The sequence below is a fragment of the Vibrio crassostreae genome (assembly GCF_041439375.1).
Taxonomy (GTDB): Bacteria; Pseudomonadota; Gammaproteobacteria; order Enterobacterales; family Vibrionaceae; genus Vibrio; species Vibrio crassostreae_D.
The window spans coordinates 1-57,671 of record NZ_JBGONY010000015.1 but is presented as its reverse complement, the minus strand read 5'-3'; the positions used below and the strand labels follow the sequence as shown (position 1 = coordinate 57,671).

Annotated in this window: 50 protein-coding genes and 2 pseudogenes (1 of these 52 running past the window's edge); 21 read left to right on the top strand and 31 right to left on the bottom strand. The window is 45.8% G+C overall.

Annotated elements, in window-relative coordinates:
• Positions 1-323: the 5' end (the start) of a malate synthase A gene (gene aceB, locus ACED45_RS08885; protein WP_371713803.1), read on the bottom strand. Its footprint begins 1,303 nt before the window's first position; the window shows 323 of its 1,626 coding nt (coding positions 1-323); the start codon lies at positions 321-323; the stop codon falls past the left edge of the window.
• A gap of 313 nt (positions 324-636) precedes the next feature.
• Between aceB and gcl the strand changes: the two genes are divergently transcribed.
• The 6 genes from gcl (at position 637) to ACED45_RS08855 (ending at position 8,274) form a co-directional block, all read left to right on the top strand.
• Entirely contained in the window at positions 637-2,409 is a 1,773-nt protein-coding gene (gene gcl, locus ACED45_RS08880) for a glyoxylate carboligase (protein ID WP_102394007.1), read from the top strand.
• A 116-nt stretch (positions 2,410-2,525) separates the two neighbouring features.
• Positions 2,526-3,302 carry a hydroxypyruvate isomerase gene (gene hyi, locus ACED45_RS08875; protein ID WP_102398175.1) on the top strand — a complete coding sequence of 259 codons (777 nt, stop codon included), beginning with the start codon at positions 2,526-2,528 and terminating at the stop codon, positions 3,300-3,302.
• Positions 3,303-3,339: 37 nt separating this feature from the next.
• Positions 3,340-4,236, top strand: coding sequence for a 2-hydroxy-3-oxopropionate reductase (locus ACED45_RS08870; RefSeq protein ID WP_371713802.1), 897 nt, complete (start codon positions 3,340-3,342; stop codon positions 4,234-4,236).
• Positions 4,237-4,494: 258 nt separating this feature from the next.
• On the top strand, positions 4,495-5,805 hold the full coding sequence (locus ACED45_RS08865; RefSeq protein WP_371713801.1) for a glycerate kinase type-2 family protein: 1,311 nt from the start codon (positions 4,495-4,497) through the stop codon (positions 5,803-5,805).
• A 163-nt stretch (positions 5,806-5,968) separates the two neighbouring features.
• Positions 5,969-6,577 (top strand): TetR/AcrR family transcriptional regulator, encoded by a 609-nt coding sequence (locus ACED45_RS08860; protein WP_371713800.1) that lies wholly within the window; start codon positions 5,969-5,971, stop codon positions 6,575-6,577.
• 260 nt (positions 6,578-6,837) lie between these two features.
• Positions 6,838-8,274 carry an amidohydrolase gene (locus ACED45_RS08855; protein WP_371713799.1) on the top strand — a complete coding sequence of 479 codons (1,437 nt, stop codon included), beginning with the start codon at positions 6,838-6,840 and terminating at the stop codon, positions 8,272-8,274.
• A 92-nt stretch (positions 8,275-8,366) separates the two neighbouring features.
• On the opposite strand, the gene ACED45_RS08850 is transcribed toward ACED45_RS08855, so the two are convergent.
• The 4 genes from ACED45_RS08850 to uraH all read right to left on the bottom strand — a co-directional run bounded on the left by ACED45_RS08850 (position 8,367) and on the right by uraH (position 13,509).
• Entirely contained in the window at positions 8,367-9,728 is a 1,362-nt protein-coding gene (locus ACED45_RS08850) for an 8-oxoguanine deaminase (RefSeq protein ID WP_017061591.1), read from the bottom strand.
• A gap of 161 nt (positions 9,729-9,889) precedes the next feature.
• Positions 9,890-11,341, bottom strand: coding sequence for a nucleobase:cation symporter-2 family protein (locus tag ACED45_RS08845; protein ID WP_371713798.1), 1,452 nt, complete (start codon positions 11,339-11,341; stop codon positions 9,890-9,892).
• Positions 11,342-11,565: 224 nt separating this feature from the next.
• On the bottom strand, positions 11,566-12,909 hold the full coding sequence (locus ACED45_RS08840) for an NCS2 family permease (protein WP_016795479.1): 1,344 nt from the start codon (positions 12,907-12,909) through the stop codon (positions 11,566-11,568).
• Positions 12,910-13,155: 246 nt separating this feature from the next.
• Complete coding sequence (uraH, locus tag ACED45_RS08835) at positions 13,156-13,509, bottom strand: hydroxyisourate hydrolase (protein ID WP_017083063.1); 354 nt, start codon at positions 13,507-13,509, stop codon at positions 13,156-13,158.
• A 411-nt stretch (positions 13,510-13,920) separates the two neighbouring features.
• Between uraH and puuE the strand changes: the two genes are divergently transcribed.
• From puuE to ACED45_RS08795, 8 genes and pseudogenes are all read left to right on the top strand, one after another.
• The gene (gene puuE, locus ACED45_RS08830; protein WP_215920179.1) at positions 13,921-14,859 is read left to right on the top strand and encodes an allantoinase PuuE; all 939 of its coding nucleotides are present in this window, start codon (positions 13,921-13,923) and stop codon (positions 14,857-14,859) included.
• A 21-nt stretch (positions 14,860-14,880) separates the two neighbouring features.
• The gene (gene uraD, locus ACED45_RS08825) at positions 14,881-15,396 is read left to right on the top strand and encodes a 2-oxo-4-hydroxy-4-carboxy-5-ureidoimidazoline decarboxylase (RefSeq protein ID WP_017067791.1); all 516 of its coding nucleotides are present in this window, start codon (positions 14,881-14,883) and stop codon (positions 15,394-15,396) included.
• Between the two features lie 123 nt (positions 15,397-15,519).
• Positions 15,520-16,506, top strand: a complete 987-nt coding sequence (alc, locus tag ACED45_RS08820; protein ID WP_017086623.1) for an allantoicase — start codon at positions 15,520-15,522, stop codon at positions 16,504-16,506.
• 14 nt (positions 16,507-16,520) lie between these two features.
• Complete coding sequence (locus ACED45_RS08815; RefSeq protein ID WP_004732859.1) at positions 16,521-17,081, top strand: ureidoglycolate lyase; 561 nt, start codon at positions 16,521-16,523, stop codon at positions 17,079-17,081.
• Positions 17,082-17,095: 14 nt separating this feature from the next.
• Positions 17,096-18,403, top strand: coding sequence for a urate hydroxylase PuuD (locus tag ACED45_RS08810; protein ID WP_371713797.1), 1,308 nt, complete (start codon positions 17,096-17,098; stop codon positions 18,401-18,403).
• Between the two features lie 318 nt (positions 18,404-18,721).
• The gene (locus ACED45_RS08805; RefSeq protein ID WP_371713796.1) at positions 18,722-21,214 is read left to right on the top strand and encodes a putative bifunctional diguanylate cyclase/phosphodiesterase; all 2,493 of its coding nucleotides are present in this window, start codon (positions 18,722-18,724) and stop codon (positions 21,212-21,214) included.
• Positions 21,215-21,272: 58 nt separating this feature from the next.
• A pseudogene (locus ACED45_RS08800) lies at positions 21,273-21,436 on the top strand (GrpB family protein); the annotation flags it as partial.
• A gap of 328 nt (positions 21,437-21,764) precedes the next feature.
• A complete protein-coding gene (locus tag ACED45_RS08795; protein ID WP_371713795.1) occupies positions 21,765-22,289 on the top strand; it encodes a hypothetical protein in 525 nt (174 codons plus the stop codon).
• On the opposite strand, the gene ACED45_RS08790 is transcribed toward ACED45_RS08795, so the two are convergent.
• From ACED45_RS08790 to ACED45_RS08745, 10 genes are all read right to left on the bottom strand, one after another.
• Positions 22,286-23,167, bottom strand: a complete 882-nt coding sequence (locus tag ACED45_RS08790) for an AEC family transporter (protein ID WP_371713794.1) — start codon at positions 23,165-23,167, stop codon at positions 22,286-22,288. The genes ACED45_RS08795 and ACED45_RS08790 overlap by 4 nt on opposite strands.
• 287 nt (positions 23,168-23,454) lie before the next feature.
• Positions 23,455-24,789 (bottom strand): guanine deaminase, encoded by a 1,335-nt coding sequence (gene guaD / locus ACED45_RS08785; RefSeq protein WP_102433434.1) that lies wholly within the window; start codon positions 24,787-24,789, stop codon positions 23,455-23,457.
• A 59-nt stretch (positions 24,790-24,848) separates the two neighbouring features.
• The gene (gene xdhC, locus ACED45_RS08780) at positions 24,849-25,730 is read right to left on the bottom strand and encodes a xanthine dehydrogenase accessory protein XdhC (RefSeq protein ID WP_239940647.1); all 882 of its coding nucleotides are present in this window, start codon (positions 25,728-25,730) and stop codon (positions 24,849-24,851) included.
• A 47-nt stretch (positions 25,731-25,777) separates the two neighbouring features.
• Entirely contained in the window at positions 25,778-28,168 is a 2,391-nt protein-coding gene (gene xdhB / locus ACED45_RS08775; RefSeq protein ID WP_371713793.1) for a xanthine dehydrogenase molybdopterin binding subunit, read from the bottom strand.
• Complete coding sequence (xdhA, locus tag ACED45_RS08770) at positions 28,161-29,606, bottom strand: xanthine dehydrogenase small subunit (RefSeq protein ID WP_123285338.1); 1,446 nt, start codon at positions 29,604-29,606, stop codon at positions 28,161-28,163. The genes xdhB and xdhA overlap by 8 nt, the downstream gene beginning before the upstream one ends.
• Positions 29,607-30,057: 451 nt before the next feature.
• A complete protein-coding gene (locus ACED45_RS08765) occupies positions 30,058-30,792 on the bottom strand; it encodes a GntR family transcriptional regulator (RefSeq protein WP_371713792.1) in 735 nt (244 codons plus the stop codon).
• 193 nt (positions 30,793-30,985) lie between these two features.
• On the bottom strand, positions 30,986-31,672 hold the full coding sequence (locus ACED45_RS08760; protein ID WP_371713791.1) for a DNA-3-methyladenine glycosylase I: 687 nt from the start codon (positions 31,670-31,672) through the stop codon (positions 30,986-30,988).
• Positions 31,673-31,797: 125 nt separating this feature from the next.
• On the bottom strand, positions 31,798-32,313 hold the full coding sequence (locus ACED45_RS08755; protein ID WP_371713790.1) for a GNAT family N-acetyltransferase: 516 nt from the start codon (positions 32,311-32,313) through the stop codon (positions 31,798-31,800).
• A gap of 40 nt (positions 32,314-32,353) precedes the next feature.
• On the bottom strand, positions 32,354-32,980 hold the full coding sequence (locus ACED45_RS08750) for an HD domain-containing protein (RefSeq protein ID WP_102393980.1): 627 nt from the start codon (positions 32,978-32,980) through the stop codon (positions 32,354-32,356).
• A 196-nt stretch (positions 32,981-33,176) separates the two neighbouring features.
• Positions 33,177-33,836, bottom strand: coding sequence for an HAD family hydrolase (locus ACED45_RS08745; protein ID WP_008221043.1), 660 nt, complete (start codon positions 33,834-33,836; stop codon positions 33,177-33,179).
• A gap of 412 nt (positions 33,837-34,248) precedes the next feature.
• Between ACED45_RS08745 and ACED45_RS08740 the strand changes: the two genes are divergently transcribed.
• Positions 34,249-35,577 carry an anaerobic C4-dicarboxylate transporter gene (locus ACED45_RS08740; RefSeq protein WP_371713789.1) on the top strand — a complete coding sequence of 443 codons (1,329 nt, stop codon included), beginning with the start codon at positions 34,249-34,251 and terminating at the stop codon, positions 35,575-35,577.
• 117 nt (positions 35,578-35,694) lie between these two features.
• On the opposite strand, the gene ACED45_RS08735 is transcribed toward ACED45_RS08740, so the two are convergent.
• The 5 genes from ACED45_RS08735 to ACED45_RS08715 all read right to left on the bottom strand — a co-directional run bounded on the left by ACED45_RS08735 (position 35,695) and on the right by ACED45_RS08715 (position 38,379).
• Positions 35,695-36,018 (bottom strand): DUF4144 domain-containing protein, encoded by a 324-nt coding sequence (locus ACED45_RS08735; protein WP_371713788.1) that lies wholly within the window; start codon positions 36,016-36,018, stop codon positions 35,695-35,697.
• 31 nt (positions 36,019-36,049) lie between these two features.
• Positions 36,050-36,316: a Txe/YoeB family addiction module toxin gene (locus ACED45_RS08730; protein WP_371713787.1), complete on the bottom strand. Its 267-nt coding sequence runs from the start codon at positions 36,314-36,316 to the stop codon at positions 36,050-36,052.
• Positions 36,306-36,563, bottom strand: coding sequence for a type II toxin-antitoxin system Phd/YefM family antitoxin (locus tag ACED45_RS08725; RefSeq protein ID WP_017069755.1), 258 nt, complete (start codon positions 36,561-36,563; stop codon positions 36,306-36,308). Before ACED45_RS08725 ends, ACED45_RS08730 begins: the two co-directional genes overlap by 11 nt.
• Positions 36,564-36,749: 186 nt before the next feature.
• On the bottom strand, positions 36,750-37,541 hold the full coding sequence (locus ACED45_RS08720) for a CLCA_X family protein (protein WP_371713786.1): 792 nt from the start codon (positions 37,539-37,541) through the stop codon (positions 36,750-36,752).
• Between the two features lie 136 nt (positions 37,542-37,677).
• Positions 37,678-38,379, bottom strand: a complete 702-nt coding sequence (locus tag ACED45_RS08715) for a flavin reductase family protein (protein WP_371713785.1) — start codon at positions 38,377-38,379, stop codon at positions 37,678-37,680.
• 235 nt (positions 38,380-38,614) lie between these two features.
• On the opposite strand from ACED45_RS08715, the gene ACED45_RS08710 reads away from it, so the two are divergent.
• Both ACED45_RS08710 and ACED45_RS08705 read left to right on the top strand, forming a co-directional pair.
• A complete protein-coding gene (locus tag ACED45_RS08710) occupies positions 38,615-39,946 on the top strand; it encodes a ferredoxin reductase family protein (RefSeq protein ID WP_371713784.1) in 1,332 nt (443 codons plus the stop codon).
• A gap of 139 nt (positions 39,947-40,085) precedes the next feature.
• A complete protein-coding gene (locus ACED45_RS08705) occupies positions 40,086-40,493 on the top strand; it encodes a hypothetical protein (RefSeq protein WP_061015626.1) in 408 nt (135 codons plus the stop codon).
• A gap of 67 nt (positions 40,494-40,560) precedes the next feature.
• Here the strand turns inward: ACED45_RS08705 and ACED45_RS08700 are convergent, their stop codons facing one another.
• The gene (locus tag ACED45_RS08700; RefSeq protein WP_371713783.1) at positions 40,561-42,030 is read right to left on the bottom strand and encodes an N-acylglucosamine 2-epimerase; all 1,470 of its coding nucleotides are present in this window, start codon (positions 42,028-42,030) and stop codon (positions 40,561-40,563) included.
• Between the two features lie 232 nt (positions 42,031-42,262).
• On the opposite strand from ACED45_RS08700, the gene ACED45_RS08695 reads away from it, so the two are divergent.
• Together ACED45_RS08695 and ACED45_RS08690 are read left to right on the top strand one after the other, a co-directional pair.
• Complete coding sequence (locus ACED45_RS08695; protein ID WP_371713782.1) at positions 42,263-42,811, top strand: DUF2975 domain-containing protein; 549 nt, start codon at positions 42,263-42,265, stop codon at positions 42,809-42,811.
• Between the two features lie 10 nt (positions 42,812-42,821).
• Complete coding sequence (locus tag ACED45_RS08690) at positions 42,822-43,055, top strand: helix-turn-helix domain-containing protein (RefSeq protein WP_116870996.1); 234 nt, start codon at positions 42,822-42,824, stop codon at positions 43,053-43,055.
• Positions 43,056-43,126: 71 nt separating this feature from the next.
• On the opposite strand, the gene ACED45_RS08685 is transcribed toward ACED45_RS08690, so the two are convergent.
• Entirely contained in the window at positions 43,127-43,774 is a 648-nt protein-coding gene (locus tag ACED45_RS08685) for a glutathione S-transferase family protein (RefSeq protein ID WP_371713781.1), read from the bottom strand.
• Positions 43,775-43,872: 98 nt separating this feature from the next.
• Between ACED45_RS08685 and ACED45_RS08680 the strand changes: the two genes are divergently transcribed.
• Positions 43,873-44,724, top strand: a complete 852-nt coding sequence (locus ACED45_RS08680; protein WP_371713780.1) for a LysR family transcriptional regulator — start codon at positions 43,873-43,875, stop codon at positions 44,722-44,724.
• Between the two features lie 103 nt (positions 44,725-44,827).
• Here the strand turns inward: ACED45_RS08680 and ACED45_RS08675 are convergent, their stop codons facing one another.
• From ACED45_RS08675 to ACED45_RS08665, 3 genes are all read right to left on the bottom strand, one after another.
• A complete protein-coding gene (locus ACED45_RS08675; RefSeq protein WP_371713779.1) occupies positions 44,828-46,942 on the bottom strand; it encodes a methyl-accepting chemotaxis protein in 2,115 nt (704 codons plus the stop codon).
• Positions 46,943-47,320: 378 nt separating this feature from the next.
• The gene (locus ACED45_RS08670) at positions 47,321-48,814 is read right to left on the bottom strand and encodes a cryptochrome/deoxyribodipyrimidine photo-lyase family protein (protein WP_371713778.1); all 1,494 of its coding nucleotides are present in this window, start codon (positions 48,812-48,814) and stop codon (positions 47,321-47,323) included.
• A 112-nt stretch (positions 48,815-48,926) separates the two neighbouring features.
• Positions 48,927-50,714 (bottom strand): sigma-54-dependent Fis family transcriptional regulator, encoded by a 1,788-nt coding sequence (locus ACED45_RS08665; protein ID WP_371713777.1) that lies wholly within the window; start codon positions 50,712-50,714, stop codon positions 48,927-48,929.
• 326 nt (positions 50,715-51,040) lie between these two features.
• Here ACED45_RS08665 and exaC point away from each other — a divergent pair, with 326 nt between their 5' ends.
• Positions 51,041-52,561 (top strand): acetaldehyde dehydrogenase ExaC, encoded by a 1,521-nt coding sequence (gene exaC, locus ACED45_RS08660; protein ID WP_371713776.1) that lies wholly within the window; start codon positions 51,041-51,043, stop codon positions 52,559-52,561.
• A 130-nt stretch (positions 52,562-52,691) separates the two neighbouring features.
• On the opposite strand, the gene ACED45_RS08655 is transcribed toward exaC, so the two are convergent.
• The 6 genes and pseudogenes from ACED45_RS08655 to ACED45_RS08630 form a co-directional block, all read right to left on the bottom strand.
• Positions 52,692-53,429 (bottom strand): NUDIX hydrolase, encoded by a 738-nt coding sequence (locus ACED45_RS08655; RefSeq protein WP_371713775.1) that lies wholly within the window; start codon positions 53,427-53,429, stop codon positions 52,692-52,694.
• Between the two features lie 182 nt (positions 53,430-53,611).
• Positions 53,612-54,013, bottom strand: a complete 402-nt coding sequence (locus ACED45_RS08650; protein ID WP_371713774.1) for a hypothetical protein — start codon at positions 54,011-54,013, stop codon at positions 53,612-53,614.
• 145 nt (positions 54,014-54,158) lie between these two features.
• The gene (locus tag ACED45_RS08645; RefSeq protein WP_048658977.1) at positions 54,159-54,491 is read right to left on the bottom strand and encodes a DMT family transporter; all 333 of its coding nucleotides are present in this window, start codon (positions 54,489-54,491) and stop codon (positions 54,159-54,161) included.
• 149 nt (positions 54,492-54,640) lie between these two features.
• Entirely contained in the window at positions 54,641-55,480 is an 840-nt protein-coding gene (gene fghA / locus ACED45_RS08640) for an S-formylglutathione hydrolase (RefSeq protein ID WP_048658978.1), read from the bottom strand.
• Between the two features lie 156 nt (positions 55,481-55,636).
• Complete coding sequence (locus ACED45_RS08635; RefSeq protein WP_057622995.1) at positions 55,637-56,785, bottom strand: S-(hydroxymethyl)glutathione dehydrogenase/class III alcohol dehydrogenase; 1,149 nt, start codon at positions 56,783-56,785, stop codon at positions 55,637-55,639.
• 555 nt (positions 56,786-57,340) lie between these two features.
• A pseudogene (locus tag ACED45_RS08630) lies at positions 57,341-57,671 on the bottom strand (hypothetical protein); the annotation flags it as partial.

The following is a 57,671-nucleotide window of genomic DNA, read 5'->3' as shown; positions in this document are numbered from 1 at the left end:
ACCATCTTTCTCTCGATAGGACCGGTGATCTCTACTCTGCGATCCAGCAATTCTGGCGGCGGCGTTGCCACTTTCCACTCTTTATTCTGGCGAATGGAAATGGTGTCTTTTCTGAAATTGGGTAGCTCTCCCTCGTCATATTGAGCTTGTTTTATGTCGCGGTCACTTAGCAGGGCATGACGGCGATCTCCAAACTTATTGACGAGAGCTTCTAAGAATTTTAATGCATCTTTAGACAAGATCTCTTTGTACTCGGGGTTGTCCATATTCCCGAGTACCTGCATACATTGTACTTCTTCTCTCTCTTTTACGTCATTCATCATTGTTGTCTCCTTTGAACAATACGATGTCACTTTGTATACAAAATGCTATTTTTAAGGATATTTATATTGCATAAATTGTAAACAAGCAAAGGGTATTTAACATTTATTTATCATTTGGTCTTTTTGGAATTTATTTTTACGTAAAGATATTTTATGTAACGTAATGAATTGTAAGCTTTTCAGGGTTGATGCTTACTCAAAATGGCAGTGTGATGTAACAAAATTGTTTCATTTTGGGGTTGATAAATAGCGAGGATGGTTCATAGTACACAAAAGTTAGTTTAATTGTATACAATCTGAACTGGAGGTTCGAATGGCAATTATGAAAGCGATTGAAGCAGCGGTAGAAGTGCTTAAACGTGAAGGAGTAGACATCGCATTTGGTGTTCCCGGCGCAGCAATAAACCCTATGTATGCAGCGATGAAAAAGCTCGGAGGAATCGATCACGTCTTAGCTCGCCACGTAGAGGGTGCATCCCATATGGCTGAAGGGTACACACGTACCAGTCAAGGAAATATAGGTGTGTGTATTGGTACTTCTGGCCCGGCAGGAACGGACATGATCACGGGGCTTTATTCTGCATCAGCTGACTCGATCCCTATCCTATGTATCACTGGTCAGGCTCCGCGTGCTCGCCTTCATAAAGAAGACTTTCAAGCGGTCGATATCGAATCGATTGCCAAACCAGTCACTAAGTGGGCAACCACGGTGCTGGAACCTGCACAAGTGCCACGCGCATTTCAAAAAGCCTTTCATTTAATGCGTTCGGGTCGCCCGGGTCCAATCCTGATTGATCTACCGATTGATGTTCAGTTGGCTGAGATTGAGTTTGATATCGATACCTATGAACCGCTAGAACCTTATAAGCCACAAGCAACCCGCGCGCAGGTTGAGAAAGCATTAACCATGATGGCTCAGTCGGAAAAACCGCTGATTGTATCCGGTGGTGGTGTGATTAACGCTGGCGCATCTGAATTGCTGCAGCAGTTTGCCGAGATCACTGGTGTTCCTGTAATTCCAACCTTAATGGGTTGGGGATCGATCCCGGATGATCATGACTTAATGGCGGGCATGGTAGGGCTACAAACTTCCCACCGTTACGGTAACGAAACCATGCTCAACTCTGACTTTGTGTTTGGTGTGGGTAACCGATGGGCTAACCGTCATACCGGTTCTGTAGATGTTTACACTGAAGGCCGCAAGTTCGTACATGTGGACATTGAACCGACTCAAATCGGCCGCGTGTTCTGCCCGGATTTAGGCATAGTCTCTGATGCGAAAGCTGCGCTAGAGCTAATGGTTGAAGTGGCGCAAGAGTGGCGTGATGCAGGCAAACTGCCGAACCGAAATGCTTGGGCAAGTGAGTGTCAGGAACGCAAGTCGACCATGCTGCGTAAAACCAATTTTGATGAAGCACCAATGAAACCGATGCGTGTTTATGAAGAGATGAACAAGGCATTTGGTCGTGACACTTGTTATGTGAGTACGATTGGTTTGTCGCAAATCGCTGCCGCTCAGTTCCTGCATGTTTATAAGCCGCGTAACTGGATCAACTGTGGTCAAGCTGGCCCGCTAGGTTGGACAACACCAGCCGCATTGGGTGTCCGAGCGGCTGATCCAAATCGCGATATCGTCGCTATCTCTGGTGATTATGATTTCCAATTCATGATCGAAGAACTGGCGGTAGGTGCTCAGTTCAACCTGCCATACATCCATGTACTGGTGAACAACTCTTACCTAGGTTTGATTCGCCAAGCGCAGCGCCAATTTGATATCGATTATTGTGTACAACTGGCGTTTGATAACCAGAACGCACCAGAGCTTGAAGGCTACGGGGTAGACCATGTCGCAGTTGTTGAAGGCCTAGGTTGTAAGGCGATTCGAGTTCGTGAACCAGAGCAAATTGCAGCAGCGTTTGAGCAAGCAAAAGAGCTGATGAACAAGCATAAAGTCCCGGTTGTTGTTGAGCTAATTCTTGAGCGAGTGACCAATATTGCGATGGGCGTAGAGATCAACGCGATCAACGAATTTGAGCCACTTGCCGAAAGCCGCGGTGATGCTCCAACGGCGCTGGCGTACAAGTAATCATTAAGTAATGTGTATCCGTAGAGCTGAGGTTTAGCCCTACGGAAAGCCTCCGATAGAGCGAGGCTTTACTACAAACAACCAGATTTTTACAGATAAAGAATAAGGACAGAGTCATGGCAAAATTTGCAGCAAACTTGTCAATGTTATTCACGGAAGTCGATTTTATGGATCGCTTTGAAGCCGCCGCAGAAGCGGGCTTTCAAGGTGTCGAATACCTTTTCCCTTACGCCTTTGATGCCGATGAGATTAAACAAAAGCTCGACGCTAATAACCTAGAGCAAGTGCTATTTAACCTGCCCGCGGGTGATTGGGATGCTGGCGACCGTGGTATCGCGGTCGACCCAGCACGAGTCGAAGAGTTTCAAGCGGGTGTACCTAAAGCTATCGCTTACGCTAAAGCACTCGGTTGTACTCAAGTGAATTGCTTAGCCGGGATTGTCCCGCAAGGTGTTACTCAACAAGACGCGCAATCAGCGTTTGTGATTAACCTGCATTACGCGGCAAACGCGCTAGCAGCAGAAGGCATTAGCTTAGTGATAGAAGCGATCAATACCCGCGATATTCCGGGCTTCTTCTTGAACACGACTGAGCAAGCCAAAGCGATCATTAAAGAGGTAGGGAGCGATAACCTTTCTATCCAATACGATATTTATCACATGCAAATTATGGAAGGCGATCTTACGCCGACCATGCAACAAAACATTGGCCAAATCGCACACGTGCAACTGGCGGATAATCCAGGCCGACACGAACCGGGTACTGGCGAAATCAATTACCCATTCGTGCTCAATTATCTTGATGAGCTTGGCTATCAAGGCTGGGTTGGCTGCGAATACAAGCCAAAAACAACAACGACAGAAGGCCTTGGTTGGCTGCACCAGTACCGTTAATTGCGTCTGGTAACCCTCAAACGTTAAGGAGAACAACATGTCTAAAATTGCATTTATCGGAACTGGCATCATGGGTAAACCTATGGCGAGTAACCTTCAAAAAGCGGGTCATGAATTGATTCTGTCGGATCACTTTAATGCAGCACCTGCCGATCTTGTGGCAGCGGGCGCAACGGTCTACCACTCACCAGCAGAAGCGGCAGAGGCGGCGGATGTCATTATCCTAATGGTGCCTAATACGCCTCAAGTGGAAGATGTCCTGTTTGGTGAGAACGGTGTCGAGCAAGGCCTAATGGCGAGTGGCGCAGCTGGAAAATTGGTTATCGATATGAGTTCAATCTCGCCAATCGCGACCAAAGCGATTGCCGCACGAATCAACGAAGGTGGCGCGTCATACCTAGATGCTCCGGTATCAGGTGGCGAAGTCGGCGCTATTAATGCAGCGCTGACTATCATGGTTGGTGGTGAGCAAGACGCCTTTGATAAAGCACGTCCGCTATTTGAAACCATGGGTAAAAACATCACGCTGGTGGGTGATAACGGTGCTGGCCAAACGTGTAAGGTTGCCAACCAGATCATCGTTGCTCTGAATATCGAAGCGGTATCCGAAGCCTTAGTTTTTGCTTCGAAAGCCGGTGCAGATCCAGCACGCGTGCGTCAGGCGCTACTAGGCGGCTTTGCTAACTCTAAGATCTTGGAAGTACACGGCGAGCGAATGGTTGAAGGTACCTTTGACCCGGGCTTTAGAATCTCGCTTCACCAGAAAGATCTAAACCTTGCGCTAACGGGCGCACAAGAGCTAGGCGTTGCGCTGCCAAACACAGCTATCGCGCAAGAGCTATTTGGCGAATGTGCTGAAATGGGCGGTGAAGGTTGGGACCACTCTGCGCTGATTCAAGCGATAGAGAAGCGTTCTGATCACTCAATTCGCTAATCCTTAACGAGTAATCCGTCTAAATAATTGGTTTTGTCGTTTCTGCTGAAACTAAAACCAATGAATCCGGGCTAGCTTCGAGAAGTTAGCCCCCAGTTTCAAACAGTTTGTTTATAAATCGCGTAGTTTCGTCTCCTTTTATACGCGTTCCTGATATGAGGCAGAGGTTGAAGTTGTTCCTTTCCAACTTGATCTTAGCAGGCACCCTTTAGCCTTGTATCGGGGTTCTTTTTTTCTCCGTCAACTAAGGAGTGGCTGATGGACATTGATGCTAAGCAGTTTCTGCAAACCCTTTTCTCAAGTGCTGTTAATCAGGCGCTACCTAAAAATCACATCGAACCTTTTCTTCCTCAAGACATTTTTTATCGCTCTGCTAACCAAGCTGGGCGAACTGTGGTGATAGGAGCAGGAAAAGCAGCCGCATCAATGGCAGCTGAGCTTGAAGCGGTTTGGCAGGCAAAGAAACAACAAGACCTTGCGTTGCGTGACCTTGAAGGCCTGGTGGTGACTCGTTATGAGCACACCGCCCCTTGCGAACATATTGAGGTGATTGAAGCGGCGCACCCAGTTCCGGATGCGATGGGCTTAGAAGTAAGCCAACGTATGCTGCAATTGGTGAGTGACTTGAGCGCTGACGATACGGTTATTTGCCTACTGTCTGGCGGTGGCTCTGCATTACTAAGCTTGCCCGGTGGCGACATCAGCTTGGCAGAGAAGCAACAAATCAATAAAGCACTGCTTAAATCTGGCGCGGCTATTGATGAGATGAACTGTGTGCGTAAGCATTTATCGTCAATCAAAGGTGGGCGACTAGCAAAGGCCGCTTACCCGGCAAGAGTCGTCTCATTGGCGATTTCAGATGTGCCGGGCGATGACATCAGTGTGATTGCATCGGGCCCAACCGTACCAGACACCACCACCCGCTTTGATGCGATGGCAATACTGGAACGTTATCGAATTGAAACACCACCTTCGGCATTTGAATGGTTGAACAACCCAGAATCAGAAACCGTGAAACCAGATGACGTCTGTTGGAAGAACGCCGAGCATCATATTATCGCAACCCCAATGTCAGCATTGGAAGCTGCCGCTGCAGAAGCCGAAGGCTTGGGTATTCCGGCTTATGTGTTGAGTGATTGCATAGAGGGGGAAGCGCGAGATGTCGCGAAGGTTCATGCTGCGCTGGCTAAGCAAGTGGCAAATCATAAGCATCCATTTGAGGCGCCTTGCGTGATACTTTCTGGTGGCGAAACCACAGTAACCGTTAAAGGCAATGGTCGCGGTGGGCGTAACTGTGAGTTCTTGTTGAGCCTATATAACGAGCTCAAAGGCCAAGACAATATATTTGCATTGGCTGCCGATACCGACGGGATTGATGGTGTGGAAGACAATGCGGGCGCGTGGATTACACCTCAAACATGGCAACAAGGTTCGAGCCTGTCGCTTAAAGCGCAAGACTACCTCGATGCCAACAACAGCTACGATTTCTTCAAGCAAGTCGATGTGCTTCTTACCACGGGCCCGACGTTGACCAATGTGAATGACTTCCGCGCGATATTGATTCTTTAATTTGAACAGCTCAAAAACACGGTATGGAATGGTCGCTTCTTAACAAATAGAGCGACCATTTTATTGTTATCAATGCTGTGACCTTGAGTTCTGAAATTATCTTCTGGACTAATGAAGCACGTTGATTACTATGATTTCAGTAACGAGCTGTAAAGGATGCAATATGTCTAGGATCAGACAAAAGAATCAAGATTTAATCATCGAAGTCGCGTGTGAACAATTCGCCACTCATGGTTATGCCGCAACAAAAATGGCCGATATCGCAAAAGCGGCCGACATTCCCAAACCTAACGTATTCTATTATTTCAGCTCTAAAGATAAGCTCTACAGCGCTGTGCTTGAAACCGTCACTCAGCCCTTACTAGAAGCGTCTCGTCCGATTGAAGAACTCAGCGATCCTGTTGAAGCCTTGTCTCAGTATATTCAAACCAAGCTGATCATTTCTCGCGACCATCCACACGCCTCTAAAGTGTTTGCCAATGAAGTGATGTCCGGCGCGAAAGTACTACCGAAAGAGATTGGTGATGAGCTGTATAAGCAATCCCAGATGATTCTTGATAAGTTTTCAACTTGGTCGGCGCAAGGTCTAATGGACGATGTCCCCGCACACCACTTGATGTTTACCATTTGGGCAGCCACTCAAACTTACGCCGACTTTGGCTGGCAGATTTGCAGTGTAATGCAGAAAGAGCAGCTCGATGATAAAGACTATGCCGATGCCGCTGAGTTCATTACTCAACTGGTGATTAAAGGCTGTGGTGTGAAAAGCTAACGTTATTTGAATGTTTTTTTTGGGTCTGCGATTGCAGGCCTTTTTTGTTTGTGCATTTGAGTGAGCATATGTGCAAAGCTACTTTTGTGACCTGTTGTGCAATAACTTATTTATCTTGAATTTGGCTCGATTAGGTATGCCATTTTATTTAAAGTTAGCGTTATAGTATCGGCAAAAATTCAATTCCGTCATTTTTATCAAAGCTAGAAGCTAATATTAGACTTCTATATTTATTACACGCACAACATATAGGTTTAGCAATGACGCTTAAAAGCTTGGCATGCACCATCAGCGCTGTTTTACTGGCTGGCTGTGGTTCGACAGTGGCAACTCAAACATACAACGCCGATCTGATTATCACTAATGGACAAGTCCTAACTATCAACTCTGAAATGGATGTGATTGAAGATGGTGTTGTCGTCGTTAAAAACGACCAGATCATCGCGGTGGGTAATGAGAACTTGATTACTCAATATCGCGCTGAAAAGGTGATTGATGCTCAAGACGGTATTGTTATGCCAGGTATGGTCAATGCTCATAACCACCTTCCTATGATTGCGTTTCGCGGTTTAGGTGAAGAGGGTATTTCCAACCGATTATTCGCTTACTTCTTCCCGCTTGAAGCCGAAAAGCTAAGCCGTGAACTGATTTATAACGCGACCAAGCTAGGCAGTATCGAGTTGGCACAAAGTGGTGTCACGACTTATGCCGACATGTATTACCACATGGATGAAATGGCAAAAGCGACCAAAGAAGTTGGCCTGCGTGCGGTGCTCGGCGAGACCGTGATTAAGTTCCCTGTGGTAGACGCTAAAGAACCTTATGGCGGTATCGATTATGCCAAAGGCTTCATTGAGCAGTACCAAAACGACGAGCTGATTACACCTGCTTACGCACCACACGCGGTGTACACAGTGAGCAAAGACAAGCTTCAAGAAATCAACAAACTGTCTGCTCAATATGATGTGCCGGTGTTAATTCACGTTGCTGAATTCCCAAATGAAGAGAAGCGCATCAAAGATGAAACTAAGGCCACGTCGCCAGTCGAATACATGAGTGAAATTGGTGTGCTGGACGAGCGTGTAGTCATTGCTCACGGTATCCACCTTTCAGAGAGCGATCAAAAGCTTCTAAAGCAAGCTGATGCAGGGATCTCATACAACCCAATGGCGAACGCTAAAGGTGCAACCGGCATCGCACCAGCATGGGATATGTACCGTGCTGATATGCGAATCGGCTTGGGAACCGATGGCCCAATGAGCTCAAATCAAGTCGATATCATGCGTACCCTAAGCTACGCTGCAAATATGCAACGTTTAAAGCATTCTGACCGCACTATCATGATTCCTGAGCAAGTGATTGAAATGGCGACCTTAGGTGGCGCTAAAGCCTTACACATGGAAGACCAAATTGGTTCTTTGGAAGTCGGTAAAAAAGCAGACATAGTGATTGTCGAGACACAATCAGCGAACATGATGCCAAGCTACGACCCATACGCGACCTTGGTTTATCAAGCGAACCCAAGCAACATCGACACGACCATTGTTAACGGCCAAATCGTAATGGAAAACCGCGTGATGCAGACGGTTCAACTGGACGACATCCGCCAAAGCGTTGATGAGTTTGAAGCCGACATTACTGAGTTCGCGAAAGAACTGTCTAAGAAAGCGATTAAGTCGAAGAGCTTGATGGATTAGGACTTAAACCTGGCTTTAGTAATCGAACAGAATGAATAAGGCCGACAATATGTCGGCCTTTCTTGTTTAGATAAGCTCAAAATACACGAACTTTAATTATTCATCGCCAGCTTACCTAGCTTCATGGCTGCCGCATGGTGGCGGTGCATCAGTTGCTCCATGTCTACGCCAATCACAGCGCCATCGTTAACTCGCCACTTGCCGGCAACCATCACTTTATCTGCTTGTTGAGCACCACAAAGCAATAGTGCAGCGAGTGGGTCGTGGCTGCCAGAGAAGCGAATGTCATCAAGCTTGAACATCGCGATATCGGCTTGTTTGCCAACTTCTAACGTGCCGATATCCGTTCTGCCCATTGCAGCGGCAGATCCTGAGGTTGCCCAGCGCAATGCATCAAAGTGTGAAACGTTGGCGGAACCGTATTGCAGGCGCTGTAGGTACATCGCCATGCGTACTTCGGCAATCATATTGGAGCCGTCATTCGAAGCCGATCCATCCACACCAAGCCCCACTTTTACGCCAGCCGCTTCAAGGTCGTTGTTCTTACAAATACCGGAAGCCAACATCATATTGGAGGTAGGGCAGTGGCTAATACCGATTCCCGCTTTACCTAAACGTTTGATCTCTTCTGGATTGAAGTGAATGCCATGAGCAAGCCAAGTGCGTTCGTTTAACCAACCCACATCCTCTAGGTAATCCACAGGGCGCAGGTCAAACTTCTCAATACAGAAGTCCTCTTCATCAAGTGTTTCACATAAGTGCGTGTGCATCATTACGTTCTCACGCTCACTTATCTTAGCGGTTTCTTTCATCAGATCTGTGGTGACAGAGAACGGCGAACAAGGCGCGAGTGCGATTTGAATCATCGCCCCTTCATCACGCTGGTGGTAATCACGAATCAAGCGTTGGCTGTCATCAATGATGGTCTGCTCGGTTTGAATGGTGTGTCTTGGAGGTAGCCCACCTTCATCTTCCCCTAGGCTCATAGAACCGCGAGTGAAAATTGCTCTTACACCCAGCTTCTCGGCCGCCTCGACTTGTAAATCAATAGCGTGCTCAAGCCCGTTTGGTAATAAGTAATGGTGATCGGAAGCTGTAGTACAACCCGACATCATAAGCTCAACCAGAGCAAGCTCTGTAGCAAGGCTCATCATCTCCGAATCGAGGTTGGCCCAAACCGGGTAGAGGCTTTGTAGCCAATGGAAGAGTTCTTTATTGAGTGCGCCGGGGTAGGCACGCGTTAGGGTTTGGTAGAAGTGGTGGTGCGCATTGATAAGCCCAGGAGTCACAACATGACGAGAGGCATCGACGCTGTAATCTACGGGTAAGGTTGGCTCTTTGTGTTTGCCAACCAGCTCAATGATTTTATTACCTTTAATGACAATGCCGCCTTCTGCATCAGCGTGTGAGCCAGTGTAGATTGCGAGAGGATTCTTAATCCAGATGGTTTCCATTCATAGTAGTCCTTAGCCATCTCAGCCTTTTCAGGGAAGAGGGTCTTTATTTGGTATTTGTTGTTTAAAGATAAATTTGAATCTAGGGCGATGAAATATTCAGTGTTCTCGTTACGCCCGAGATTCTACGGAAATCGGTTTTACGCTCGTTAGCGGTTCATCTAGTTCGTTTTTGGCTCTGGGTTATCTGATGCCGTTTGAACGTCAGTTTCTGTTGTTGCTTGTTGAATTTCTAATTGCTCGTTTGAGTGTAGTTCTTCTTCAGCCTGTTCTTTCATTTCTAGCTCAACTTGCGCTTGGCTCTCGGCTAACGCTTCTTGTTCTTCAGCTTTTGATGATTTTGGTAACACAAGGTTTAGCAGAACCGTCATGATGGTGCCTGTGGTAATGCCCGAGTGAAGGAAGTTCGCCAAATCATGCGGTAAGTGTTGTAGCAGTCTTGGTTCGAAAGTTACCGCCAAGCCAGACGCCAAACCGACACAGATTACCAAGGCATTTCGCTTGGTGTCTGCGGCCTTGATCAACATGCGGATACCCGCGTAAGCAATCATCCCGAACATCACAAAGCCCACACCACCCAAAACAGGTTTCGGAATCGTGACGGCAATAGCGGCTAATTTCGGGAATAAACCACCTAAAATTAACAAACCACCGGTTGCAGCTACTACATAGCGACTTGCTACACCTGTGATACCCACAATACCGACGTTTTGGCTGAATGACGCCAGTGGCATCGCTGTTAAAATCGAAGACAAGGTACTACCAAGACCATCGCCTAGCAGTCCACGTTTTAGATCTTTACCGCTGACTTGGGTTTGGCAGTTGTTGCCAAGCGCCATGAAGTCACCGGTTGCTTCAGCGATAACCACGATGTACACCAAGCTCATGCTGATGATGGCACTAGCAGAAAACGTAAAGCCATACTTAAATGGTTCTGGGCCACCGACCCAAGCAGCAGAGCTGATCTGCTCAAGATCGACCATGCCGAGTGACAGCGCCACAATGTAACCACCTGCTAGGCCAATCACGATAGCGGAGGCCGCAACCGCGCCTTTACAGTAAACCGATACGCCAATCACTATCCCCAAAGAGACCAGTGCGAGAAACAGTTTTGGTAGCGTGGCGAATTGTTCCGTGTTGGCAGGAGAATCGCCAACCCAGTTCATGGCAACCGGTAAAATGGTTAAGCCGATTAGGGTAACCACCACACCACTTACCACGGTCGGGAACAGCTTGCGAACCTTGTCCATGTAGAAGCTGGCACCAATTACCACGAATGAGCCGATAAGTGCTGAGCCCATGATAGCGGCGACACCACCTTCGTTACCGATGGAAATAGCCACACCTAAAAAGGCAAAGCTTGAGCCCATTACAACAGGCAGTCGAATACCAACAGGGCCAAAACCGAGACATTGCGCGACAGTCACAATACCAGAAGCCAATAGCGCCGCATTGATCAGTGAAACGATCTCTGTGTTAGGTAGGCCGATAGAAGCACCGACAATAAGCGGGACAGCGACGATGCCACCAATCGAGGCGAGCATGTGTTGTAAAGCAAGTAGAAGGGTTAGCCCATGGGGCGGTCTTTCATTAAGGGTGTACAGAAGTTTCATTTGATATTCCTCTGCCTGCGTTTCCGTTTACAGGCGATTGGCGGTCAAATAATGACTTCTACAAACTGCGTAGGGTCATAAAAAAGTGCACTGAATCGGTAGGGTTTCTGCTCTCTCGTCATCAATGCAATTAGCTTTCTTAAAAATCATGTTGTTGCTTGGCTTGCGAACCAGCCAAGCAACGTTGTGAGCAATCAAGAAATGACTGCTCAGGAGCTTTAGGGTTAACCGATGAACACTAGCTTGGCGATGAAGATAGCCGCTAGGAAGTACATCGAGATAGACACATCTTTGGTTTTACCTGTCGCCAACTTAAGCACTGTGTAGGTAATGAAACCCAATGCGATACCGTTCGCGATAGAGAAGGTCAGTGGCATCATTAGTGCGGTAATCGCGGCTGGAGCACCGTTAGTGAAGTCTTTCCAATCGACGTGCTGCATGCTGCTCATCATCACGAATGCGACGTAAATAAGAGCACCAGACGTTGCGTAAGCGGGGATCATACCTGCTAATGGCGATAGGAAAATCGCTGCTAAGAACAACACACCAACCACAATTGCTGAAAGACCAGTTCGTGCGCCTGCTGCAACGCCCGCTGCACTCTCTACATAACTGGTTACTGGCGGACAACCCACACACGCACCTGCCACACTTGAGATACTGTCAGCTTTCAGTGCTTTGCTAAGACCTTCAATTTTGCCCGTTTCAGGGTTAGTTAGGTTTGCGCGCTCTGCCACGCCCATCAAAGTACCTGCGGTATCGAACATGTTTACAAAAAGGAAAGCCAAGATAACGCTGATCATCGAAACATCAAGCGCACCCATAATGTCCATTTTTAGGAATGTAGGCGCTAAACTTGGTGGTGCTGCGAAGAAGCCGTTGTAATGCACTAAGCCAAGCATCATGCCGACAAGCGTCACACTCAAAATGCCGATCAGCACCGCACCAAAGACTTTACGCTCACTGAGAACCGCGATGATAAGAAACGCGATAGCAGCTAATAGTGCTTCAGGTTTGGTGAAGTCACCTAATGAAACCAAAGTTGCTGGGTTTTCGACGACAATACCTGCTGTCTTTAAGCCAATTAGACCTAAGAACAAACCAACACCCGCTGTCATGGAATAACGTAAACTCACAGGGATACTTTCAATGATCCATTGGCGGACTTTGTAGAAGCTCATTCCGACGAACAAGATACCGGAGATAAACACCGCACCCAGTGCCACTTCCCAGCTGTAGCCCATTTCGCTTACTACCGTGAACGAGAAGAAGGCATTCAAGCCCATGCCCGGCGCAAGGCCGACAGGCCAGTTCGCAAATAACCCCATTAACAAACAACCGATAGCTGCACCAATACAAGTTGCGACGAATACCGCTCCTGCATCCATACCCGATGCGGCCATAATTTGTGGGTTAACGAATATGATGTAAGCCATGGTTGCGAAGGTGGTGACACCGCCGACCAACTCATTTTTCACACTGCTTCCGTGGGCCTTAATTTTAAAGAGTTTCTCTAAAATTCCGTTATTCGCATCTTGGTTGAGTATTTCTGTTTTACTCTCACTCATGTCAGCAAGTCCTTTTATGTTGTGATCCATTTATTGAATACAGCGAGATTTCAATATTAAGTTTTAAGGTTTTTTCCTAGCCGCTATTTCTTTAGCTATCAGTTGATTAGTCATCAACTCTCTAACTAATAACGTTATTAGTATTTTTATATGAGCGTGTTTAATGAGCGCGCATCATTTTAGATGCACGCACTAATCTGCTTAATATTTGTCGGTGAGCCTAGTTAGAAGCTCTAGGTCACGAGACTAACTGCCCCGATAGGTTGAGAAACTGTAAGGCGAGACGAGAAGAGGAACGTGATAATGCGCTTCTGGATCATCTAGACCAAAGCGAATAACAACATCGTCTAGGAAAGGCACGCCATCCAATTCCACGCCTTTACTTCTGTAGTAATCGGCTACGTAAAACACCAATTGATATTTCCCCGGTCGGAAATCATTCCCTGCCAGAATCGGAGCATCGGTTCGGCCATCGGAGTTAGTGATTACCGTCGCCAACTTTTCTGTTGAGTCTTCATTGACCTTATAAAGCTCTACCTTGATCTCTGCACCCGGTAAGCCGTGAGTCGTGTCTAATACGTGTGTTGTTAATCTTCCCATAGTCCTTTAATAGCGCTTTTGGCGCTCCTCTGTTCCGTGGTTTATCTGTCTGTTTCGACCTTGCAAAGAATGCAACTGGTCACTTTGTTATCACTAACTATGTACGAACTGTACACAATTAGTAAAGCTAATTGTTGGAAAAATGTTAACCATTGTGTCGTTTTTTCTGACTTTATAGATCTTGATTATCGTTTTTTGGTGAGCTTTGACTTTATTAAGCTGTTGTTTTTAAATGGCAATAGTGCGTAAATTTAACTTGAATAACAAAATCTTTACATTGAGATAAATAATTGTATACAATAAATGTACAGGGGTAAGGTTGCTCTGTTTATCGAGAATCCATTTGGTTGAATCATTTGGCGACTCACTTAAAGAGCGGCTAAGCCAACCACTTATGTTAGGAGTACTTGGATGAATAAGGATTATTCAAGAAATTTGATCGGTTACGGAGCTAACCCTCCAAACCCTCAATGGCCAGGTAATGCGCGCGTCGCGGTTTCTTTTGTATTGAACTATGAAGAGGGCGGTGAGCGTTGTTTGTTACATGGAGACGACGAGTCTGAAGCTTTTCTTTCAGAGATCCCGTCAGCACAGCCGATTAAAGGCGAACGTCACATGAGCATGGAATCCATCTATGAATATGGTAGCCGTGCGGGTGTGTGGCGTGTTCTTCGCTTGTTCGATGAATATGAAATCCCACTGACCGTCTTTGCGGTTGCAATGGCGATTGAGCGTCACCCAGAGGTTGCCAAAGTCATGGTCGAAGCGGGTCACGAAATCTGTAGCCACGGTTATCGCTGGATCGACTATCAATACATTGATGAGTCTGAAGAGCGCGACCACATGACCAAAGCGATCGAGATCATCCAACAAGTGACGGGTCAACGCCCACAAGGTTGGTACACAGGTCGAACGGGTCCAAATACGCGTCGCTTGGTTGCAGAAGAGGGCGGTTTTCTTTACGACTCTGATGCCTATGATGATGACCTGCCTTATTGGCACACCGAGACTGGTCATCCGCAATTGGTGATCCCTTACACACTTGATGTGAACGACATGCGTTTTTCAACGGCGCAAGGCTTTAACTCTGGTGAGCAGTTCTTCCAATACCTGAAAGACACGTTTGACACCCTTTATATGGAAGGCGAAACCGCACCGAAAATGATGTCGGTTGGGCTGCATTGTCGTCTGATTGGTCGTCCCGGTCGTATTGCTGCATTGAGACGTTTCTTAGATTACGTAAAACAGCACGACAGCGTGTGGTTATGTCGTCGAATCGATATCGCCAACCACTGGCACCAACATCATCCATATCAACCAAATAACGCTAATCATCAACAGCAAAAGTAGCAGTGAAGCAAGGAGGCTTACGTGACTGAATTTCGATCATGCCAACCAACAACCATGGACCGCGATACCTTTGTCGCTCACTTCGCTGATGTCTACGAACACAGCCCATGGGTTGCAGAAGTGGTGTATGACCAAGGTTTGAATGCCGAAGATGACCATATCGAGAATCTTCATCTGAAAATGGCATCGACCTTGTTAAGTGCAGACCAAGGCAAACAGTTGGCTTTGATCAACGCTCACCCGGATTTAGCCGGTCGAGCAGCAGTAAACGGCGAACTCACCGAGTCGTCGACCAAAGAACAAGCGGGGGCGGGCATTGACCAGTGCAACGCCGAAGAATTTGAAAAATTCACTTCTTACAACAACAGCTACAAAAGTCGCTTCAATTTCCCTTTTATCATGGCGGTGAAGGGAGCCAATCGTTACCAAATTCTTGAGTCGTTCGAGATGCGATTAGGAAATGATAGTGAAACTGAGTTTGCTACGGCGATTCAAGAGATCAACAAGATCGCGATGTTTCGTCTCTGGGATATGTAAGTTAACGGAGTTAACAGCTATCTCAGCCCAGTCTTAGTGCGCTAAGAGCACGCTTTATAAGCGAATAAGCCACTGAGTTCTCATTTTATTATTACTTGATTAATTGGATAGGATTACACGGACATGACCCAAACATTTGAACAATACATAAACCTTGCAGACGAAAAACTCGGCGCGGAAGCTATCTTCGCAACAGACGATTTTTTCGCCGATAAAAGCCGTCTTCTCAGCCACGCTGCGCCAGAGTGGAAAGACGACTTATACGACGATAACGGCAAGTGGATGGACGGTTGGGAAAGCAGACGCAAACGTGGTGAAGGTTACGACTACTGTGTCGTTCGCCTTGGCCTAGCTGGCACTATTGCTGGCGTTGATATTGATACCTCATTCTTCACAGGTAACTTCCCACCTTCGGCATCAATTGACGCGTGTTATTCACCACAAGGTGAGCCAACAGACGCAACAGAGTGGCAAGAAATTCTGCCTTCAATGGCACTACAAGGTGATCATCATCATCTTGAAGCGATTGAAAGTGACCAAGTATTTACGCACCTACGTTTGAATATCTATCCAGACGGCGGTGTCGCTCGCTTACGTGTTTATGGCCGACCAAGTGTGGATTGGGAAGCAATAGATTCTCAGCAACAAGTTGACCTAGCATCGGTTGAACACGGTGGCCGAGCATTGGCCTGTAGCGATGAGCACTACGGCAACAAAGCCAACATCTTAGGCCCTGGCCGTGGTGAAAACATGGGTGATGGCTGGGAAACAGCGCGTCGTCGTACACCAGGTAACGACTGGGTTATCGTGGCACTAGGCCACCCAGGTAACATCGAACGCATCGTAGTGGATACGGCCCACTTCAAAGGTAACTACCCTGACAGCTGCTCAATTCAAGCGGCTTACGTGAAAGGTGGTACCGACGACCAAGTAGAAACACAAAGCCTATTCTGGCGTGAACTGTTGCCTGCACAAAAGCTGCAAGCGCACGAAATTCACGAATTCATTTCTGAGGTAAACGACCTTGGTGCGATTACCCACGTACGTGCAAACATATTCCCAGATGGTGGTATCAGCCGTTTGCGTCTGTTTGGTACGAAAGCGAAATAGGTAAGGAAATGAGTATGAGTAATGGAATACGTCGTTTATCCATCGAACCGTTAACCAAGCAGGCTTTTGCAGAGTTTGGCGATGTTATCGAGTCCGATAATAGTGATTTCTTCATGATCAACAGTGGATCAACACGTCGCTACCACAAGCTAGCGACAACGGATGTGCAAGACCAAGACGGAGAAGCCATCATCAGCATCTTCCAAGCCACACCGTTGAGCTACCCACTGACCATCAAAATGTTAGAGCGTCATCCACTTGGCTCTCAAGCATTCATTCCATTACTTGGTCAACCCTATTTAATTGTTGTTGCGCCAAAAGGCGACGATCCAACATTAGCCAATAGCCGAGCTTTCTTGAGCAATGGCCGTCAAGGAGTGAACTATCACAAAGGGGTGTGGCATCACCCAGTTCTCGCCCTCACCGATCAAGACCAGTTCTTGATCGTCGATAGAGGTGGCGAAGGACACAACTGTGACGAAGTTTATTTCGACAGCGATCGAGTGGCGTTGCATTTGGACGATCTGCCAACGGACGACAATAAGGAAGAGCAACGCTTAGCTAAAGCGTTGTGATACAGGAGTTTATTATGGATCCGCATATTACAGAATGGTTGAATCTAGCAATACGCTGGGCTCACATGATTGTTGGTGTTGCGTGGATAGGCGCATCATTTTACTTTGTTTGGTTAGAGAACAACCTTAACCGAGTAAACCCAAAAACGGGCCTTTCAGGCGACTTATGGGCAATTCACGGCGGTGGTATTTATCACCTAGAGAAGTACAAACTTGCGCCACCAGAGATGCCAGAGCACCTGCACTGGTTTAAATGGGAAGCTTACTTCACGTGGATCACCGGTGTGTGTCTACTGGGTGTGGTTTACTACCTTAATGCCGAGATTTACCTGATTGCACCGGGCTCTGGCCTTGATTCTACAACGGCAATTGCGATTGGTATTGGTTCATTCGTTGCCGGTTGGTTTATCTATGACTTACTGTGTGACTCACCATTAGGCAAAACACCCGTGTTGCTTGGCGTTGTGTTGTTTGTGCTACTCGTCGCTGCAACTTACGGTCTAACCCAAGTATTCAGTGGACGTGGTGCCTACATCCACGTTGGCGCGATCATTGGTACCATCATGGTGGGTAACGTATTCCGCGTTATCATGCCTGCGCAGCGCAACTTGGTGAAAGCGATTGAAGAGAAGCGCGAACCGGATCCGGCACTGCCAGCGAAAGGCCTACTGCGTTCTCGTCACAACAACTACATGACACTGCCAGTGCTGTTCATCATGATCAGTAACCACTTCCCAAGCACTTACGGCTCGGAATACAACTGGCTGATTCTTGCTGGTTTAGCGATTTTCAGTATCTTGGTGCGTCACTACTTCAACACCCGTCATGGTAGCCAGAAGTTTGCATGGACAATACCAGTAGCGGCATTGGGTATGATCACGCTTGCGTTTGTGACTTCACCTTACGCGAAAAAACAGATGACTCCAGTTGTACAAGCTCCAATCGTTCAAGAAGTGCAAGTAAGCGCGACTGAATCGGCTACTGAAGAGATCGTTTCGAACATTACGGCCTCGACAACGACCGATGAGGCTCCTGCACACGCAACGCAATCTGCTGCAGGCGTAAGCTTTGAAACCATCAACAAAGTCATTCAAGAGCGCTGTTCTGTGTGTCACTCATCAACCCCTAGCCATGCCGCTTTTGCTGCTGCGCCAGGTGGTGTGATGTTTGATACCCCAGAAGAGATTAAAGCCAACGTTCCAAGGATTGTTGCTCAAACCGTAACAACCAAGGTGATGCCGCTCGGTAACATGACTCAAATGACTGACGAAGAGCGTGCTCTTATCGGCACTTGGGTAGAGCAAGGCGCTACGCTTCAATAACCGTACTTTTCAATAACAGTACTCAGCATCCTTTACCTAAGAGCATGAGTCTTAGGTGAGGCTTGGGGAGAGTTTGGTCTTACGGGCACGCGCCAAACTCATCCCACCCTGTTTCCCCGGTTCCTATAACCGGGGCTTTTTGTTTTTGGCTGCATAGGGGCTAGGTTGTATGTGAACAGGCTTCTTGTTAAATATGTCTATTAATCCAGCGAAAAGTGAGAACTACAACAACAAATGTATCAACCTGACTAAGGACTAATAGCTAGGCACCAATGATTATATTATCATTCGCTAAACTAATACTTTTCTGGATGCGTAATGGAGCACTTATTACAAGGGTTGCTTAAGGCCAAGTCGAGCTCTGAATTATTCTATAGTTCGTTAAACTTGATATATAAAAAATACAAACCTAATCATTGCTTTATTGCTGATACGAATCGCGACGACTCCATTGCCTATACTAATTGCTACTTGCAAGAGGGGAGGTTAGTAGAAAACTTTTCGTACCCTTTACTAGAGACACCTTGTGACATTGCGTTAAAAGGCTTAAGTAATTACTGCTTTTACTCCTCTGATATCCAAAAGAAATTCCCTAAAGATATTGCACTAGAAGTGTTGGGTGCTCAAGCATATATAGGTTTACCATTAACTGCTCGTAATGGCGAAAGAGTGGGTTTGGTTGTCATGCTTTATGATAGAGCTATGCCGAATCTAGAGTTGGATAATCAACTGATCGAACAATTGGGATACATCCTTGGGCAGGAGCTATACCAAAACAAACTTAACCAAAATAATCAAAGGCTTATAAGGCAGTTTGAGCACGTTGAGTCATTGAGTGATTTGGGTTTTTTCCAATGGGATATTCAAAGACAAACTTTTGAGTTTAGCCCCAATTTTTGGAGAGTTCTTGCTGTAGACCCATATCAATTACCATCACTCGAGTTCCTGTTTTCGACCTATATTTTCGCGGATTCCGAAAGAGCCTCTGAATATATAGCAACAGTACTATCTAACCTAGAGAACCCATCAGTGGCGATTGTGAGTAAAGATGAATCGCTAGTGAATAAGCACCTTAAGCTAATTTGTCACAATAACTTTGATGCGCAAGGTGTACTTACCAGTATCGAGTGGGTCATACAGAATATTACTTTGCATCAAGAGCTTACGCATGAGTTTAATATGGCTTGTGAAGCGTTGAATCAAAGTAATGATGCGATACTAATTACTGATGCAGAAAATAAAATTGTTCAGCTAAATGATCGTGTTGAAGAACTTACAGGCTATTGTAGAGAAGAGCTGATGGGCAAAAACCCATCCTTGTTTTCTTCTGGTTTACAGGAGCCAGATTTCTACAAGAAAATGTGGACGGACCTCGAAAGTAATGGACGTTGGGAAGGTGAACTATGGAATAAAACTTGTCATGGAACGATTTTCCCTGAGCGTTTGAGCATTACCACATTGAAGGATGAGAATCGCGCTATATCGCATTATATTGCGGTGTTTAGGGATATCACACGACGAAAGAATAATGAGAAAAAGATTGAACAGTATCAGAAGTATGAGTTTGTTACTGGACTTAAGAACAGACAAATTTTTATTCAAGATATTGAAGACAGGCTACTTAGTGGCGAGAAAATTTCAGTAGCTTTATTTGACATAAAAGGTTTCTCATTGATTAACCAAATACATGGTGATGAGATTGGCGACCAATTGCTCTCTTCGGTTGCAGAGCGGTTAGGTCAAGTCATGGGTGAACAGTGTATAGCATGTCGTTATGGTTCCGACGAGTTTGCTATTGTTATCGATGAAATGCCAATTGAAGATGTACTCAGTTTATGCAATGACATCCGTCGTGAGCTTTTAGTCAGTTACTCAATCTTAGGGAGAACTATATCCATTGGTTGGAATGTAGGTGTTTCTACCACCTTAAATAATGTCTCTGAAGCCAACCCGATGATGCAGGCGAAACTAGCACTAGAGAAATCAAAAATTCGAGATGGCCAGCCAGTTGTTTATACTTCAGAACTGGAAGATCAATCTGTTCGTAGATTAAAGCTGAAAGTGGCACTGGAAGCCGCAATTAAAGAAAAGCATATTCAAGTTTACTATCAGCCGATTTATCATACCGAGAGTAAGGTGGTCAAAAAGTTCGAGGCATTAGCTCGTTGGAAGTATGGAAATGAATATATTTCCCCTTTTGAGTTTATAGGTATTGCCGAAGAATACGACCTGATTATTCCACTTGGCCGCTGTATTCTGGATCAAGCGTGCGCCGATTTAGTTACACTGCACAACCAAGGTTATACCGATACTGTATTTTCAATTAATCGCTCAATAAAAGAGCTCAATGCAGTAGAGCTTCAGCATAATTCGATTATCGAAGTATTGAATCACTACCAGTTACCGGTGAGTGCAATTGTTGTCGAGATTACCGAGTCGGTATCTCTTGACGACAACCCAATCGCAAAGCAAGTTCTTGATAAATTAAAACAAAGTGGTATTAAGTTGGCTATTGATGACTTTGGTACTGGTTATGCTTCATTTGGAAATTTACTTAGTCAAGAGCTAGACTACCTGAAAATAGATCGCTCGTTTATTAAAGATATTATGCACGATAAAGGTTGTTCTATTCTCACTCAAACCGCGATCAGTTTGGCAGACAAATTAGATCTAGATGTCATAGCTGAGGGGGTTGAAACTGAGAGTCAATTAACCCTTTTAAAGGGGCTAGGTTGCAAGTTTGTTCAAGGGTACTTTTTGGGCAAACCAGCGCCGTTCAAGGAGATCTATCGCCATCTCCCCTCTCTTTGATTGAATGGCAATATTCATTGGGAATTGAACTACATGAAAACGCTAACGCACAATGTTAGCGTCTTCGGTTCCATCTGCCGTATCTAAGGGGGACTTAGATATCTTAGTTGGTGTTAGTTACGTGAGCTTGAAGATGCTATAGAGCGACTCACAACACTCGGCTTTAAAGAGAAACTCGACGCGTTGAGAACACTTGAACTGTGTATGTTGGAACTTATATCACTCAAATGAGTGCCGCGAAAATAAGTCGAGTTTTATGGAGCATGTATTGGCTATGAAATAGCGACAAGTTTCAATCGGATATTATTCATCCAAACTCTAACTTTTGGTGCTGTTTTTACTTTCCCCTTACACTCCTTTCAAATATCGAACCTAGTATCAAATTTCTCTTTGTCATACAGGCAAGTCTCTCATTATGAAGAACTTCTTTGATAGCGAACTCATGCTCTCTAGCTCCTTGAATTTCGTTTTGCTATCGCTTGGGTTAACGCTCCTTTTTCATCTTCCGATTTGGTGTGGGTTCAACTTGAGCCGACGAAAGTGGAAGCTCATGGATTATTTATGGCCGTTTCTAGCGGGTATCGGGATGCTGGGTGCAGTGTCTGAGATTCGTGCGAAAGTAGCGGGTGATTGGGTTGAAACCGAACAAACCAGAGCGGTGGCGATTTTAGAATCGGTTCAACAGTTTTCTTTGGATAAGTTGAGAAGTGATACCTGCACAGGTCAGCCGTCTTTAGATAATCACGCTCAGCATCATGAAGCGTGTTTGTGGTATTTGAATACAGCGATCACGTTCAAAGATGTCGATTTCACTTTGTTACCCAACGCATCGGATTTTACGGTTCCTGCGCCGAGCGTATCGCTGGTTGAAAGTGATGCGGTGTGGGTGGATGGTATGCTGAGTCAGTATGAGAAGCAGAAAAACCAATACATAAAAACCAGAGAAGCGCAGGTGAAGCAACCGTTAGAAAGTATCTTCTGGTATGTGAGCCCTTACTTAGTCTGCTTTGCAATAGCGCTGCGCCTTACTAAAGTGACGGCAGAGCTTAAACTGGATAAGTGCGTAAAAAATTAACTCGACAAAGACAGCGCGAACGTCAGCAAAATAGGCAAGGTGACAACACTCAGGAAGTTGCCGAATAACACCATAGACGCGACCTTGGGTGGCTCTACATTGAACCTTTCTGCAAACAGGTAGTTCATTACTGCGGGTGGCAGCATGGTGAACAGCACCATCATTTGTAAGTGCAAAGTGGGTAGCGGAATGAAGAAGTAGATGATCGTAAAAGCGATGGCGCCAGTAAACAGCGATTGAGCGGTACACAATAAGCCGACTTTCAACCCGCTTAGCCTCAAGTTGACCATTTGTGAACCCAATGACAACAGCATGATAGGAACAGCAGCTTGCCCAAGCAGCGATGTGGCTTCGTAGATTGGGTTCCACACCGCAATGCCGGATAAGTTCAGTGTCATCGCCAATGCTGCCGCTAAAAATATCGGCATCTTGAGGATCTGTTTGATTGGGTTGCCTTCGCTTAGTAACGCCAAGCCCACACTGATATGAACACACGCCGACACCACAAACAGCAGTACTGCTGGGGCTAATGCACTTTCGCCAAAGGTATACGTGAACAAGGGAATCGCGAGGTTGCCACTGTTGCGAAACATGTGTGGTGGAGCCCAAGCCTTGAAGTTGAGCTTAAAGATCTTACAGATCGGAATCATCAACAAAGCTGGCACTAATACCGCGATCAAAGAGGCGGAGATGAGTGGCAACTGTTCGGTGTCGAGCGGCATGGTGGTCAGCGATGCAAACACTAAAGCAGGAATACAGACATCCATATTAATGCGATTGATTGGCTTGAAATCGGGCTTAAGCCATCGACCTACAGCAAAGCCAGCACTGGCGAGTGCAAAAACGGGAAACAGAATGCTGACGACCTGTTCGAACATAGAATTCCTTTCTAGATTGAGTGCTTCCATTTAGCTGAGAAACGAATGTTTTAGAGAGACGCTAAAGTGAAGTATGAAGTCGATATGTATAAACATTAACCTATCAATATAATGACTTGGCGTCACCGAAGATCGTTGTTTGTGAACGGTTAATTTATATTTCTTTGAATGAAGCACAAAAAAGACCAGTGGCATCAGCAACTGGTCTTTCAAGGCTAGATAAATCTGGACGGATTTTTAATTAACGACGGCTGTCGCTGTCTAGCGATTGTTACTCGGTTTTCAGTCTAGCTAACGAGCTTTTGATAATCTTTGAAATTCACATCGTAGGCTTTCTCGCCGTAGATGTAAGTCTCGCTGACGGTTCTGTCGTCACCCAGGCTCATCAATACAAATAGCTTCTCTTCAAGCTTGGTCGCTTGTTCCATTCTAAAGCGCATCAATTGTGTGGCGTGTAAGTCCAACACCACGAAATCGGCTTCTTTTCCTACTTCCAAGTTGCCAATCTTGTCTTCTAAATGCAGTGAACGTGCACCACCTAATGTGGCTAAGAATAGCGACTTAGCTGGGTGCAATTTCTTATGTTGAAGCTGCATGATCTTATAGGCTTCACTCATGGTTTGTAGGATTGAGAAGCTAGTGCCTGCGCCGACATCAGTCCCCATACCAACACGAATGCCGTGCTCTTCCATTTCTGGTAATCGGAATAAACCTGAGCCTAAGAACAGGTTAGAGGTCGGGCAGAAAGCAATGGCAGATTCCGTGTCGGCTAGGCGCTTACATTCGCAATCAGACAAGTGAATGCCATGGGCGAAAACCGAACGTTTGTGCAGTAGGCCATAGTGGTCATACACATCCAAATAGCTGTCGCGCTCTGGGAACAGTTCTTTTACCCATTCAATCTCTTTCTCGTTTTCAGAAAGGTGCGTGTGCATATACACATCTGGGTACTCTTCTAGCAATTTACCAACGGTAGCCAATTGTTCTGGTGTACTGGTTGGCGCGAAACGAGGTGTCACGGCATAAAGCAAACGGCTGCGGTTGTGCCATTTCTCAATCAGTTCTTTGGAGTCGGCGTAGCCAGATTCTGGCGTGTCGGTGAGGTAATCAGGCGCATTGCGATCCATCAAAACCTTACCCGCAATCATACGTAGGTTGCGCTTCTCAGCTTCTTCAAAGAAAACGTTAACCGACTCTTTGTGTACCGTGCCGAACACGAGTGCCGTGGTTGTGCCGTTGCTTGCTAGTTCGTCTAGGAATAGCTTCGCCACTTTGTGTGCGTAGACTGGGTTTTTGAAGCGCTTTTCTTCTGGGAAGGTGTAGTTCTCTAACCAATCAAGAAGTTGCTCACCGTAAGACGCGATCATCCCTGTTTGAGGGTAGTGGATGTGCGTATCAATAAAGCCAGAGGTGATCAGCTTATCTTTGTATTCTTTTACTTCGAGTGTTTTAGGCTGACGTGCCAATACGTCATCGGCATGGCCTAAGTCGACGATGTGGCCGTTTTCAACCACTAAAACACCGTCTTCAAAATAGTCGTAAGACTCATCGATACCGACGTCTTTTGGATCGGCTACGCTGTGTAAAATACTGGCGCGATAAGCTTTGCGTTGCGTTGTCATGTTTACTTCCTTTTAATGACTTCAGTAACGTTATGGCTACCGAAGCTTTGCGACTTGTATTAGGCGATCTTCTCTTCCAAAGGTGGTTCGCCTACATCGCTTGGTTGACTGTGTTGCTCGGTCAAATCCTGATTTCGATATTGTTTGGTCGGGCGCTTTTGTTCAAGCGCTTGCCCTTGATAGTGTGCGATCAGTTCACCCGCAACTGATACCGCGATTTCAGCGGGATGTTTGCCATTCACAGCGCTGATGCCAATCGGGCAAATCATAGTTTCAATTTGCTCTTGGCTATAGCCACGCTGCTCTAGGCGGAAGTCAAACTTCTTACGCTTGGTCAGCGAGCCGATCATGCCGAAATAACGGCTGTCTTCACGGTCGATAATGGCTTTCGTTAAATCGAAATCAAGCTGGTGGTTGTGGGTCATTACTAGGTAGTAGCTGTTCGGTGGCATGTGTTTAACTTCGCCAACCGGATCGTCTGTGACTAGCTTTTTGACACCGTGAGGAAGCGTGTCAGGGAACACTTCTTCACGTTCATCAATCCAGGTCACACGGAAGGGTAGGGTCGCGACAATGTGCAGCAGCGCCTTGGCCACATGACCAGCACCAAACAGCACGAGATGGTTCTGTTGAGTGCCAATCGGTTCAAAGCTTAATGTTGCCATTCCGCCACAACATTGGCCTAAACGAGCACCGAGGTTAAAGCGCTCCACTTTGAGCGATTTTTCACTAGCAATCAGCATTTCACGCGCCATTTTAGTGGCCACATGTTCAAGGTGACCACCACCAATCGTAGCGATGATTCGGTCGCGAGTGACAAGCATCTTGGTACCCGCATCACGTGGCACTGAGCCTCTGTCTTCAAGCACTGTCACCATGACACATGGTTCGTAGTTCTCTTCCAGTTTTGCCAGTTCGTGAATCCAATTATCCTTAAACATATGTCCTCCTAAATCCCTTTTGTGCTTCCCTAGCTGTCCATTACGCCCTAAGCTGTTTCTGATTGAGCATCGACCGAGGTCGGGGCTGTTTCAGAGACTTCCTGAATCGCCATCAGAATACGCTCTGGCGTTGCTGGTGTGTTGAGCTTAGGAATTGCGCCATCAACGGCTACGTAGCTAATCGCATCTTTCAATGCACTCCATACCGACATACCCAACATAAAAGGTGGCTCACCCACGGCTTTCGAGTTGAATACTGTGTCTTCTGGGTTGCTGCGGTTTTCCAAAAGGTGCGTTCTGAAATCAATCGGCATATCAGCAATCGCTGGGATTTTGTAGCTTGCAGGGCCGTTGGTCATTAAGCGGCCTTGCTGATTCCACACCAACTCTTCTGTGGTTAACCAACCGACACCTTGTACAAAGCCACCTTCGACTTGGCCGATATCAATCGCAGGGTTCAGTGAAGCGCCCACGTCATGCAGAATATCAACACGCAGAATCTTGTTTTCACCGGTTAGGGTATCGATGATGACTTCTGAACAAGAAGCGCCATACGCGTAGTAGTAGAACGGACGACCGCGTGCCTTCTCGTGATCGTAATAGATCTTCGGAGTGCGGTAGAAGCCAGTGCTTGATAGCGAGATTTGGTTAAACCAAGCCAGTTCAACAAATGAGTTGAAGGTCATGATCTCATCGCGGATCTGCACCATGCCGTTTTTAAACACCACTTCTTCAGGCCACACTTTGAAGTGCGAAGAAGCGAAGTCGATCAGGCGCTGCTTAATGGTTATTGCGGCGTTTTGCGCGGCCTTACCGTTGAGGTCGGCGCCCGATGAGGCTGCGGTTGGTGATGTGTTCGGAACTTTGTCTGTGTTTGTAGCGGTGATCTGTATACGTTCGACATCGACTTGGAACTCCTGTGCAACGATTTGTGCCACTTTGATGTTCAAGCCTTGCCCCATTTCCGTACCACCGTGATTCAAATGAATACTGCCATCGGTGTAGATATGGATAAGCGCACCTGCTTGGTTCAAGAAAGTCGCAGTAAACGAGATGCCGAATTTCACCGGTGTGATAGCAAGACCTTTCTTCAAGATAGGGCTCTGCTTGTTGAACTCGGCAATGTCTTTACGACGTGCGTGATAGTCACTGCTGCGTTCAAGCTGTTCGGTTATCTCAGGTAAAAAGTTGTCTTCAACGGTTTGGTAGTAATGGGTCACGTTACGGCCTTCTTCGCCGTAGTAGTTCGCCTTACGTACTTCCAAAGGATCTTTTTTCAGGTAACGCGCAATCTCGTCCATGATGTGTTCGATAGTCATCATGCCTTGTGGACCACCAAAGCCACGATACGCAGTGTTCGATGCTGTGTTGGTTTTGCATCGGTGACCGACCACAGTTGCATCGCCTAAGTAATAAGCGTTGTCTGAGTGGAACATTGCGCGGTCTACGATAGAACTTGATAAGTCTGGTGAGTAACCACAGTTACCTGCAACGGTAATGTCGGCACCTTGAATCACACCATTGTCGTCAAAACCAATTGTGTATTGGTTGTAGAACGGGTGACGTTTACCCGTCTGCTGCATGTCTTCACTGCGCAGCAAACGCATTTTGGTTGGGCGACCAGTGAGGTGAGCAATAACCGCAGCCATACACGCTGGAGAGGCTGCTTGAGTCTCTTTACCACCGAAACCACCACCCATACGACGCATATCAATCACGACTTTGTGCATTGGCACACCAATCACTTCCGCAACCAGTTTTTGAACTTCGGTCGGGTTTTGAGTCGAGGTGTAGACGATCATACCGCCGTCTTCGGTTGGCATCACGCTACTGATTTGAGTTTCTAGGTAGAAGTGCTCTTGGCCGCCGATCTCTAGATCACCAGAGATCACGTGTTTTGCTTTTGCCAATGCGGCTTTCGAGTCACCACGCTGCTGGGTGTGGCTCTCTGTGACGAAGTGCTCTTTCTCTAGCGCTTCTTTCACATCAAGAATCGCAGGTAGCTCTTCGTATTCAATAACGGCTGCATGTGCGGCTTTGCGTGCGGTTTCTAAATCGTTGGCTGCCACGGCAATTACAGGTTGGCCGTAATATTCTACTTTGCCGTCGGCAAGCAGTGGGTCACCCGGAAGGATAGCACCGATATCCAGTTCACCCGGTACGTCTTTGGCTTGAATAGCAATCGCCACGCCTTCGAATTCGTAACACGGTGATAAATCTATCTTGGTGATGTTGGCGTGTGCTTGAGTGCTCAGGCGTGCGTAGACGTGCAGCTGATTTGGGAACTCTAGGCGGTCATCAATGTATACCGCTTCGCCCGTGACTTGCTTGGCTGCACTGTCGTGTTTAACGCTTTTACCTACGCCAGTTTTTAGGTCTTGTTTTGCAATGGTAACCATCTCTTCGTGGGTCATCGCATGCTCGTGTGATTTAGACATAAGATGTTACCCTTGTTTCGATTTGGTTGTTTTTGTTCTGCTGTTCAATGAAGTAACGACGCAACATATTTGCTGCCGACAATGAACGGTATTCTTGGCTTGCACGGAAATCAGATAGTGGCTCAAAGTCGTTATACAGTTCCTGCATTGCTAACTTAATATTAGCGTCTGTCCACGGTTTGCCTAATAACGTATTTTCACAACGCGCCGCGCGCTTAGGTGTTGCAGCCATACCACCGAAAGCGATACGAGCGTAAGAAACCTTGCCATCTTCGATTTGAATATCAAACGCACCACACACTGCAGAGATATCATCGTCTAAACGTTTAGACAGTTTGTAAGCTCGGAAGCTGTCGTTGGTTGGCTTAGGAATGATGATCTGTTCAATGAACTCACTCTCTTTTTGCGCTGTCACTTTGTAGCTGATGAAGTAATCTTCAATCGGCATGGTGCGTGACTCATCACCACAACGAAGTTTGATCTTCGCGTTCAGGGCAATCAGTAGAGGAGGGGTATCACCGATAGGTGAAGCGTTGGCAACATTGCCACCGATGGTGCCTTGGTTACGAACTTGAAGTGAAGCAAAGCGGTGCAATAGTTCCCCAAAATCTGGGTAGTGTTTTTTCAGTAGTGAGTAAGAATCGCTGATAGGTAGGTTGGCACCAATGATTAAATCGGTGTCGGTCTCTTCGCATACCTTCATGTCTTCAACAAGGTTTACGCTGATCAGTGTTTCAATCTCGCGATGGAATTGTGTCACTTCCAGTGCTAAATCCGTGCCGCCAGCAACCAGCTTCGCGTTCGGATGCGCTTGAAAAAGCTTGGCCAACTCGTCAGTGCTTTTCGGGGAAAAAGCGGTGAGGTGACCAAGGCGTAAGTTGGCCTCGGTGTCTTGAATACCTTCTAGCTTCTTGATGGTGTTGCGTTCAAGCTCAGCAAATTGGTCGATCAAAGGTTGGTCTGTTGAAAGCGACATCGCGGCATCAACGATTGGTCGGTAGCCTGTACAACGACATAGGTTACCCGCCAGTGATTCCATGACGTCTTCTTTGCTCGCATCGGGTTTGTTCTTGCCTAGGGCAAACATCGACATGATGAAGCCCGGCGTGCAGTAACCACACTGTGAACCGTGAAAATCGACGACCGCTTTCTGTACCGGGTGTAATGACTTATCTCGGTTTTGCAGATCTTCTACTGTGATCAGCTGCTTACCGTGTAACGCTGACACAAATGTAAGGCAAGAGTTCACCGAACGGTATTGCAGTTGTCCATCAACTACTTCACCGAGAACGACGGTACATGCGCCACAGTCACCTGACCCACAACCTTCTTTGGTACCGGTTTTATTAACCTTGGTACGAAGGTAGTTGAGCACTGTCATGTTAGGTGACAGATTGTCTTCACGTCTTATTTCCTGATTGAGCAAAAAAGTAATCAAGAGACCTCCTTGTAAATCGACATATTTCCATGTGTATTCTTTTTGACTTCTAGGTCAATAATTATCCATCCTGACCCTGTGGTCAACTATTTATTTACAAAAATGCAACAAAGAGGTGTTGTGGTAAATTGTGCACAATTCACTTTGTTATCTATTTTGTTGTTTTATATAGATTTGATGGTCTTTTGATAAGTTTAATGTTGTGAATGTGTTTTTGACGATGTATACAAAAATGTAGGGATTTAAGGAGGCGAGCGCATCAGTGTTATTCAGTTCTATAGCTTCGTTCAGGCTAGTAATAACAAGGCGAATAGGGGAAGTAGTGGTGATTTTCTAATGATGGAATAGGGTTTCACGCATAAAAAAGAGAAGTAAACGCTGAGGCTTACTTCTCTCCTATTTTGTTAATAAAAAGTTGTTAACAAAAGGTTTGGCTATCTAGTTAGCAAAGCTATGACTTGCTCTTGAGCAGATCAGAGAACACCACGTGCAGGTCACTCGAAGCTGTGTTGCTGTCTAGGTTGAGCTTGGAGCGAATATGGCTTAAATGCTCTCGCATTAGGTCAACGGCTTGCTCTTCATCGCCAGACTCTATCGCATCAAGTAACCCTTCATGCTCATCGAGAGAGCAATTTGAGTGGCTGCCGGTTTCGTACTGGGCAATAAGCAGCGAGGTTTGCGATACCAAGCTGCGTTGGAAAGCGAGCAGTGGTGTGTTTTCTGCCATTTCAGCCAGTTTGATGTGGAACTCACCAGATAAACGTAAGCCAGAACCATAGTCACCTTGGTCAAAGGCGCAGTTCTCTTTCGCGACCAGTTTTCTACACTCTTCGATTTGAGCTTTGGTTGCGTTCTTAACCGCTAGCTCAGTGATAGCAATTTCCATCACTTCACGTGCTTTAAATATCTGCTTGGCTTCGTCTACTGTTGGGGCTGCAATCACAGCACCTCGATTAGGGCGGATCACCACAACTTGTTCTAAAGAGAGGCGCAGCAAGGCACGGCGGATAATAGTACGGCTAACGCCAAAGATTTCTGCAAGTGCTTCTTCGCTCAATTTAGTAGCTGGTGGCAGCCTTTGTTCTAGTATCGCGTCGAAGATATGGCAGTAAACAACATCGTCTTGAGTCTGGCCTGTTACTTTCGTTTTTACACCTTTGGAGACAGAATTTTTGAGAGCTGTCATAGAGATAAGGGCCCTTGTTTAGTCGAGTTGGATTGGTCGAGAATAATTCATGAGTGTTACTCTATATTGTATACATTTATCTATACAATGCCACCGGATGAAAGTGCGATGCACGCTTATTTGTTAATGACTTATAACATTTAGTTTGCAGGGAACTGTGTGCAATCTAAAGCTTTAAGCCATTCTTATTGAACTAGACGCGATTATCGCCACAGCTGTAGGCGACGATCTGGCTTATTTCGCTCAGGGTACGACCTGATTGCTGCTGCCACTCGTTGAAAGCCTTACTTGCCGCGACTTGTGCTCGTTTGGTGTTACGACCGCTATCAATCACATCTGTGCTGCGCAGGTGCGCTTCAACGTCAGAAGATAAGATAAACGTGTCTTTGCCCATTTGGCGCAAGGTGTAAGCACCTGTGTTACCACCTAATCGCTTACCGTGTTTCTTCAGATAATCCCAAAGTTCTGTAATTCGTTCTGATGGCCAGTCGGCAACCATTTGTGAGAAGGAATCCGCTTCACGCTTGGCATTGTGGATCATCATTGCGTTGGCAGGGATGGTCATCACCTTGGTGAGGTGGCGAATAATGCGTGGATCTTGCGCTTTTTGTTCCCACATCTCATTCGGCAGCATCAGCATTTTTTCGATATTGAATTCAAAGAACACTTCTTCAAATTGCGGCCATTTCTTTCTCACCACATTCCACGAAATACCACACTGGAATACCTTCTCGGTAAAGGCGGCTAGCCAACGGTCGTCGGTAATTTGTGATAACTCGGTTTGTGAAAGAGGTGCACGAACAATCTTCTCGAGCTCTGCTGCGCCACCTTTACGGTGAGCGGCACGTTGGTAAATGGTGTCGAATTTTTCTTGGGCCATTGAAGGTTCCAAATTACATCTGTGTAGCCAATGCTTAATGATATGGGGTCAAATCTGGCAATTAAAACGATTCTGTTAACTAAAGTAAGTCTGTTAATTAAAACGATCAAGCTGAGTAAAGGATGCTAGCCGAGCTTTAATTCCATCTGATACAAGGGCCAGGTATTGCCATTGAATTCTTTGAATTTTGGTTCTTTGTCGACCACTTGAAAGCCCGCTTTGTCGTAGCAACGTTTCGCACCGTGATTCTGTTGGAATACCGCTAAGCTGATGGTGGTGACATCAGGGATTTGTTTTGCGGCTTCTAATGCACTTTCTATCATGGACTGCCCAAACCCTTTACCACGCTGACTTGGATGAATGGCGACTCGGCAGAATCGAAGTTCACTGTCTGACATACGTTGAAACTCCATAAACCCGATCAGTTCTGAGTTATTGCCGTTCGAACTCAGTTCAGAGAGAGCACTAGGTTCAGAGAAGGTATAGAGATCGACATGAGGCTCTTGAGAGCGTTTGATGATTGAGGCGGCTTCCAACGGCCAACCAAATGTTCGCCCTCCCCATAACACGTAGTCTTCTAGGGATGTAAACCAAGTGACGATCTCGTCGGCGTCGGATGCTTTAAAGTGGTTTATTTCCATATCCTTTTTCTCCTTGTCGTGTGTCTCTTTTTCTAAACCATTAAACTTCCGTACTCAACTGCTCAAGAAAGCCACGCATGTAGTCGGTGCGCTTGTTGGCTTCTAACTTGGCGGACTCTGTATTCATGGTTTCAGCGAGCTTAAACAGCTTCACGTAGAAGTGGTCGACGCTGTAATGCTTGTCATCTAAGTCACGATGTTCCGCGAACGGGTCTTCGTGATTATAGAGTTCAGCGTTAAAGCTCTGACCCACATACAAACAGCGAGCGATACCAATTGCACCGAGAGAATCAAGGCGATCGGCATCTTGGACGATCTGAGCTTCTAAGGTTTCAGGTGTGATGTTGGCGCTGTAGCTGTGCGTGACAATGGCATGATGGATCTCATCAAGATAGGACGCGGGATAGTCGATAGATTTGAGGAAAGAGATCGCCTTATCTGCTGCCATTGTTGAGCTTTGGGCTCTGTCTGGGTGGTTCTTAGGAAAGGTGAAGCAATCATGAAGATAAGCTGCAGGTAACACGACTTCAAGCTTAGCTTGTTCTTGAGCACACAAAGCTTTGGCGGTTTTGACTACGCGTTTGATGTGGCTGATATCATGCGCCGCATCTTGTGTCATTTCTTGTTGTGCAAACTCAAGCAGTTGGTCTTCAAACTTTTCCTTCACGCGTCTCTGTCTCCATATTTAGACGTTAGCAATCTTGCTGATTACTTAGCATTTATCCCAAATCGACTTTAACAGTTTCAAGCGCGAGTTTTTATCTTTTATAAAAACTATACCAACAAAAAAACCGACTCTGTGAGTCGGCTTAATAGAGAGGCTTGTCTACGTTGATAAAAGCATTATCAACGGCAGTGAGAGTCTAAGCTGCAGCTTGTTGAAGCTGTGCTAGCACATCATGTAGAGAAGGGCTGATGGTGTGTCCAAGCGCTTTTACTTCGTCACATGGCTCTACTAAATCAGGGATCTGGAAACTGATCATGTTGGCTGCCATAGAAGCGCGAATGCCGTTGTTTGAATCTTCAAACGCCAAGCAAGTTTCAGGCGCAACACCTAGGCGTTCTGCCGCCAATAAGTAGATCTCTGGGTGAGGCTTACCGTGAGTCACTTCGCAGCCTGTGCTTAGTGAAGTGAAGTAAGAATCTAGGCCTGCTAGCTCGAGCTTTTTCTTTGCGATATCTAGCTGAGTTGAGGTTGCCACCGCGATTGGAATATCATTCGACTTTAGCCATTCAAGCAGCTCAATAACGCCATCTTTTACTGGGATGGCTTGGTTTTTAACTATCGCACTATAGCGGGTGCGCCATTCATTATTCAGTGCTGGGTAGTCTAGGTTTTCACCATAGCCATTTCGAAAAATCTGTTCGATGGTTTTTGCGTTACAACCAATGATGCCTAGGTAAACATCTTGCAAAAACGGAACACCTTGCGCGTGACATGCTTCTTCAAAAACCTGCATACAAAGTCGCTCGGTGTCGAGCAGCAGTCCATCCATATCAAAAATAGCAGCTTGAAAATTCATATTCGTGGTTCTTTCTGTATTGTCATCGTAAGGGCGGATATTTTGACACAGTGTATGGGGATAGGCGAGTTAGAGTTAAGTCAAAATGGCAAGAATTGTATTACAAAAATTGAGGAGAATAGGGGGAGTACGTTATGGGTTTCTGAATGGGTGATAGCGTTTAGTTATGATATTTAAATTTTATAGATTCAGGCGTTCTAAAAGAAACAATGAACATCAGAATGCATAACAATCCTAGAGTTTCACTTGAGTGAAAAATTACATTTTAGATACTTAATCGCCTGTTATCGTGACCCTAATCTTATAAAAAACAATCCATTAAAACGCTCAATGATTGTGTGATCTACCAATAAGTAACGCATTGAACATAAAGACAAAATAACCCTAGTCCACATTTTTAGCAGGGTTGCTTATGTTGTATTTTGAGTTTCTATTTTTACTTGTCGTTCTCTATATCGGTTCTCGGTATGGCGGTATTGGTTTAGGGGTTGTTTCTGGTATTGGTTTGGTTATTGAAGTCTTTATCTTTAAGATGCCACCAACGTCACCACCTGTCACCGTAATGCTGATCATTCTCGCGGTGGTAACCTGTGCCTCGATCTTGGAAGCGGCTGGTGGCTTAAAATACATGCTGCAAGTGGCGGAAAGGGTGCTAAGAAAGAACCCGAAACGTGTCACCCTAATAGCCCCATTTGTTACCTATTCGATGACGTTCCTGTTGGGTACTGGCCACGCGGTTTATTCGATCATGCCTATCATTGGCGATGTGGCATTGAAGAACGGGATTCGCCCTGAGCGCCCAATGGCGGCAGCTTCTGTTGCATCTCAACTTGCGATTACAGCCTCACCAATCTCGGCAGCCGTCGTTTATTACTTAGCGCAGCTATCGGATATTCAACACTCTATTACTTTGCTTTCAATTCTATTGGTGACGGTGCCAGCAACGTTGTTCGGTACGCTGTTACTTTCTCTGTACAGCCTAAAACGCGGTAAAGAACTGAATGACGATCCTGAGTACCAAGAACGTTTGAAAGATCCTGAGTGGAAAAAGCGCATAGAAAGCACCACAGCAACATCTCTCGATGAAGTGCTACCTAGCTCGGCTCGTAACGCGGTATTAATTTTCCTACTTTCTATTGTCGTGATCGTAATTGTGGCGATGGTGCCAGAGATCAGAACCATTGTAGACGGCGACAAGCCAATCAAGATGTCGGTCATCATCCAAATGATGATGCTCTGCTTCGGCGGTATCATTTTACTGGCAACCAAAACTGACCCACGTGATGTGCCAAATGGCGTGGTATTCAAATCCGGTATGGTGGCAGCAATTGCTATCTTCGGTATCGCTTGGATGTCGGATACTTACTTCCAATACGCAATGCCGCAGTTCAAATCGGGCATCGTGGAAATGGTGACCAACTATCCATGGACGTTCGCACTAGCGCTATTCATCGTATCGGTTGTGGTGAACTCTCAAGCGGCTACTGCACGTATGATGCTACCGGTTGGCCTTGGCTTAGGATTAGATCCAGCACTACTTATCGGCTTGATGCCAGCGGTTTACGGCTACTTCTTCATCCCTAACTACCCATCAGATATTGCAACGGTGAACTTCGATGTTTCTGGCACCACCAAGATTGGTAAGTGGTACTTCAATCACTCATTCATGTCGGTGGGTTTAATCGGTGTCGTCGGCGCATGTTGCTTGGGCTACGCACTGGCTCAGATTTTTATCGCTTAACCTAGCTTTCGGTTGCTTAATTTAACTAGTGATAACGAGATAAGAAACGAAAAACAGCGCCTGAATTGGCGCTGTTTTTGTTTGGGATATTTGAAGTATTGGTTTTCCGAGTCGATACTAACGAGCTTCAAAAGCCAAAGACTGAATTGCTTCTTCAATCGTTGGGAAGTGGATCTTCATCAAGCACACTTCTGCCTTCTGGAATTCATGATTTCGAATCAGTTTAGTCACGCTTTCTACTGAATACTGCTCAGTTCGTTTCGCTAGCGACAGTTGATTTGAGTTCGATTGAAGTGCGTAACTGTCACCTTCAGAATCGATGAGGTAATCATCTTCACCCAAGATCATGTCTGAGCATTCTGCCTGAAAATCTTGTTCTGACGCGACGTAAATAAGCTCATCGTCACCGTCGAGTTTTACCAAAGATGGCCAACTGATCATTACTGCTCTTTCTATGTGCTGCTTACTGCTTTTAATAGTGGTGACGACAAGCAATTATGTAAAAGTTATCGTCATCTGCTTTATACACTAATCGATTCTTGTCATCGATTCGTCTTGACCAAAAGCCAAACAGGTTGCCGACTAGTGGTTCCGGCTTTCCAATCCCTTCAAAGGGCGTTTTTTTGGCAGCTTCAATCAACTTGTTTAGTTTCTTGAGCGTTTTCTTGTCTTGGGTTTGCCAGTATAGGTAATCTTCCCAAGCATTATCTGTAAATACAATCTTTCGATCATTCGTCATTATTCAATTCTCGAACGGTTGTATTTCCGGTTTCGAGTTGAGCAATGGATTCAGCCAATCTTTCAGCGTTTTTAGGCGAGCTCATTAGGTACAAGGTTTCTTGCATTGAATTAAAATGATCAAGAGACATTACCACGGCATCTTCTGAATCTCGTCTGGTTATTACCGTAACATCAGAATCGTCTACTACTCTATCGAGCACAGACTTAAGGCTATTTCTGGCCTCAGTAAAAGAAACAATATTCATCACTTATTTACCCTGTTGTTTTTGGATATGTTTAATCTTTCAATATATACAGAATAGTTAATCATTCATGAGTTAACTATTGTACATGTCCCGCTTGTTGTACATGTTATATCAGAGATTAAACATGATCAACTTATGGTACATGTCACTCACTGTAAATCTGCAGAGTGCTACTGACTCAAAATGCTATTTACTTAAAGATCGGCCCAACGGCGCGAAGTAACCTTGAAGCGCTTGATAAATCTCTTTGCGATGCGCCATATCAGGATACACGGGGTACATATCAGGCTTGGTTGTGCCATCGACTAGATAAGCGTTCTTGATCTCTGAACAGGATTCAATCACCGACTCAAAAGCTCGCGCCATCATCTCTGTGGGCAAGGAGAAGTAACGAGCAGACATCGCTTTGTCGGCAATAACGCTGCGCGCCACGTAATCGTGTTTATCCAAGTTGTTGTCGCTGAGCAATGTGGCGTCAAACAGAGACATCAAACTTTCGTTTAATGGATGAGGTCTTACTTTTCTATCGTGTAACCAACAATCACTGGCGAACAAAATGTGTTTTCGAGGGCCAGAGGTATCACCAATTTCAAACGCCTTTTCAGCAATGTAGTGGTCAAACGCATGCCAGAACTCATGCGCTAACGCACCTGCCCCTGCGTTTTTAGCGAGGGCTAATTCTCTTTGGTTTGGCGCGTAGTGTGCTTGTACACCCTTTCTGCCACCACTGCCGAACGCTAAGCCTAATGTGCCACGCAAGCCAATTGCTTCTGGTGGCAAAGCCAAGATGTAAGCCAAATCTGCTAGCGAATCGAATATCAGATTCGCAGCGAGCTCTTTCTCTTCTTTTGTTACCCAAGCGCCCACACGAATGCTGCCCATACCGAAGGTCTGTTTGATGTCCATGAAAGACACCTGATCGCCATGTCGGTAGTTTGGGCCTTTGCGCGTTTTGTATTTAAAGTGAGCTAACTTCAAAGGGGTCCTTGGAGAAAGAGGTTAGGTGGAAATTAAGTGGAGCGTTTTTATCGGATGCTGGGCATTGAACCATATTCTTAAAACACACCGTTATGAACCGTATTTAAGAACGAAAGTTAGCACCTTTGTGAGTAAATTACCGAACAAAATGAGTTAGGTTGTGTTCGAAAGCTTCCCACGAGGTTGGGGTGCCTTCGTGAGTCAGCGGAAATAGAGACTTGTCTGGCTTGGCATAACTTAAGCGATGAAGCCTTTGCGTGACATGGTAGCTGTCTAGCCCTGAAATCGTGACTAAATCTAGCGCTTCTAAATCAAGGTAGCCATCCGGCATCACGGCACGTTTGGGTGCTTGAATCGTAATGACCTCTCCAATCAACATTTGCGTTTGATTGCTTTCAATCGATATCTGTTCTTTCAAAACTAACCCTATTTTGAGACTGCTTTCTAAAACAAATGGAGCAGGTAATGCATCATCGTAATAGGGCGTGAGACCAACTGCGTTAAATTCTGAGATTGATTTAGGATAACGAGCGGAAGTTTGATGGGCTTTATGAACAAAGTCAGCACCGATACTATTGATGGTGAAGTGCTGAGTTTCTAAGATGTTCTCTAATGTATGGCGGCGACTTTCTGTTGGTCGGACGATGAAGCCAAGCAAAGGTGGATTCGACCCTAGGTGAACAACAGAGCTCACCACAGCAAGATTTTCTAGCCCTTGTTTATCGCACGTACCAATTAGGTTGGCGCTTTTGAATCCTGATAAGGAGTTGATTAAGCGAGCGCGTTCTCGCTGATCCATTGTTTGGATATCTTGTCTTGAAAGGGTCATGTCCTTCATATCTTTCTCTTCTTCTCACTTTTGTTTTCGACGACTTGTTCACTAATCAAATGACATTTACGCAGAAGCATCTTCTATCGATCAGCAGAGTGCTTGGTTTGGTCGTGGGCAACCTGTCTCTTTTATCTCCGTTACAGCAAAATGAGCGTGTGTCTTTGCATAGATTTACGCATGTTGACGTCGCTTTACATCACGCAAGCTAAAGTAATGATGTCGTCTTTATGAGTGTTAAAAAATGATAACAGTCCGCAATATCATCTGGGCAATGATTGCCACAATGTCAGCCTTTTGGTTTGCGATGGAACCGCAACTATTCGCTTCAAGCAACGTATTTGAATGGCGCTCGGCCATGATTCAGTACTCAGGTATTTTGTCTCTGATGTTAATGTCCATCACCATGATCTTGGCGACGCGTCTGCCTATGGTCGAGAATTGGCTTAAAGGTATGGATAAAGCGTATCGAGTACATAAATGGCTTGGCATCGGTGGTGTGGCGATGGGTGTCACACACTGGTTGTGGTACAAAATTCCTAAGTCACTCGTGATGTCTGGCGTATTGGATAAGCCAGTTCGACACAATGGTTCAGGGCCACAAGCGGTCTTGACTGGCTGGGAGTTGTGGATCAATGAACTGCGCGATATTGCTCAAAGTATCGGTGAATGGGGCTTCTACTTATTACTCGTTCTACTTGTGGTGTCACTATGGGCGGCAGTGAAGTATAAACCGTTTAAATTATCTCATCGCCTGATGTCGGTCGCGTACCTGTTTATCGCTTTTCACTCGGTGATACTGCTTAAACGAGCGTATTGGGGAGAGCCTATTTATTATCTAACCGTAGCATTTGCTTTGGTTGGATCTATCGCAGCGATTTATAGTTTGTTGGGTTTGGTAGGGCGTCGTAATCGTCACTCAGCGACCATTGCTTCGACTCGCTATTTTCCACAGGCTGAAGTGATGGAACTGGTGTTAAAACCGGATGCATCTTGGCAAGGTCACAAAGCAGGGCAGTTTGCGTATCTGCGTTTCGGTAATGAAGACCCGCATCCGTTTACGATTGTGTCTGGCAGTGAAGATCCAGAACTGCGTTTCTTAATCAAAGAGTTGGGTGATTTTACTAATGGCCTTTATGAACGAGTGCAAGCGGGCGATGCGGTTACGGTTGAAGGGCCCTATGGTCGACTTGATTTTGACCTAAGCAAGCCACAAATTTGGATTGCGGGTGGCGTCGGGATTGCGTCGTTTTTTGCAACACTTGAAGCACTCAAAACAGAACGAGATCATCCTCGTATTGAACTGTTTTATTGTACTCGAGGTGTTGATAAGCAATTAATCGATGAGTTGTGGCATCTTGCAAACGCGGTTGGTGTGAAGTTGACCGTGATAGATACATTACATTCACCTCGACTGAACGCTGGAAGAATTGTCAATCAATGTGGTGTTCTCAACGAATACGAGATGTATTTCTGCGGGCCGGAGTTGTTCTCTACGTCATTGAAAAAAGAATTAGACATCTATCAATTTGATATTGAAAAGCACTACCACGAAGAGCTGTTTGTGATGCGTTAAAGCCAAGTCTTGGGGCTGTGACTGCTAAATTCGTTAATCGACACAGTACAAAAAGGCGTAAAGTCACTCAATTTGTTATTGCAGCGGTTTGCTATTGAGCGATACCATATAGGGCTGTTTCTTTGGTAAAGATGTAATTATGTCAGATGAAAAACTCGCACTCGAATGGATGCGCCAACAAGCTCATAAAGTTGACCCATACGTTATCGAACCATCGTTTGATGAATGCGTTGAGTTGCTTGATCCTGCCTTCAAGAAGGGCAAGAGTGTTGCGCAGTTAAAGTATCTGTTATCAGAAGCGGATCGTAGAGCTGGCGCGGCAGAACGCAAACATGCGGCTTTAAAATATGCCAAAGAGAAAAGCCCAAATGCAGGTCAGATCCTGCGTTTGCAAAGCAAGCTTCAACAAGTTCAGTTGGCTCTCAAACTTGCTACTGGCGACAGCAACATGACCATCTCTCAGTTCTGTTCTGAATATGATGTGACCAAGCGTGACGGTAACACGGCATGGAATGAAAAGCTGGTTGAGCAGGGTAAAAGAAAGTAGTCATTCAAAAGCCTGAAAATTGCTTTTCAGGCTTTGTTGTTAGTCCGCTTATTCAGAGCGCCCCACGCTAAGGTTGAATGTTATTGAAGCTGACCTTCTGCGTTCCATCGCCTTGATTCTCCAGCTTAACTACATCGCCTTGATTCTCCAGCTTAACTACATCTCCTTGATAGTAATACGGTTCCATTGGCATTTCGCTGTTAGCTTCTCTAGCGTAGTAAAGGGTTGCTGGCTTAGCAGCAACTTGCTGAGCGTATAAATAGCCAATCAAAGCGTGCTCAAATTGATGGTAGCCATTGCCCCAATGAAAAGCCTTGGTGCGCTTAGGTTCAAGCCCTACGCCTCCGTATTGATGATCAACCCACACATCATGAAAGGTAGGTAAGGTGTATTGTAGGGTTTCTTTCATTGAACCATCGATAAGCGATACCGTCATCGCAGCTTGGTCGAGCTCTGCCCATTCCCATGATGAAGCCCAGTTTGTGTTCGGTCTGCTTTGCCAGCCAGTAATCTCTTGTCCTTTCCATGCGCTCTGAAGCTGCTCACCAAAGTAGTTGGATACATTGGCAAAGTCTTTTTGATATTGCGCCTGAGCGAGAGTGTGTTTCATGCCACCCAAACCAAACTGCGACCATTCTGCATTTTCTAATGCATGACCGGTTAGGTAGGTCATCCAATACGCTTTGATAGTGTGCCCAAAATCGTTGTGATTGGCATTCGGCATCATCGCTGCTTTGTCGTGAATTGCACCGTAGAATCGATGTTCATCTTCAGAGTGATAGTGATCAATCATGGCTTGCGTGAGCCAGTGTAAGTCATCAAGCCATTTTGATTTAACAGGCTCTTGCAGTAGAGGGGCGACTAACAACATGTAACCGTTAATTTGATCAAGTTGTGCGACAAGCTCGCGTCGTTCTGCACTGCCATCCTCACCGTCAGCAAGTACCCATGCAAGACCGCTGTTGTCGCTAAGCCGATATTTATCAAAGATAAAAGATTGTTGGGCGATGAGTGCCTGTTCTACCTTTTTGTCTTGGGTCAGGTAGTAGTACATGGCAAGGCCGACCAACGCATACGCTTGATCTTGAGAGGTACGTTGCTGCCAATCCTGGCCTGCTTTTCCCTCTTTTGTGTAGCCAATAAAGCCGCCATTTTGCGTATCTTCAAGATGGTCAATGATGTAGTAGGCACCTTGCTTAGCTAACTCTAACGCCTGCTTGTCTCCGGTAAGATGGTAGAGCACGCCATAGGCATAGGTTTGACGTGACTTCATGCGCGTAAATTCTTTGCCAAAATGTGGCGTGATCCAGCCTTTGTTCAGCTCAGGGCACACATCGGAAACATCGAGCAAGGTACCGTCATCACAGCGGAAAGTAGGGAAGTTGCCTATCGGTTGCCCTTGAGCGCTAGGCATCAACCAGTACGGTGCTAACCCTTCAGTAGCATGATTGATCCAGTCTTCACCAGAAGGAAGAGGTGCGTTGGCAGATACGGCGAAGCTAGTAACACTGAGTAATGCGATCGTTGCTCGTAGCATGATTTTTATCTTAACTATTTGAATTTAGTTGAATATAAACAATCATATCTGCACATTGTGATTCGGCGATCACAATCGACCAAATTATTGTGGTGTAGATGAAGGACTATGCGGGTTTCACTCGTCAAATGTTGTAAATAAGCAATAAGTTATCGTTTGTCGATAATTTATTGTTGATCTTCGTTTGTTTTGATCTTAGTATCTTCCTATCAACTCAACAGGAACATTAACTATGTCTAAAATCCAAAAACAAAGCCGACGTGTCCGTATGCTATTGCAGTCCTTTCTTGTACTTACTCCTATCATGGTGTGCTACTTTTGGTTAACCGTTGAGACTCCCTATGACTTTATAAGTGCGACAGGCATTTTTTATCTCACTTATGACATCGGGAGTTACACGATGGTGCCGCTTAATATGACAACAAGAATGATTGCTGCGTTCACAAGCTTAGCGATGTCTAGCATCCTGATATACGCACTAGTAGTTCTGATACGTTTATTCCGCAACTATGAGCGAGGCGAGATCTTCTCACTAGAAAATGCACTGTCTTACCAGAAGCTCGGGTATAGCTTGTTCTATTGGGTATTCGGCTCCGTTATCTATGGCTCATTGATGTCAGTGATTTTGTCGTTCAATAATCCACCAGGTGAGCGTATCTTTGCGATTAGTTTTGAGGGAATGGACTTTTTGACACTTATATTAGGTATAATTATTTTGATCATCTCATGGGTGATGAAAGAAGGTTATATTCTGGCTGATGAGCACAGCCAAACGATTTAAAGGACTTGTCATGACTATCCGCATTAATTTAGACATTATGATGGCCAAGCGAAAAATGCGATTAAAGACATTGGCAAAAGAGGTTGGGATTACTGAAGCCAACTTGTCGGTGTTAAAGAATGGCAAGGCCAAAGCGGTAAGGCTATCGACACTAGACAAGTTGTGTGAAGTGTTAGAGTGCCAACCGGGTGACATATTGGAATTTGAAGCGAATGTTCACCAAGAGAGCGTTACTGCTGAATAGCGAGTCAGTAAATCGTATTCCCTTATGAAAACAATGAGTCTCGAAGTTATTCGAGACTCATTCGCTACGTGTTAAACAGGCTCTCCTGCCTCGTCTTCTTCAACGATATCTTTTTCTAAACTCGCCTCTGCCAACCATTTCTTTATCGACGGACTATTCAACACACGTTGTTGATACTGTTGGGCTTTTTCCGAAAGCTGAATGCCGTAGGTTTCTGCGCGTAGTGCTACTGGTGCAAACATAGCATCAGCAATCGACCATTCACCAAATAGCCAGCCCTCTGGGTATTGCTCCATTTGTTCTGACCAAATGGCATCGATGCGAGCGATGTCTTTTAGTGCACCTTCACTCAAAACCAGCTTTCTTTTGGCTCGGCAGTTCATTGGTAACTCATTTCTGATGTTGAAAAAACCAGAATGCATTTCTGCCGAGATAGCTCGGGCTAAGGCGCGTTCAGCAATGGAACTTGGCCATGCAGTACCGTTTAGGTAGGCATCGTTAACGTATTCGAGAATGGCGAGTGAATCCCACACTGCAACGTCACCATCAACCAGAGTCGGCACTTTTGCAGTGGGGGTCACTTTCGCTAACGTGTTATAAAAATCTGGGGTGAATAGCTTAAGTTTGATGACGTCTGTGGCGAGGTTGTAGTGATCGAATATTAGCCATGCGCGCAGTGACCAAGTTGAGTAGTTCTGATTAGCGATATAAAGCTGCATAAATGCTTCCTTGCGTCTGGTGGGTATGCATTTGAGCTTAAGGGATTGTATTACGGCGCACTAACGGATAATTTTGATGCAATACATTAATAAAAACGATGGGTGGTGATTTCAATATGGATATTGATGCGTTGCGAGGCTTTCTTGCGTTTGTGGAGACCAGCAGTTTTACACGTGCTGCAAAGCAGATTAATCGCACCCAATCGGCCTTTAGCGCTCAGATGCGTAAGTTAGAGGAAGAACTTAACGTTACTCTGTTTCAAAAGGAAGGACGTAACCTAGTATTGACTGAGGCGGGCTTGGCATTGCGTTCTCATGCGGAGCAGCTCGTAGCACTCCACAATACGGCGTTGAAACAAGTAAAACGTTATGAAGACAAACAGCCACTGAGGTTAGGTTGCCCTGAAGACTATAACGACAGCATCTTGCCGAAAGTGATTAAGCTTTTGCAGAACGCTGAACCTACTTGTTCCATTCAAGTATTTAGCTTGCCGAGCATTGCGCTTAGAGAGTGGCTTGATGATGGTAGGCTTGATGCTGCGATCGTGACCCGTGCACCCGATAGCGAAGAGGGGTATTGGCTAACCAATGATGTGGGCGTTTGGATAAGCAGCCCTGATTTTGTGTTTGATGATTCTAAACCTGTCCCGCTCGCCCTGTTCCAGACGGATTGTAAATACCATGCTGCGGCAGTGAATGGTTTAACCAAACAAGACACGCCATATCAGCTTTTGGCGTGCAGTAATACGGCTTCAGCGCAGCGTGCAATCGTCAAAGCTGGGTTGGCAATTGGTGCGATGGGCAAGCTCAGTGTTACACCTGATTTGAAGATTCTTGACGACATGCCGCCGTTACCTGCGGTAGACATCGTACTGTTGCTCGCGAGTAAGCATCATCCGGTGTTGGATAAAGAGGTGCTCAATCAGTTGATTGAGTTAGATTCCAATTAGATTTGTGGCTTGGTGAGAGGCATTGATGCTGAGAGCAGTCAATAAATAGAAAGGCCGAGAACACTGCGTTTCTCGGCCTTGTTTTTATGGAAGAGAGGGCGAATTAAGAGAGCTTAAATTTACTCAACTCCCCGTGTAAATCTCCGGCTTTTACTGTCAGCTCATTACTGATTTCTACCGACGATGTCATGGTGTCCATCACTTCCACGGCGGTGTCGTTAATGATGACGACATTACGGTTAATCTCTTCAGATACTGAACTTTGCTCTTCAGCGGCGGAAGCGATTTGATTGTTCATGTCGTTGATGACTTCAATGGCTTGGTTAATCTCAGACAGCGCTAAATGAGCGGCTTGAGTTTCGCCTTTGGTATCATTCGCTTGCTTTTGGCTTTGCTCCATCAAGACCACGATAGATTGGGTCTCTTGCTCTAAGCGCGCCAGCATAGAGCGGATCTCTTCGGTCGAGCCTTGAGTACGGTTTGCTAGATTACGCACTTCATCGGCCACCACCGCAAAGCCTCGCCCTGCTGAGCCCGCGCGAGCAGCCTCAATGGCAGCGTTCAGAGCCAATAGGTTCGTTTGTTCTGCAATCCCCCCAATTTCGCTCAAAATGCCTTGGATAGCAGTGCTCGAATCGACCAAGTTTTGCGTTTGTTGCTGCGCATCATTCACCTGCACCGCTAAGCTATCAACCGCGCTGGCGGCATTGTCCATGCGTGTCATGCCGTTAAGGCTATTACTTTGTACCTGGCTAGCGGCCGCAGCGGCTTGAACGGCTGAGTTCGCTACTTCTTGTGCAGTTGCACTCATCTCATTGATTGCAGTGGCGAGTGAGTTCACTTCGTTTACTTGAGCGTTCAACTGGTCACGGGATACCTCTGCACGAGCTTGACCCTCAGTCGCGTTCTTATCGACTTGGTCTGCTGTCGCCATTACAGTAAGCAGCATCTCTTGTATGCGAGATAGGAAGGTATTGAACCAGTGAGCAAGTTGCGCGGTCTCATCTTTCCCTTTTACTTCGATGCGATAGGTTAAATCACCTTCACCTTGTGCGGCATCTTTAAAGCGCTCGACCAAGTTATTGAGAACTTTGCCCAGAGAGTTGGCAATCAATGCCATAGAGATGATGCCTAGAAGAACAGCGACGATCCCCGCCCACACACCTTTTTCAAGCGCTTTCGAATTCTGTTCATCACTCCACTGGGTGTATTCGTCGACACTTTTTGCAAGGTGACTACTGGGAACCGACACCATGACTACCCACGGTGCGTCGCTAGTCTCGATAGCAGTTATGGCGTACTCTTCTCCGCCAAATGTAACCAACCCAGCCCCAGACTGTTTAGCGATAGACTGAACTCGCGACCATTCTTTTTCTAGCTCTGGCGAGACCTTTTTACCGACCGTGTTTCTAGCGCTGCTGTTGGCTAGGGTAATGCCTTTCCATGACGTGATGAGAATTTTACCTTGTCCGTCGAACAGGTGACGAGCAAGACCTTCACTCTGGCTTTGCAGTTCATGAAGTGACAGATCGAAACCAAGTGAGCCGATGATCTTACCGTTCTGTTTGATCGGCTGGCTGATGGTAGTAATGAGTTCTTGCTTACCACGAACCGGATAGAAGTACGGTTCCATTACGAATGTTTTACCTGTTTGGTAAGGCATTAAGTGCCAGTCGTCTTTGCGTTCGCCATTGCTGTTCAGTTCAGTATTGCTGAAGCTCTCCATTGCGACCGCATCAAAGCTGTTTTGGTCATTGGGAGAGAAGAAAGGGGCAAGATAGCCCTGACTGTTAAAGCCTAATTTGTTGTCTAAGCTGATCTCGCCATTGAGATCGGTTTGTTGTGGCCAAGTTTTGTTTTCCCACACCATGTAGCCAGCAAAGACGGCTTTGTTTTGTGCTTCTAAAGCGGCAGTAAACTGTTGAACGATAAGGTCTGAGCTAGCGTCCGTTTCTGAACTCAACTCAATGATTGAACGTGCTTGTTTTAAGTTGGCTAATACCGGATTAAGTTGGTTGGAAATGTTCAACCCTTGCTGAAGTGCCGTATTTTGTAAATCGGTTGTCGTAGCGTCGGTTAACTGTAGTTTTACTTTCTCTGTGACTTGTTTATTCACATCAGTAAAAGCGCTAGTGGTCATGCCCATTGCGATCAACAGGGTGAAAGCCATCGCCCCGCCTGCACTCACCGCAATTCGCGTTCGTATACTGTTAAACATATGATCTCTCTAGCTAAATAGTGGTAGTTTTGCAGAGATTTTAAACAAGATAAGTGAACGGAAAATTCAAAATAATGAACACAAAAAGAATAGGGAGATCAAAAATATAAACAAGATTGCATAGTGCGCAGTTTTGGCTTTGGTCGCAACGTTTAGAGGAAGATGAAAATCATCATTTAGCAATCGCTAACTTTCTGTATTTATTAGTTTTAATGATACTTAGGAGAGTTTAATGTTTTAGTAAGGCGGCTATTTTTCTTTTCTAGTTTGTGACCGCGAGTCTATTACTCATTATATGACGGCGGTCACAATTTATTTTATTTAACCCAATGAATTACCACTCTTTTTATAAGTGATTTAAAGAGGGAACGCGTTGTATTAGCTTGCCCGTTTTGTTTTGCTCTGTTTCTTCGGTGGCCTAACGTGGCGTGACAAAATACGACTTCGCTCTTGTTTCACTTCCGTTAGCTTTCTCCATGACCATAAACGCACTCGTGCCTCTTTAGCGCTAGCGTCGAGATCGACTACTGGATTAAGGTAAGGGGATTCTGGTTCAAGCTCATGCATCATGATTTCCATAGGCGTCATCTTCCAAGGCTCAAACAGGAGTGGAGTGGGTATGTCTGAAAGTTCGGGTACCCATTTTCGGATGAAGTCCCCATCGGAATCGTGTTCTAGGGCTTGCTTGGTTGGGTTGTAAATTCGGATGGTGTTGATGCCGGTTACCCCAGCTTGCATTTGAAACTGTGGGTAATGAATGCCAGGTTCAAAATCGAGGAACAGCTGCGCTAAGTGTGTGACACCATCACGCCAGTCCATGTTCATATGGTGAGTGAGAAAGCTCACCAGCATAGAGCGCATGCGGAAATTAATGTACCCCGTATGATGCAGGCAGCGCATACAGGCATCGACCAACGGCACGCCTGTCATCCCCATCTTCCATGCCTGAAGATGTGTCGGATCTTTTACCGTTTCATTCTGCGATAGCGTCTCATAGGCGTGGTTGATGCAGCGAAACTCCATCCCGCATTCCGATTCAAACTTCTGCATGAAATGACAGTGCCAGTGAAGCCTTGAAGAGAGAGCAATCAAGCTGCGACGAAATCCAGCGACTTGCCAGTGTCCCAATAGGTGTTGATAAACTTCGCGCAGCGATATATTGCCCCAAGCTAAATATGGGGATAGACGTGTACAGGCATGTCGTGAAGCTTCTGGGCTTGAGATACTGCGATAGTAATCGCGACCACGGCGCTCAAAGAAGTCGTGTAATGTTGCCCATGCCAGTGCACTTCCGCCCGTTTGTATGCCGTTAACTTTGGCTAACCATGCTTGTGGAGGTTCCATAGCGAGTTCAAGCTCTTCAGCATCAAGGGTATGCAGTGATTCTGTAGTTAACTGACTTTCTTCTATGGGAGCACGCATCACACTGTTCCAATGCTTGTCCCAACCGATTCTGTCTTTCGACCCTCTCACGACAGCGCCCTGTGCGAGCTCTTGCCATGGGATGTTGTGCTCTTTAAACCAAGTAGAGAGTTGTACGTCGCGTTCAAAGGTGCAATTTAATCCTATCTCTTGATGAGAGAAGACGTTTTTAATGTGGTAATGAGATTGGATCACTTCGAAGCAGTCCACTGCACTGCCATGAAGTATTGAGACCTGATGTCCATACTCTTTCAGCGACTGGTTCATGCATTGCAGCGACTGCCAAACAAACCGCCAATGTCGCTCAGAATAGTGGGCATTGTTTAGCAGCATGGGTTCGAAAATGTAGAGCAATATCGTGGGGTGTTGATTTGATAAAGCATGTTGTAAAGGTGCATGGTCGGTGAGTCTTAAATCGCGCTTTAGCCACACTATGTTGATTGTTTGCATCTGAGCCCTCTTTCGTTTTGGATCATTACGAATCAGAGGTCAAAATGTCTCACTGGAAGTGAATTTTATTTTCGATGATGAAAGGGCAGGCTATGAGCGCCTGTGTTCATTATCAGAGAATACCTAAGCTTTTTAGTTTTCGATAAATCGTATTACGGCTGATGCCAAGTATGCGTGAAGTTTTGCTGATGTTGCCTTGGTTGGCTTGATAGGTTTGCAGCAAGGTTTCTTCCACGGTACTTCTTAAATCAGCATTTGGCTTACCTTCGATTATACGAGAAGCAGTAACCTGATGATGGCTATCTTGAGCTAAAGAGATAAGGTGTTGAGCAAGATGGTTCGGTACGTGCTCGAGTGTAAGTTGTGGTTCATCACTTGCTAGTAAAGCGGCGACTTTAAGTAGGTTGTCTAACTCGCGGATATTGCCCGGCCAGGAATAGGCGCACAATAAAATCATCAGGTACGGGCAAATTGACTGCTCAGCTTCGGCGTATTTACGATGAATATGCTCGATTAAAGCATGCTTATCTTGTCGTTGTTGCAAGCTTGGCAAGGTAAAGGCCAAGCCATTGAGTCTATAATACAGGTCTTGCCTAAACTCACCTGTTGCGACTAACTGCTCGAGGTTTTTGTGAGTGGCAGCGATGATCTGGCAATCGACTTGGTAGCTTTGATTGGAACCAACTGGCACCACGGATTTGTCTTGCAGAACATGCAGCAGTCGGCACTGAGCTTCTAAAGGCATGTCGGCGATCTCATCTAGAAATAGAATGCCTTTATCCGCTTGACGGATCTTACCTTGGAATCCTTTGTGACTCGCGCCAGTAAAAGCCCCCGGTGCGTAGCCAAACAGTTCTGATTCGATCAGATCTTTCGGTAGTGCTCCACAATTCACCGCCACTAAGGGCGACGATTTACGTTGGCTTTGCTTGTGTAACGCCTTAACAAACTCACCCTTGCCGACACCTGTTTCTCCTAAGATTAATAGGCTGATCCCTTTGTCGATAACCTTGTTGGCTTGCTGCCAAGCGTGTTCTATCTTTTGTTCGCCATGGTGCAAATCACACGAGGCTGAGATAGAGCGTGTGCGTTTTGCGGTTGGTTTCTTGAGGTGCTGTTTTTCAAACACAAAGGGCGTATCTAATGAGGTTTGGTTGAACAGGGTATCTATGCATTCGCCGACGATCGAGGTTTGATCCAATAGTTGAGAGGCGACTTGATTATGCGCGACCACTTCACCTGCTTCATTGGCTATCACAATCCCTTGCCAGCCACTGTGCAGTAGCGATTTTTCACACGCGAGATCAATGCGAGTCGTGCCTTGTGGGATATGGCTCAATAACTGATTCTCAACAAGCTGAACCATGTTTTGAACGAGTAGTTGCACCGAACTATCGTGTTGTTGCTGCTCACTGGTAATGTCCAATACGCCAACCATGTTCCCTTGATGATCAAACACCGGGCTTGCTGAACAACTGATAAATCGATGCTGGTGGATGAAGTGTTGCTCACCAATGATGGTCACGGGCTTGGCCTCTACTATCGCGGTGCCAATTGCGTTGGTCCCTTTGAGTTGTTCCTGCCAACACGCACCAGAGCTGAGTGCAATCGAAGTCAGTTTTTCTTTAAACCGCTCTTGTCCCCAACTTGCCAGAATTACCCCTTCAATATCGGTCAGAATCAAACGACTGTCGGTGCGTGCAAACATCTGATTAAACAGAGGCAGTGCATTGCGCTCGACGATTTGAATCAAGCTCGATGATTGATGTCGTCGCTGTTTAAGAATCGACTGTGGCAGGCGAATATCTTCGGGAAGACGTCTCTGTTTTAGCCCCGCTTCTGTGCTGCGGTGCCAAGAAGACGAAAGCCAATCTGAGGTGTTTGCTTGTTGAAGGTGCATGACTGTTCCATGTCGTAACAGTGAGGGTGTACCAAATTGGAACAGTTGAACACTGGAGTGGTTTCCATACGGCTGTTCAATACCAACTCACTTTAGGTTGTAAATGTTTGGCAATCATAGTTTTACAATTTATTAACAACAAGTCTTGAGGTTGTGGCGTGTGATTTGCGTTGTTCTTGCTGTGAAGAAAACACGAAGTATCAGTGTTTTAAACAGAAAGAATAAACATGGGCGTCTTGTCATGAGTCCTTTTCTCAGAGAAGTCGCAACAAAAATAAGACAGCTCTCGCTCAATAACGAACAACACATCTAAGAAGGATCTAACTATGATTTACGCACAGCCGGGTAGTGACAACGCAGTGGTGAACTTTAAAGCTCAGTACGATAATTTTATCGGTGGTGAGTGGGTGAAGCCTGTCAGCGGCGAGTATTTTGATAACACGTCTCCAGTGAATGGTCAGGTGTATTGCCAAGTGGCTCGTTCAACAGAAGCGGACATTAGCTTAGCACTTGATGCCGCGCATTCTGCTCGTGCGAGTTGGGCTGCGACCAGTGTGACAGAGCGTTCGAACATCCTGCTTAAAATTGCTGACCGCATTGAAGCAAACCTAGAAGAGATCGCGGTGGCTGAGACATGGGAAAACGGCAAACCAGTGCGTGAAACTCTGGCGGCAGACATCCCATTAGTTGTCGATCACTTCCGTTACTTTGCGGGTTGTATTCGAGCGCAAGAAGGCAGTGCCGCCGAGCTCGATTCAAACACTGCAAGCTACCATTTCCCAGAGCCAATAGGCGTAGTAGGGCAGATCATCCCTTGGAACTTCCCGATTTTAATGGCGGCTTGGAAACTGGCTCCAGCGTTAGCTGCGGGCTGCTGTGTGGTGATGAAGCCAGCTGAACAAACACCAACGTCGATTTTGGTGATGATGGAGAAGATCGCCGATCTTCTGCCTGCAGGCGTAGTCAACATCGTTAATGGTTTTGGTAGTGAAGCTGGCCAAGCGCTAGCAACCAGTGATCGTTTGGCTAAGTTAGCTTTTACTGGCTCAACAGAAGTCGGCCACCATATCTTGAAGTGTGCAGCTGAAAGCTTGATTCCATCAACGGTAGAGCTTGGCGGTAAGTCTCCAAACATCTACTTCCCAGACATCTTTGACCATGAGGACGAGTACCTAGACAAGTGTGTTGAAGGCATGTTGTTGGCGTTCTTTAACCAAGGTGAAGTGTGTACCTGTCCATCACGTGTGTTGATCCACGAATCGGTCTACGACAAGTTCATCACCAAAGTGGTCGAGCGCGCTCAAACCATCAAGCAAGGTAACCCACTAGATACGGACACTCAGGTTGGTGCACAAGCCTCTCAAGAGCAGTTTGATAAGATTCTGAGCTATCTAGAGATTGGTCGCCAAGAGGGTGCGAAAGTGCTCACTGGTGGTGAAATCGCGCAGCAACCAGACGATCTCGGTAATGGTTACTACATTCAACCTACTATGTTGGAAGGGCACAACAAGATGCGTGTCTTCCAAGAAGAGATCTTCGGCCCTGTTATCGCGGTAACCACCTTTAAAGATGAAGCAGAAGCGTTAGAAATTGCCAACGATACCGAATATGGCTTGGGTGCAGGTGTATGGACGCGTGATGCCAACCTTGCTTACCGTATGGGCCGTAATATCGAAGCGGGCCGTATCTGGGTGAACTGTTACCATGCTTACCCAGCACATGCGGCGTTTGGTGGATACAAGAAATCAGGCATCGGTCGTGAGACACATAAGATGATGCTCGATCACTACCAGAATACGAAGAACCTGCTGATCAGCTACGATACCAATCCGCTGGGCTTTTTCTAACATAGATATGTTCTAAAGATAGCGTTCTGAATTAGATAAAATTAACAACGCAGTCGGCTTGAATAAAAACAGAAACTAAAAGCAAAACGCCCAATTCATGTGAGTTGGGCGTTTTTATGTTTGAAGTATTCTAGCTTTTAGAAAAGAAGATTTCTGGCTTGTGGTTCGGGCCCGAATTACCTTCTAGCTGAGTAAGCTCTAATCCTTGTTTCCCTATTAAAGAACCGACCAACTGGCGATTAAACGGGTAACTGTCAGGGTTGTTAATGTACTCTTCAATATCAACCCATTTTGCTTCTGCAATTTCATCGGTGTCTTGAATCACAATCTCCCGAGTTTGAGCGATAAGGTGACAAACAAAGTAGAGGTTCGATTTGCCAAACTGGTATGGGTGGCGCGTTGCCATGCCAACCACCGATACAAACTCCGCTTTGATACCCGTCTCTTCCAAGGTTTCTCGAACCACAGACTCTTCAATACCCTCGCCAAGTTCAATGTGGCCGCCAGGTAGTTTATAGCCTGTCATGCCATGCTCTTTTATCATCAGCACTTGATTGTGTCCGTTGGTGATCAGAGCTCCAGCTCCCAAAGTATGGGTCGGGATGAAAGGCACAAACTCGACGATTTCGGATTTGTGGATCAGCGTAATCTCGTCTTCTAGACAGTTGTGGAACACAAAGCCAAGTTCGGTCGCTACCGGAATGAGGTGCGAGAGCGAAATAGGTAAGCTAATCCAAATAATGCCTTTGTTATTTTGTTTTGAAAATTCGGTGATTTCACTAAGTTCGGCATGAAATGTATCAGCATCTTGAGGGGCGGTTGCCGGGGCAATGATGATGCCGTTAAATTTGTCGAGCGTAAATTCCACGGGTGATCCTTTATTATTTTTGATTTATTGGGCGTTGAGCATTGGCTGAGCTTATCGTATCTCCAGCGGAAAGGGCAGTAGTCGGTGGAAAGTGAGAGAAGGTTTTAAGCGAGAGGCGAGAAACAAAAACAGCGCTTGGAAGTCAAGCGCTGTCTAATAATAGATTCTATTGTATACCGACTTTAACGAATGTAGTTGGCATTAATACTTACGTACCAGTGCTGCAGTTTGCCATCGGCTTTCTTGATCCACAAATCGTTGGTGTAGCTCTCTATCTTGCCGTTAACCGTAAGGTTGAATGTGTTCTCGTCGAAGTCGCCAAGCTTCACAAACTGATCGGTCGTAATCAAAAACGGGTCCATGTCATCGACACCAACGGCATCGGATATCACGTAGTAGTGATAAGTAAATGGCTTGCTCGCGTTATTTGGGTTGCTGCGATACGCCACAAGCTTGAACGGTTCCGTTAATGGAGTATCGAGCGTTTGCTTGTCCATCGTCGCGGGGACTGGAATAAACAACCAAGCGGTAAACAGGCCGCAAGCCAAAACCATCAGGAAGAAAAGAGTCTTAATTGCTTTCATAGCAACCTTCAAAATAGGTGATGTTGAAGACGCTATGGTAACAGGTTTGATTTGCTGATTGTAAGAGTATGAATAAGTGAAGGCATCACCTGTCTGTTAGGAAGTTTGAACGAATTGACACACTGTTAATAACTCACTATCTAAACTAGTGTGAGTGACCTTGCGACAGGTTGATCATCACAACACCGGCTGCCACTAGTAACATGCCAATCCAAACCATGGTATCGAGGTGCTGGCGGTAAACGAATGTAGAAATCAGACTCACGGTCACGATAGCTAAACCTGCCCATAAAGAGTGCACCACACCAACTGGCATTCCCTTCATCGCTTGGCTCAAAAATAGAAACGCTGCCAAGTGCCCTGAGATAACCAGTAAAGCTGGTACTGGTTTAGACAAACTAAACCCGTCAGTGGCTTTAAGTGCAACGTGAGAAAGTGCTTCAGCCATTACGCCCATCATCAAGAAAAACCAGCTCATATTCGTACCTTTGTCGTTGTATTGTTTGTGTTGGTATAGCAAGAGTGTTTGAAAGTGTTAATCGATGCCAATCGCGGATTAACTCATATTGCAGGCACAAAAAAGCCCACACCTCACGCTTTTGCAAGGTGTGGGCTAAATAGGTGTCGCTACTTGTTTAGGTAAGCCGCGTGGAACTCAATGTGCTCATCAATAAAGCTAGAGATGAAGAAGTAGCTGTGGTCGTAACCTGGCTGCATACGTAGCTCTAAATCGGCATTGGTTACCTTAGCCGCTTCGACTAGTTGCTCAGGTTTAAGCTGCTCAATCAGGAAGTTATCCGCTTCGCCTTGGTCTACCAACATTGGCAGCTTAGTGCCTTTGGTTTTTAGAAGCTCAGAGGCATCGTAGTGCTTCCACTCTTCAATATCTAAGCCCAAGTATTGGTTGAATGCTTTCTGTCCCCAAGGGCATTGCATTGGGTTCGTGATTGGGCTGAATGCCGAGATAGAGCGGTAGCTATCTTCGTTTTTAATGCCAATCGTTAGTGCACCATGTCCGCCCATGCTGTGACCAGAAATTGATTTCACTGATGTCACTGGGAAGAAAGACTCAATCAGCGCTGGTAGCTCTGTTACCACGTAATCGTACATGTGGTAATGGCTGTCCCATGGCGCTTGAGTAGCATTCACGTAGAAGCCTGCGCCTTGGCCTAAGTCGTAGTTTTCATCGTCGGCAACACCTTCGCCACGCGGGCTTGTGTCTGGGGCAACAATGGCAATGCCTTGCTCAGCCGCGGCTTTGAATGCGCCGGCTTTTTGCATGAAGTTTTCATCGGTACAGGTTAGGCCTGATAACCAATATAAAACAGGTACTGGGTTTTCTTTGCTTGCATTCGGTGGCAAGAAAATCGCGAAACGCATGTTGCAGTCAAGCGTTGCAGAAAAGTGGGTGTATTGTTTGTGCCAACCACCAGCAACCTTTGCTTGGCTAATGTTTTCAATTGTCATCTATTGTGCTCCGTTAGGTTGATGGTTTGGGAGTAAATTTGTCTATATGAGTAAAAGTTTCACCACCCACCGGGCAGGAGGTGGTGAAGACAGTTTCGCTCTGATGCTTAAGTCAGAACTGTGGTCTCGACACCTAAGTGCCGAGACCAAGGAGAATTATCTGTCCATGTGTAAAACAGTACGGATAGATTCACCTTTGTGCATTAGGTCGAATGCTTCGTTTACGTCTTGCAGACCCATAGTGTGAGTGATGAACTCTTGAAGACCAAACTCACCCGCCATGTAACGGTTAACGATTTCTGGAAGCTCAGAGCGGCCTTTAACACCACCGAAAGCAGAACCACGCCATACACGACCAGTCACTAGTTGGAATGGACGAGTTGAGATCTCTTGACCTGCACCCGCAACACCAATGATTACTGATTCGCCCCAACCTTTGTGGCAGCACTCAAGTGCTTGACGCATCACGTTTACGTTGCCGATACACTCAAAAGAGTACTCAACACCACCGTCTGTCATCTCAACGATAACGTCTTGGATTGGTTTGTCGAATTTAGTTGGGTTGATGCAGTCAGTCGCGCCAAGCTGTTTTGCTAGCTCGAATTTGCTTTCATTGATATCAACACCGATGATGCGGTCAGCACCAGCCATGCGAGCACCAATGATTGCAGATAGACCGATACCGCCTAGGCCGAATACAGCAACGTTGTCGCCTTTTTCAACTTTAGCTGTGTTTAGTACAGCGCCCATACCTGTTGTTACACCACAACCTAGAAGACAAACTTCTTCAAGTGGTGCTTCTTTGCTTACTTTCGCTAGAGAGATTTCTGGAAGTACTGTGTACTCAGAGAAAGTAGAGCAACCCATGTAATGGAAGATTGTTTCGCCATTGATAGAGAAGCGGCTTGTACCGTCTGGCATTAGGCCTTTACCTTGCGTTTCACGAACGGCTTGGCATAGGTTAGTTTTACCAGATTTACAGAACTTACATTCGCCACATTCTGCTGTGTAAAGTGGGATAACGTGGTCGCCAATCTCAACACTTGTAACGCCTTCGCCGATCATCTCAACGATACCGCCACCTTCGTGACCAAGGATTGAAGGGAAGATACCTTCTGGATCGTCACCTGATAATGTGAATGCGTCAGTGTGACAAACACCAGTAGCAACGATGCGAACTAGAACCTCACCAGCTTTTGGAAGTTGTACATCAACTTCTTCCATTTTTAGTGGCTCGCCAGCTGCCCATGCAACCATTGCTTTTGATTTGATATGAGTTTGACCAGGTTTAATTTCGATTGTCATTGGATGTTTCCTATATATGTCAGTACAGCGGATAACCGTGCAATTAAATTCAACCCGTTAAGCGTAGTTGAGCTTAATTGTTTCCGCTCTCTCGTTTTGTTGGAGCCAGTATAGGTGCGAGTGCATGTTTTGATAATCCCCTTAAATAGAAAATTATTATTACGTATTTGTAATAATGGGTATATTCAGAAGGATTCGGAGAGGGGTAGTTACTCAGAAAATGTAAGAACATTCTGAGTAGCTTTCTATGAAAGACACTAATAGGAAACAAATGGGGCGTGAGTTAATAGTCTATGTGATTTGGTGTGGTGGCCATCAACTTGTTTCCGAGTTTGGTGGGTTACTAGGGTCTCTAACTCATTTCTGCCCCGAAACGTGTTTAGGTACCAGTAACATTCATGAGAATAATTTGGGAAACAAGCTGTTGTCCAAATGTGAGCTACTACTTTTTGCCACTCAATTCTCGGGTGCACAATTCGACTAAAATTCAGCAGTTATAAATGGCGGGGTGATTGTAGAACCTGCAAATTATTGGGGTGAATGCATTTTACCTTGCTAATTGTATTCTTTTTCAGCGTAGTTTCTAATTTTTGTCATAATATTAGAAATAACATCATGCTGCTCTAGTGAGGGTGAGAAGAATATACCAATGTGGTAATCAAGGCTATTCACTAATTCGAATACATCTAACTCCACGATTGAATCTTTCGAATAGTGTTTTTCTACATGTTCAGTTGGTAAAACAGCCCACCCATCCTTCTCTAGTAACTCAATTAAAACGTCCTTAGTACTGACTAACTGATATTGAGGAGCGATATTTGACCCTTGAATGGCTTTGTTTCCTAATTGGATCTCAGATAGAAACGGCCAGTATGGGTGATTATTA

What these genes read in the sequence shown, in the direction of transcription:
- gcl (WP_102394007.1), top strand. Translation starts at nt 637, where the DNA reads ATGGCAATTATGAAAGCGATTGAAGCAGCGGTAGAAGTGCTTAAACGT.
- hyi (WP_102398175.1), top strand. Translation starts at nt 2,526, where the DNA reads ATGGCAAAATTTGCAGCAAACTTGTCAATGTTATTCACGGAAGTCGAT.
- ACED45_RS08870 (WP_371713802.1), top strand. Translation starts at nt 3,340, where the DNA reads ATGTCTAAAATTGCATTTATCGGAACTGGCATCATGGGTAAACCTATG.
- ACED45_RS08865 (WP_371713801.1), top strand. Translation starts at nt 4,495, where the DNA reads ATGGACATTGATGCTAAGCAGTTTCTGCAAACCCTTTTCTCAAGTGCT.
- ACED45_RS08860 (WP_371713800.1), top strand. Translation starts at nt 5,969, where the DNA reads ATGTCTAGGATCAGACAAAAGAATCAAGATTTAATCATCGAAGTCGCG.
- ACED45_RS08855 (WP_371713799.1), top strand. Translation starts at nt 6,838, where the DNA reads ATGACGCTTAAAAGCTTGGCATGCACCATCAGCGCTGTTTTACTGGCT.
- ACED45_RS08850 (WP_017061591.1), bottom strand. Translation starts at nt 9,728, where the DNA reads ATGGAAACCATCTGGATTAAGAATCCTCTCGCAATCTACACTGGCTCA.
- ACED45_RS08845 (WP_371713798.1), bottom strand. Translation starts at nt 11,341, where the DNA reads ATGAAACTTCTGTACACCCTTAATGAAAGACCGCCCCATGGGCTAACC.
- ACED45_RS08840 (WP_016795479.1), bottom strand. Translation starts at nt 12,909, where the DNA reads ATGAGTGAGAGTAAAACAGAAATACTCAACCAAGATGCGAATAACGGA.
- uraH (WP_017083063.1), bottom strand. Translation starts at nt 13,509, where the DNA reads ATGGGAAGATTAACAACACACGTATTAGACACGACTCACGGCTTACCG.
- puuE (WP_215920179.1), top strand. Translation starts at nt 13,921, where the DNA reads ATGAATAAGGATTATTCAAGAAATTTGATCGGTTACGGAGCTAACCCT.
- alc (WP_017086623.1), top strand. Translation starts at nt 15,520, where the DNA reads ATGACCCAAACATTTGAACAATACATAAACCTTGCAGACGAAAAACTC.
- ACED45_RS08815 (WP_004732859.1), top strand. Translation starts at nt 16,521, where the DNA reads ATGAGTAATGGAATACGTCGTTTATCCATCGAACCGTTAACCAAGCAG.
- ACED45_RS08810 (WP_371713797.1), top strand. Translation starts at nt 17,096, where the DNA reads ATGGATCCGCATATTACAGAATGGTTGAATCTAGCAATACGCTGGGCT.
- ACED45_RS08805 (WP_371713796.1), top strand. Translation starts at nt 18,722, where the DNA reads ATGGAGCACTTATTACAAGGGTTGCTTAAGGCCAAGTCGAGCTCTGAA.
- ACED45_RS08795 (WP_371713795.1), top strand. Translation starts at nt 21,765, where the DNA reads ATGGATTATTTATGGCCGTTTCTAGCGGGTATCGGGATGCTGGGTGCA.
- ACED45_RS08790 (WP_371713794.1), bottom strand. Translation starts at nt 23,167, where the DNA reads ATGTTCGAACAGGTCGTCAGCATTCTGTTTCCCGTTTTTGCACTCGCC.
- guaD (WP_102433434.1), bottom strand. Translation starts at nt 24,789, where the DNA reads ATGACAACGCAACGCAAAGCTTATCGCGCCAGTATTTTACACAGCGTA.
- xdhC (WP_239940647.1), bottom strand. Translation starts at nt 25,730, where the DNA reads ATGTTTAAGGATAATTGGATTCACGAACTGGCAAAACTGGAAGAGAAC.
- xdhB (WP_371713793.1), bottom strand. Translation starts at nt 28,168, where the DNA reads ATGTCTAAATCACACGAGCATGCGATGACCCACGAAGAGATGGTTACC.
- ACED45_RS08765 (WP_371713792.1), bottom strand. Translation starts at nt 30,792, where the DNA reads ATGACAGCTCTCAAAAATTCTGTCTCCAAAGGTGTAAAAACGAAAGTA.
- ACED45_RS08760 (WP_371713791.1), bottom strand. Translation starts at nt 31,672, where the DNA reads ATGGCCCAAGAAAAATTCGACACCATTTACCAACGTGCCGCTCACCGT.
- ACED45_RS08755 (WP_371713790.1), bottom strand. Translation starts at nt 32,313, where the DNA reads ATGGAAATAAACCACTTTAAAGCATCCGACGCCGACGAGATCGTCACT.
- ACED45_RS08745 (WP_008221043.1), bottom strand. Translation starts at nt 33,836, where the DNA reads ATGAATTTTCAAGCTGCTATTTTTGATATGGATGGACTGCTGCTCGAC.
- ACED45_RS08740 (WP_371713789.1), top strand. Translation starts at nt 34,249, where the DNA reads ATGTTGTATTTTGAGTTTCTATTTTTACTTGTCGTTCTCTATATCGGT.
- ACED45_RS08735 (WP_371713788.1), bottom strand. Translation starts at nt 36,018, where the DNA reads ATGATCAGTTGGCCATCTTTGGTAAAACTCGACGGTGACGATGAGCTT.
- ACED45_RS08730 (WP_371713787.1), bottom strand. Translation starts at nt 36,316, where the DNA reads ATGACGAATGATCGAAAGATTGTATTTACAGATAATGCTTGGGAAGAT.
- ACED45_RS08725 (WP_017069755.1), bottom strand. Translation starts at nt 36,563, where the DNA reads ATGAATATTGTTTCTTTTACTGAGGCCAGAAATAGCCTTAAGTCTGTG.
- ACED45_RS08715 (WP_371713785.1), bottom strand. Translation starts at nt 38,379, where the DNA reads ATGAAGGACATGACCCTTTCAAGACAAGATATCCAAACAATGGATCAG.
- ACED45_RS08710 (WP_371713784.1), top strand. Translation starts at nt 38,615, where the DNA reads ATGATAACAGTCCGCAATATCATCTGGGCAATGATTGCCACAATGTCA.
- ACED45_RS08705 (WP_061015626.1), top strand. Translation starts at nt 40,086, where the DNA reads ATGTCAGATGAAAAACTCGCACTCGAATGGATGCGCCAACAAGCTCAT.
- ACED45_RS08700 (WP_371713783.1), bottom strand. Translation starts at nt 42,030, where the DNA reads ATGCTACGAGCAACGATCGCATTACTCAGTGTTACTAGCTTCGCCGTA.
- ACED45_RS08695 (WP_371713782.1), top strand. Translation starts at nt 42,263, where the DNA reads ATGTCTAAAATCCAAAAACAAAGCCGACGTGTCCGTATGCTATTGCAG.
- ACED45_RS08690 (WP_116870996.1), top strand. Translation starts at nt 42,822, where the DNA reads ATGACTATCCGCATTAATTTAGACATTATGATGGCCAAGCGAAAAATG.
- ACED45_RS08685 (WP_371713781.1), bottom strand. Translation starts at nt 43,774, where the DNA reads ATGCAGCTTTATATCGCTAATCAGAACTACTCAACTTGGTCACTGCGC.
- ACED45_RS08680 (WP_371713780.1), top strand. Translation starts at nt 43,873, where the DNA reads ATGGGTGGTGATTTCAATATGGATATTGATGCGTTGCGAGGCTTTCTT.
- ACED45_RS08675 (WP_371713779.1), bottom strand. Translation starts at nt 46,942, where the DNA reads ATGTTTAACAGTATACGAACGCGAATTGCGGTGAGTGCAGGCGGGGCG.
- ACED45_RS08670 (WP_371713778.1), bottom strand. Translation starts at nt 48,814, where the DNA reads ATGCAAACAATCAACATAGTGTGGCTAAAGCGCGATTTAAGACTCACC.
- ACED45_RS08665 (WP_371713777.1), bottom strand. Translation starts at nt 50,714, where the DNA reads ATGCACCTTCAACAAGCAAACACCTCAGATTGGCTTTCGTCTTCTTGG.
- exaC (WP_371713776.1), top strand. Translation starts at nt 51,041, where the DNA reads ATGATTTACGCACAGCCGGGTAGTGACAACGCAGTGGTGAACTTTAAA.
- ACED45_RS08650 (WP_371713774.1), bottom strand. Translation starts at nt 54,013, where the DNA reads ATGAAAGCAATTAAGACTCTTTTCTTCCTGATGGTTTTGGCTTGCGGC.
- ACED45_RS08645 (WP_048658977.1), bottom strand. Translation starts at nt 54,491, where the DNA reads ATGAGCTGGTTTTTCTTGATGATGGGCGTAATGGCTGAAGCACTTTCT.
- fghA (WP_048658978.1), bottom strand. Translation starts at nt 55,480, where the DNA reads ATGACAATTGAAAACATTAGCCAAGCAAAGGTTGCTGGTGGTTGGCAC.
- ACED45_RS08635 (WP_057622995.1), bottom strand. Translation starts at nt 56,785, where the DNA reads ATGACAATCGAAATTAAACCTGGTCAAACTCATATCAAATCAAAAGCA.